The following is a 55351-nucleotide window of genomic DNA, read 5'->3' on the forward strand; positions in this document are numbered from 1 at the left end:
ACCCGCACCGGCACGTCCTCCGGGGTCGCGCTGAACCGGGGGACCGCGGCCAGGAACGACACGGTCGGCCGGTCGTCGGGCCGCGGGGCGCGCGCGCCCCCCCCCCCGCGGGGGGGGGCGGCCCCCCCCGGCGGTGCGCTCTCAGGAAGTTCACAGGTGGATTAAGTGAGAGTCGACTCTCGGTTAGGTAGCGTGGGTCGGGTTCCCCTTCCGACACCAGGAGCGCCCATGTCCTCTGCGACGGACAGCCCGGCCACCACTCCCGCCCTGCCCCTGCACATGCGGCGCAACGGCTTCGATCCGGTTCCCGACCTCGCCGCGGCCCGCGAGAACGACGGCGTCACCCAGGTCGCCACCCCGTTCGGCGCCCGTGCCTGGCTGGTCACCCGGCACGCGGACGTCCGCGCGCTGCTCGGCGATGCGGAGACCTTCAGCAACGGCTGGCAGCGGCCGAACAGCGACTTGTCCCCGGAGGAGGCGGCGGAGCTGCGCCGCGGCAACCTGCTGGGCTACGACCCGCCGGAGCACACCCGGCTGCGCAAGATGCTCACCCCCGAGTTCACGGTGCGGCGGATGCGGCGGCTCGAACCGCGCATCGTGGAGATCGTCGACCAGCACCTGGACGCGATGCGCCGGGCCGGTGCCCCGCGCGACCTGGTCACCGACTTCGCGCTGCCGGTGCCCTCGCTGGTGATCTGCGAACTGCTGGGCGTGCCCTACGCGGACCGCGACGAGTTCCAGACCCGCACCGGCACGATCCTGGACACCTCGCTGCCCGAGGACGTGCGGCGGCAGGCCAGCCTCGCGCAGCGGGCGTACATGCGCGAACTCGTCGAACGCGCGCAGGCCGATCCGGGCGAGGACATGCTCGGCATGCTGGTGCGCGAGCACGGCCACGAGCTGGAGACCCCGGACCTGACCGGCATCGCGAGCCTGCTGCTGCTCGCCGGGCACGAGACGACCTCCAACATGCTGGGCCTGGGCACCCTCGCGCTGCTGCGCCACCCCGACCAACTGGCGCTGGTGCGCGACGACCCGGAACGGGTGGCGCCCGCGGTGGAGGAGCTGATGCGCTGGCTGAGCATCGTGCACTCCGGCACGCCGCGGGTGACCACCACCGAGGTGGAGATCGCCGGCCGGGTGATCCCCGCCGGGGAGATGGTCGTGTTCGCGCTGCCCGCGGCGAACCGGGACCCGGAACTGGTCGACGATCCCGACGCGCTCGACATCACCCGCAAGCCGACGAACCACATCGGCTTCGGCCACGGCATCCACCACTGCCTCGGCGCGCCGCTGGCCCGGATGGAGATGCGCATCGCGTTCCCCGCGCTGCTGCGGGCGTTCCCGGAGCTGCGCACCGCCATCCCCGACGACGAGATCGAGTTCCGCTCGTACCACTTCGTCTACGGCCTCAAGTCGCTGCCGGTCGCCTGGTAGCTGCGCATCCGGGGTGTCCGGCCGGTGCTCGCCGCGAGTCGGGGAGAGGGGCGAGCACCGGCCGCACGTGCGGTCTGCCGTCGCTCGGGGGAGGGCGGAACGGCAGGCCGCGTTCAGGGGCGGATCAAGCGGCCCGCGCGGTCGAGAACCGGTCGACGCGCGGCACGATCCGCAGTGGACGCGAGTGTCCGTGGGTTCCGGTCGCGTCCGGGTCGGTGTCCGGCCACGTGATCGGCGGATCGGGCTCCGGCGGCGCGGTGGTGCGCGACGACCGGCGCTCGGCCATCACCACTAGCGCGTCCGCCAGCACCGGGAACCGGACGGAGCTCGGCCGGGTGCTGGTGCTGCCCACGCACGCCTGGCAGATCTGGCGGGTGTCGAGCGGCGGCGGCCGGTCGAAGACCCGCGACATCCGCCCGCTCAGCGGATGCCCGCAGCTCGCGATGATCACCGTCCCCCGCGTCGTCCTGCCGCTGAGGTGCCAGGTCGAACACCACTCCGAGGTGATCCAGGCAGGTGCAGGGGCGAAGCGGCCCGTCGGCGCGTTCACGAGTCGGTCGCATTCGCTTCGCGGCGAAGGCCGTCGATCGCCGCGCCGAGCTCCCGGTGCAGCTCCGCGGCCTGCGCCAGGTCGAGGATCGCGTGCGCCTCTTCCGGAACCCGGAGGCTGATCCCGCGGCGGATCCGGCCGAGGTGCACGGCGCGGTCCCGGAACGCGATGTCCCGGCACGGAACGGTGATCGTGTGGTGGGCGGGCATCGAGCCCCCTTCATGTCGGGCCTTCGGACGGGAGGCGGAACGGGGTGAGCGGATGGCGGGCCGCGTAGATCTCGGTGCAGCTCTCGCAGTAGGAGTCCCGTGGTGGTCGAGCGCGACGAGCTCCTCGCGGCACGGTGATCACCGCACCGCACAAGGCTTCGGCGCCGCGCGCGGCGCCCCACTCCTCGGGTGCGGCGGTCGTGGCGTGGATCGAGTGCGACCCGTCCGGGAGCACGAACCGCACGCGGGTCACCGCCACCGTTCCCGCCGCGCATCCGCACGGGCACCGGGCAGCCACCACACCAGGAAGATCGGCCCGAACACGAGCGCCCACGCCACCAGACCGAGCAGGATGTCGGTCGTCATCACGTCACCGGCCCGTCGAGCCACGTCGCACTGCGCACAACGTCTGACCGGTGCGGTAGAAGACTTCGGCTGCACATGCTCTCTCCCGAGGTGACATCTGGATCAGTGGATCTGATCCAAATCTGATGGATCTGATCCAGTGGCGCAATCGCTCGATCGGGGGGACGTTCGGCCAGGAGCGTCTTCCTTACGATTGGCCGGTGACCCGATCCAAACCAGGCAGCCCGAAGGCTCGAACTCTCGGCGCAGAGCTGCGCAAAGCTCGCGAGGATGCGGGCATCGGTGTTCGTGAACTGGCGCGCAGGCTGGATGTCGCGCACGCATGGGTCACGCGGACTGAGGCGGGTACTCGAACGGCGTCCCCGGAGGACGTAGGGGCGGCTGCGGCGGCCCTCGGCCTCTCGGCAGCTGAGCGCGAACGAATCGCAGACATCGCTCGTGAGGGCGATGGGCCGAACTACCTACGTGCCGGAATCCCTGGGGTGCACCAGGAACTGGTCACGTTGATGAACTACGAGCGGACCGCTACTGCCATTAGCGAGGTGGCGCCGCTTCTCGTTCCTGGCCTGCTTCAGACGGGCGACTACGCCCGCGCGATCATGACCGAGTCGTCTCCTGGAGAGGTGGAGACGAAGGTCGCCATGCGCGCGAGCCGTCGGGACGTGCTGACCAGCCGCAAAGCGCCACGCTTCGAGGCGCTGATAGCGGAATCAGCGCTGACCAGGCCTATCGCCGACGTTGAAACGATGTCCGGTCAGCTGCGGCATCTGCAGCAGGCGGCGCAGCTTTTCAACATCACCATCCGCGTCATTCCGGACCGATTGCCCAGGTGGACGCCAGCCCACAGCGGGCAGTTCATGTTCTTCGAATTTCCGACCGCGCGCCCTGTTGTGCACTTGGAGCACTTCGCATCCGCGGCATTCCTGACCGGTGATTCGGCGATCGAGGCGTACCGAGACGCGCTCGATACCCTCCGTGAAGCGGCGTTGAGCGCAGAGGACACGCTGAAGTTCATCGCCGAACGTAGTGCGGAGACAGGACTTGAGGAGAGCTAGCTGTGACACAGCAACCGGCAGGATGGCGGAAGGCAACGCGGTCGAGCAACAACACCGCGTGCGTCGAGGTCGGCCGGGTGGCCGACGGCGCCGCGGTTCGTGACACCAAGGATCGTGCAGCAGGTCATTTAACTGCTACCGGTGCCCAGTGGTCGGCTTTCGTCGGCGCTGTGAAGGCCGGTCGCTTCGACGGCTGACCCGTTCCGCGGCGGGGGCCCCCCGGGGGGGGGCCGCCCGGGGGCCCCGCGGGGGGGGGGGGGGCCGCGGGGGGGGGGGGGGGGGTGGGGGTGGGGCCGCCCGGGGGGCGGGGGGGGGGAGGGGGGGGGGGGGGGGGCGCCGGGCCGGGGGGGGGGGGGGGGGGGGGGCCGGCGCCCGGGGGCCCCGCGCGGGCCCGCCCCCCCCCCCCCCCCCCCGCTCCGTTCCGGGTGTCAGAACGAGCTGAGCGTCGGGTCGTAATCGGTCTCGCCGACCGGGTACATGCTCGTCATCCAGTGGTAGAAGTTGTCGCCGCGCTCGCGCAGCAGCTCGTAGAGGCGGCGCAGCATGGCGTTGCGGACCTCGCGGACCTCGGGCTGCTCGTAGCGGTTGTGCAGCTCGTCCGGATCCAGCTCCAGGTCGTAGAGCTCGTTGTGCGATTCCGGGTTCACCACCAGCTTGTAACGGGCGCCGCGCAACATCCGCTGCGGGTACGGGAAGTGGTGGCCGTGGTACTCGGCGACCAGGTCCGGCGCCCACTCCGGGTGCTCGCCGCGCACCAGCGGCAGCAGGCTGCGGCTGTCCACCGCGGGGGACGGGTCCTCCCCGGCGAGCTCCAGGATCGTGGCGGTGAAGTCGGTGAGGCTGACGAACTCGTCCCGCACCTGCGGCCGCTCGCCGGGCACCGACACGATGCCGGGGATGCGGTAGATGTCGTCGTACATCGCCGGTCCCTTGTCGTGCAGCCGGTGCGCGCCGGTGAACTCGCCGTGGTCCGCGGTGAACATGATCGAGGTGCGGTCGGCCAGGCCGAGTTCGTCGAGCGCGCGGCGCAACCGGCCGACCTGCTCGTCGATCAGCGTCACGTAACCGCGGTAGACGGCGATGAGCTTGCGGCTCTCCTCCGGCGACATGGTGTCGAACGCCCAGTGCGCGCTGTAGTTGCGCTGCACCGGGGGCTTGCCCTCGAAGGTCTCCAGCACCGAGCGCGGCAGCTCGATCTCCTCCGGGTCGTACATGTCGTAGTAGGAATCCGGCAGCAGGTACGGCAGGTGCGGGCCGAAGTAGTGCGTCGCCAAGAAGAACGGTGTGTCCGAAGTGGACTCGTCGGCGGCGAACCGGTGCAGCATCTCGATGGTGCGGGTCGTCAGGTAGTGCTCGAAGGTCGCCTCCACCGGCTGCTGCAACCGGGCCGCCAGCAGGTTGCCGGGGTTCCCGTTCGGCGCCGTCCCGCGCACCTCGTCCCGGATCGAGTACGGCGGCAGGCCGTGCTCCTCCAGGTACGCCAGGTAATCCGGGTGGTCGACGGGGTTGTGCCAGCCCGGCAGGTCCGGGCCTTGGAACCCGTAGTCGGCGGCGTTGCGCCGCACCCCGCCGTGCCACTTGCCGAGCAGCCCCAGGTTGTAGCCGCGCTCGGCGAGCCGCTCGGCGAAGGTGAACTGGTCCGGCGCCAGGTCCTCCAGGTAGCCGACGTTGCGCTCGTAGTTCGCCAGCAGCTTGTGCCGGAACGGGGCGTACCCGGTGAGCAGGCTCGCGCGGGCGGGCGTGCAGATCGCGGTGGGGGTGAAGCAGTTGTCGAAGCGGGTGCCGCCCGCGGCGAGCGCGTCCAGGTTCGGGGTGCGCACGGCGTCCGGGTCGCCGTAGCAGCCCAGCGTGTCGATCCGGTGCTGGTCGGTCATCAGGAAGAGCATGTTGCGCGGCACGGAGATCTCCTCGGCGGGAAGCGTCGGGCGGGGTCGGGTCAGCGGCCGGATTCGGCGTCCGGCGCGGCGGCCTGCTCGGGGTGCCGCGGCAGTGGATAGCGGGCCAGCAGCGGAGATTCGTGCAGCGCGAGCGCCAGTCCGCCCAGCGCCCCGCCCCACGGCGCGGTGCCCGCGGTGCCGAACTCGACGCCGCAGCGCAGCGACCGCATCGCGCGCCGGGCGAACGACTCGCGCAGCGGGCGCAGGAACGGCTCGCCCAGTTCGGCGAGTTCGCCGCCGAGCACCACCCGGCCCGCGTTGACCGCCGTGCACATCGCCGCCAGCGCCGTCCCGGCGTGCTCCCCGGCCGCGCGGACCGCCTCGGCCTCGGCGCCGTCGCGGGCCAGCGCGTCCCGCACAACCGCCCAGCGGCGGTGCCCGGTCGCGCGCAGCACCGCGGGTACCGAGGCGTAGCGCTCCAGGCAGCCGTGTCCGCCGCACCAGCACTTCGGCCCGGTGTCGTCGACGCACAGGTGCCCGAGTTCGGCGGCGACCCCGCCGGTGCCGCGGACCAGCTGCCCGCCGATGATCAGGCCGCCGCCGGTGCCGTGCGAGAAGTGCGCGTAGAGCAGGTCGGAGGCCCCGGCCGCGGCGCCCCAGGTGGCTTCGGCGAGCGCGGTGAGCCGGGTGTTGTTGTCCACGCCCACCGGTACCCCGAACGCGCGGGCCAGGCGGTCGGCGATCAGCTCCCGCCCGCGGAGCCGGTCCGGTTCGTCCAGCCCGGCGGCGGGCGCGAGCACCAGCTCGCCGGGCCCGGTGGAGCCGACGCCGATCCCGGCGAGCGTGCCCAGCGTGATCCCGTGGTGCTCGGCGGCCTCCCGCACGGCGCGCTCGGCCAGCGCCAGCCGGTCCGCGGCGCCGCGCGCCGAGCCGTAGGACAGGTCGGCGCGGGCCTGCACGCGGTGCGCGGCGTCGGCCAGCACCAGCCGGATCCGGTTGCGCCCCAGTTCGAGACCGAGGTACTGGCCCGCGCCCGGGTTGAGCGTGAGCCCGCGGGTGGGGCGGCCCCGGCGGTGCGACGGCGGGAGTTCGGTCTCCACGACGACCCCGCGCCGGATCAGGTCGCCGAGGATCGCCGACAGCGTCGTGCGGGACAGCCCGCTGCGCTCGGCGACCGCGGCCCGGCTCAGCTCGCCGTGCCTGCGCAGGCAACCGAGCACGCGTTCGGCGTTGCCCTGGCGCAGCCGGTGCAGCGCGGTCGGGGCGGGGTCGGTCATGGCCGCAGCGTAACCCGGCATTGCTCCATTTACGAACGGGCTTCGTCAAAAACCTGTCCACATTCTGACCGAGCATTGACGCAAATGGGGTCCGGTGCCACTCTCCATCGCACTGATCGGCCCGGAACACCGTGATGCCACTGGAGAACCGCACATGTCCCAATCCCGTTCGCCGAGCTCCTCCGCCGCGGCGCGCTCGGTGTTCTTCTTCGGTTCCTTCGGCGGCATCCTCGCCGGGTACGACCAGGGCATCGCGGCCGGTTCGCTGCTGTTCATCTCGCCCGCGCTGGGGCTCACCCCGTGGACGAAGGGGCTGGTGGTGAGCTCGCTGATGCTCGGCGCGATCTTCGGCAGCCTGGTGGCGGGCTCGCTGGCGGAACGCTGGGGGCGGCGGCCGATCCTGCAGCTGGGCGCGGCCGTGTTCGGGCTGTCCGCGATCGGCATGGCGCTCGCCCCGTCGGTGGCGGTGCTCGTCGCGGCCCGGGTGCTCGGCGGGCTCGCCGTCGGCATCGCCTCGGTGGTGGTGCCCACCTACCTGTCCGAGCTGGCGCCGACGCGCAACCGCGGCGGCATCGCCACCCTCAACCAGCTGATGATCGCCATCGGGATCTTCGTCGCCTACGTGACGAGCTTGGCGCTGTCGCCGTGGGGCGCGTGGCGGTGGATGCTGGGCATCGCGCTGGTGCCGTCGTTGCTGCTGCTGTTCGGGGTGTCCCGCTCGCCGGAGACGCCGCGCTGGCTCGTCGCCCACGGCCGGACGGAGGAGGCGCGGCGGGTGCTGCGCGCGCAGCTCGGCGAGGACGAGGCGGCGGCGGTGCTCGCCGACATCCGCCGCACCAGGGACGCCGAACCGGAGCAGGACCGGGCCCGCTGGCGCGAACTGCTCACCCCCGCGCTGCGCAGGCCGCTGCTGGTGGCCGTCGGACTGGCGCTGCTGCAGCAGTTCATCGGGATCAACACCATCGTCTACTACGCGCCGACGATCCTGCGCGCCGCCGGTTTCGGCGACAGCGCCGCGCTGCTCAACAGCGTCGGGCTCGGCGCGCTGTCCATCATCACCACGCTGATCACGGCGCGGGTGGTGGACGCGGTGGGGCGCAAGAAGCTGCTCATGATCGGCGGCACCGCGATGCTGCTGAGCATGTCGGTGCTCGCGGTGCTGTTCGGCGGGGACCTGCTCGCCGGGACGGCCGGGGCGACCGGGGCCGTGCTGTGCCTGGCGGTGTTCAAGGTGGCGTTCTCGCTGAGCTGGGGGCCGCTGATGTGGGTGCTGCTGCCGGAGCAGTTCCCGCTGCGGGTGCGCACCCTCGGCGTCGGCGTCGGGTCGTTCGTGAACTGGACGGGGAACCTGCTGGTGTCCCAGTTCTTCCCGGTGCTGCTCGTGTTCGGGGCGGGCGCGGTGTTCGGCATCTTCGCCGGTTTCGCCGTGCTGGCGCTGGTGTTCACGTTCTTCTGCGTGCGGGAGACCTCGCGGCGCAGCCTCGAAGACCTCGAACTGGCGGGGTAGCGCGGGGAACCCGTGCCCGGAGCCGGAAAGCGCGTCCCGGGCACGACCGGCGTTCTCCCGGGCGCCGCCGGGACCGGTCGGCGAGAACCCGGCCGCAACGGCATGCCTGGCCTGTCGGACCAGGAGCTCCGGCCGATCAGCCGACCTCGCACGGCCTGTCGGATGAGGCGGCTTCCCCTCGCGCGCTGCGAACGTTCCTCCCGGGCGCCGCACGGCGCATCGGGACCGAGGGGAACGACACATGCAGCAGGGGCAGATGCCGGCGGGCGGGACGGTGCTGGCGGGCCGCGGCCTGGCCAAGCAGTACGGCGAGCACTGGGCGCTGGGCGGGGCGGACATCGAGGTGCGGGCCGGTGAGGTGCTGGCGATCGTGGGCCCGTCCGGCTCCGGCAAGACCACGATGCTGCACGTGCTCGCCGGGATCCTGCGCCCGGACCGGGGGGAGGTCGTCTTCGGCGGGCGCCGCGTCGACCAGCTCTCCGAGACCAAGCGCAGCGAGCTGCGGCGGCACGAGTTCGGCTTCGTGTTCCAGCAGGGCATGCTCGTCGGCGAGCTGACCGCCGAGGAGAACGTGGCGCTGCCGCTGCTGCTCGGCGGCACCGACCGGCGCCGGGCCATCGGCACCGCCCGCGAATGGCTGGCCGAGCTGGGCCTGAGCGGTATGGAGGCACGACTGCCCGGCCAGCTCTCCGGTGGCCAGGCGCAGCGGGTGGCGATCGCGCGGGCGATGGCGCACGAACCGAAGGTGATCTTCGCGGACGAGCCGACCGGCGCACTGGACACCCGCACCGGCGAGGCGACGATGCGCGCGCTCGCCGACAGCGCGACCCGTTCCGGTGCCGCCGTCGTCGTGGTCACCCACGACCGCGAACTGGCCGCTCGGTGCAGCCGGGTGGTGGAGATCCGCGACGGCCTCATCGCGCACGACGTCGCGGCGCGCGGCGGGGCGGTGGCGCGGTGAACCCCCTGCAGCTGGCCGTGCGGGTGCTGCGGCACGACTCCCGCACCCGCACCTCGGCGATCCTGACCGCCGCCGGCGTGATGGTGGCGACCGCGCTGGTGCTGATCCTCACCGCGCTGCCGCACGCCGCGCAGGCGCGCACCGACCGCTCCTCCTGGCAGGAGGGCCACCAGGGCGTCTCCGAGACGGGCGGGGTGGAACTGGCCTCCCAGGACTACGTGCGCGGCGAGATGATCAGCCGGCTGGACGTCTCCGGCGCCGCCGGCGGCGGGAAGGCCCCGGAATTCCCGGCTCCCGGCGAGGCGCTGCTGTCCCCGGCGCTCGCCGAGAAGGCGGCCGCGCTGCCGGACGGCGAACTGGCCGACCGCTTCCCGCAGCGCATCGCGGGCACGATCGACCCGCGGCTGCTGCGCTACCCGGAACAGCTCGTCGCCGTCGTCGGGCACCCGCGAGGCGCACTGGACGAGGCCGCCGCCGTCGCGAACCCGTACTCCTCGGTGACGATCCAGGCGGAGTCCGAGGACCTGCTGCTGCAACCGATGGCGTTGTTCGGCCTGTTCGTACTGGCGGCTCCCAGCCTCGTGCTGGTCGCCTCGGCCTCGCGGCTGACCGCGGCGCGCCGGGAACGCAGGATGGCGTCGTTGCGGATGGCGGGTGCGACCCCGTCCCAGGTGGTCTCGACGGTGGCCGCGGAGACCGGGCTCGCCGCGGTGGTCGGCACCGCGGCGGGAGTGCTGCTGACCTGGCCGCTGCGGTACCTCATCGCGATGATCCCCTGGGGGAACGGCACCTGGTTCGTCGACGACATCACCCCGTCGATCTGGGCGGTCCTGGGCGTGGCGATCGGCGTTCCGGCGCTCGTGGTGGCCTCGTCCGTGCTGGGTGCCGGCCGGGTCGTGCGCGCGCCGCTGAGCGCGGCCACCGAGCAGCAGCGCGGCAGGCCCAAGGCGTGGCGGCTGCTGATCATCGCGGTGGTCGCGGCGCTGTTCGTGCTCGGCATGGTGAAGTACGACGACGGTGCGGGATTCCTGGTCCTCGTGCTGCCGATCGCCGCGGTGGCGTGGTCGTTCTCCCTGGTCGGACCGTGGATCACCGCCACCACCGGCCGGCTGTTCGCCCGGGTGTGGCGCGGTCCTTCGGTGCTGCTGGCGGGCAGGCGGCTGGTCAGCGACCCGAAGAGCGCCTACCGGTCGTCGTCCGGCATGGTGCTCGCGGTGTTCATCGGATCGATGGCGCTGACGGCGTTGCCCGCGATGACCGGCGGGCCGAATTCGATGGGCAGCTGGGACGAGCGGGGCGTGCTCGTCGCGGACGTGCCCAGCAGCCGCGCACCCGAACTGCGCCAACGCCTCGCCGACGAACTGGCGGCGCGGGGCGTGCGGGCCACCGTCGCCGGCTACGAGCAGGTCCTGATCGGCGGGGCCGGCGACTCGTCCGCCTTCGGCCTGGTCATCGACTGCCGCGCTGCTCGGGAGGTGACTCCCTTCCGGCCCTCGTGCGAGGGGCCGCCCGCCGTCCACGTGCCGGACGGGCAGCCGACCTCGGAACTCACCGTCACCCCGAGCACGGGTGGCGCCGACCGGCCCTCCGCCACGCCGGTGCCGCCCGGAACTCCGGTCGTCTCCGAGCCGGACCTGGACACCGTGCTCGTCGACCCGCGCGCGATGCCCGCGGTGGAAGGCTCGGAGCAGACCACGTTGTCCGTGCTCCCGCCCACCGGGGCGGACCGGATCAAGGTGCGCACCGCCATGGCGCGCACGATCCCCGGTGCGGACATCGAGTCGATCGAGTCGCGCAGCGTCGCCGGGGACGTCCAGACCGGGGACCTGCACCGGATCACCGTGATCGGGTTGTCGATCGCGTCGGTGCTCGCGGCGGGCAGCGCGGCGATCACCGCCGCGGGGTCGGTCATCGATCGGCGCCGCACGCTGGGGGCGCTGATCGCCGCCGGTACGCAGAGCCGGGTGCTGGTCCGCGCCCTGCACGTCGAGGCGGCGCTCCCGGCGCTGGTCGCGGCGGGGATCGCGACCGCGGGAGGCACCGGCGTCAGCCTCGGATTGCTGAACGTGCTGGACCAGAGCACCACGCTGACGCCGGCGATCCTGGCGCCGATCGTGCTCGGCCTGCTGGTCGCGGCGCTGGCGGCGTCGGCCAGCGGGCTGATGCTGCGCAAGATCAGCGCGGAGCCGCTGGCCGACGAGTAGCGGTGCACGGCGGCGGGCGCCCGGTGCGTCCGCCGCCGCGTCATCCCTCGTCAGAACATTGCTCGGCGCCGCATTCCCCGGCGCTGAGCGCACTTCGCGTCATCCTCGCTCCGGCACCGGCTCCGGAGGTGTCGCGCCGAAGCGGCGGCGGTAGGCCGACGGGGTGAGGCCGGTGTGCTCGCGGAAGCGGGCGCGGAGGTTGGCGGAGGTGCCGAACCCGCTGGCCGCGGCGACCCGGTCCAGGCCGAGTTCGCCGCGTTCGACGAGGCGGCGGGCCAGCGCGATCCGCTCGGTGGTGAGCCAGGCGAGCGGGGTCGTGCCGAGCTCGGCGCGGAACCGCCGGTGCAGCGTCGCCGGACTCGTCGCGAGCCGCGCGGCCAGGTCCGCCACGGTCAGCGGCCGGTCCAGGCGCGCGCGGGCCCAGTCCAGCGCGGGCGCCAGCGAGGTGTCCGCGGCGTCCGGCACCGGCCGCTCCACGAACTGCCGCTGACCGCCGTCGCGGTGGCCGGTGAACACCAGCCGCCTGCTCACCGCGTTCGCGACCTCGGCGCCGTGGTCCCGGTTGATCAGGTGCAGCCCCAGGTCCAGCGCCGCCGCGCTGCCCGCCGCGGTGAGCACCGCGCCGTCGTCGACGTAGAGCACGTCCGGTTCCAGGCGCACCGCGGGGAAGCGGCGGGTGAACTCCGCGGCCCAGCGCCAGTGCGTGGTGGCCCGCCGGCCGTCCAGCACGCCCGCCTCGGCCAGGGTGAACGCCCCGGTGCAGAAGCTCACCAACCGCGCACCGCGCCGGGCCGCCCGGGCGACCAGGTCCAGCACCTCGGGATCGGCGGGCACCTCCGGGTCGGGCCGGTTGGGCACGATCAGCGTGTCCGCCGCGTCCGCGACCTCGGGCCCGGCGACGTCGGAGAGCGTGAACATGCCCAGGTGCATCCGCACCCGCGGCCGCACCGCGCACACCGCGAAGTCGTACCAGCGACGGTCCAGTTCGGGGCGGCGCAGGCCGAACAGCTCCGTGGCCACGCCCATCTCGAACGGATTCGAGCCTTCGTCGACCAGCACCACGACCCGGTGCGAGGATCCTTGCGACATGTGCGATTCCTAGCACTCGTGGTGCGGTCGGGTCGAGCCGAGGATGGCGGTCATGACCACGAACCCGATCGACCTCGCGACCGCGCTGGACGGCTTCGACGCCGCGTGGAGCCCGCGGATCATCGCCTACCTCAACGACTACGACGTCCGGCTCGCCCGGTTCCACGGCGAGCACGTGTGGCACGTGCACCTGGAGACCGACGAGTTCTTCCTGGTGCTGGACGGGGAGATCGCCATCGCGCTGCGCGAGGAAGCCGGCGAGCGGACGGTGACCTTGCCGCGCGGCTCGGTGTTCGTGGTGCCGCGCGGGACGTTCCACAAGCCGTCGTCGGCGCGCGGTGCGGCGGTGCTGCTGGTGGAGCCCACCGGAACCGTCTCGGTCGGGGACGAGCACGACGAGGTGCCCGCGCACGTGGACGTCACCACCGGGCACCCGGTGCGGTAACCCGCGTCCGCTCGGGTGATGTCGACCGGTCCCGGCACCACCGTTTCCAAGATCATGTTCAATGTCCGTTGGGCCGCAACGGAAATCGGCGGTCCGGTGATCCGGCGCTGCGCCGTCCGGCCGAGCGCCGCGTTCGTCCGTTCGGCCGCGGCGCCTCGACCGAGGGAGCGGACGGGGCATGGAAGCGGGCGGCCACGCGTGCACGGGAGCGTTGGCGGGGGCGGTGTCGAGCAGCACGGTGGGCGCGCTCACCGGCGCGGACCTCGGAGTCGCGGGCACCGCGCTGGGGGCGCTGCTGGGCGCGGGTGCGGCGCTGCTGCCCGACCTGGACGCCGACGGCGCCACCGCCTACCGCAGCGGTGGGCGGGTGACGGCGCTGGTGGGCGAGTTCTTCCAGCTCCTGGCGCGCACCACCTACGGCCGGACGCGACTCCCGCACGACCCGCCCGGCGACGGGGAGCACCGCGGTCTCGTGCACACCCCCGTCTTCGCGGCGGGGCTGGGACTGCTGGTCGCGTTGGGCGCGCTGCTGACGCCGTGGGTGACGGGCGTCGCGATGGTCCTGGTGCTGGCGCCCGGGATCAGCGCCCTGTCCCGGTCCGGGCCGAAGTGGGTGCGCCGCAGGCTGTGCACCGACCAGGACGCGGTGGCGCTGATCGCCGCGGTCGCGATCAGCTGGTCGCTGGCGTCGGCGGGTGCGATGGCCGAACTCGGCTGGTTCGCCGGGCTGTCCATCACGATGGGGATGCTGGTGCACTCGGTGGGGGATTCGGCGACGCGCAGCGGGATCTGCTGGACGTTCCCGATCCGCCGCCGCTGCGCCAAGTGCAGCCGCAAGCGGGCCGCGCGGTGCTCGGGGGCCCGCTGGCGGCGCGGTCACGTGCTGCCGAAGTCGATGCGCTGGAGCGTCGGATCGAAGCAGGGCAAGCGGATCGAGCGCACCATCGAGCTGGTCTGCCTGGTCCTGGTCGCGGTGCTGCTGGTGCCGGACGCGGCCGAGTTCGCCCGCACCCTCGGCTGAGCCTCGCGGTTCCCGTTGCGGTGGATTCGGCTACCACCGGACGTTCGCGGACGGCTGGGCGACCGGGATGGCTGGGCGACCGCGATGGCTGGGCGTCCGGGGTCGGCTGGCGTCCGGGGGCGGCTGGGCGTCCGGGGATGGCTGGGCGTTCGCGGATGGCTGGGTGTCCGGGGGACGCGGCCCCGGCGCGCACTCCCGCCGGTGCGCGGCCGGGACCGCTCGCCGACGGCGGAACCCCCGTTCCCCCTCCGCCGCCGGCGGCTTCATCCCGCTGCGATCGCGGGTCGTCTCACAGCATTCGGGCCGCGAGCCAGACGGTGATCACGCCGGTGAGCGCCAGGACCGGCGCGCTCATCGAGGACGGGTCCGACCAGCAGCTCTCGATCACGGCAGCGGAGATCGTGGCCGCCCACACGAGCGGACCAGACCGGGTCCGCCTGCGGCGGCGCCTGCCGACCGGCAGCGGAGCCGTTCGGTGCGCGGAAGTCGTGGCCATCATGGAAGAACCTCCTGTCGAACGCCGTAAACTGCTCGCTGATGCCTCATGGGTAGTCCCACGTTCCCGCCCGCTCTACGTCAGAAGTCACGTTCGGCGGATTTCCCAGGCCGACCGGCTGAGCCGGTGCGGTCCGGGGCCCGGGACTCCGGACGCCGCGTAGGGTCCGGTCATGGCTCGTGTTCCTCGCCCGCGGCGGACGGTCTCGGTGACCGCGGATCTGGTGATCTTGACCATCCGCTCCGGCCGGTCGTGCGTGTTGCTGGTGGAACGTGCGGGGGAGCCGTTCGCGGGACGGCTCGCGCTGCCGGGCGGATTCCTGCGCGGCGACGAGAGCCTGGAGCAGACGGCGTCCCGGGAGTTGCGGGAGGAGACCGGGCTGGTCGCGGAATCCCTGCCGCTGGAGCAGATCGGCACCTATTCGGCGCCGGACCGGGATCCGCGCGACCCCCGCGTGATCACCTGTGCGTTCCTGGCGATCGCCCCTGATCTGCCGCTGCCGGAGGCGGGATCGGACGCCCGGGCGGCGAGCTGGGTGCCCGTGTCGGAGGCCCGGTCGGCGGAGCTCGCGTTCGACCACTCGCGGATCCTGCGCGACGCGGTCGACGTGGCCCGGCAGAAGCTCCGGTTCACCACGGTGGCCACCGCGTTCTGCGACGCGGAGTTCACCATCGGCGAGCTGCGCGAGGTCTACGAGGCGGTGTGGGAGGTCGAGCTGGACCGCCCCAACTTCCACCGCAAGGTCACCGATGCGGAGGGGTTCGTCGTGCCGACGGGGGAGCGGCGGGCCGCGTCGAACGGGCGCCCGGCGGCGCTCTACCGGCCGGGTCCCGCGGAAGAACTGGTGCCGCCCATGATGCCGCCGCGCAGGAGTTGATCGCCGCCGTCCGCCGCGGCGGAGTGGTCCGGCGAGTGGACGATGAGCGTGCCGCTGAGCAGCGCGCCGCTGAGGAAGGCGATGACGACGGCGTGCACCGCGAGCCGGAACGAGCAGTGGATCTGCATCTCGAACCCCTTGTTGTCAAAGTGACTATAAGTGCGTCGGTGATGACGTTAGGGCTGTTCCGCAGTTGATGTCAATGCGACAACAAGGGGACGGGTGGGGCGTCAGTCCTCGCGCCCGGGTCGCAGCATCGCCGGGTGCAGCAGCGAAGCGCCGCCGGAGCGGTACAGCGCGGCCGGACGTCCGCCATCCCGGGTGGTGCGTTCCCCGGTGGGGACGAGGAAATCCGGTACGCCGGTGAGCTTGCGGTGGAAGTTCCGGGCGTCCAGGCGGGTGTCCCACACGATCTCGTAGATCCGCCGCAGGTCGGTCATGGTGAACTCGGAGGAGCAGAACGACGCCGCGAGCGTGGTGTACTCCAGCTTGCCGCGAGCCCGCTCCACCGCGTCGGCGATGATCCGTGCGTGGTCGAAGGCGACTCGCGTCTCGCCCGCCAGCACGTCGCGCGCCGGCGTCCAGGTGGCGGCGCGCGCATCGCCGCCCGCGGTGGGCTCGGGCAGGTCGGCGACGAATGCCAGGTAGCACACGGTGATCACCCGCCGCCGCGGGTCGCGGTCCGGCGTGCCGTAGGTGCGGAGCTGCTCCAGGTGCAGGCCCTGCGGGTGCAGGCCGGTCTCCTCGGTGAGCTCCCGCGCCGCGGCGTCATCGACGTCCTCGGTGTCGTCGAACAGGAATCCGCCGGGTAGTGCGAGCATTCCGCGGTACGGGTCCTCGCCCCGCTCCACGAGCATGATCCGCAGCGCGCCGTCGCGGACGGTCAGGATCGCGAGGTCGACGGCCAGCGCGACTTCGGGGATCGTCCAATCGTCGTCGGACACGGTGGGCACCCCCGGTCATGATCGGTCGGCTCGGACGTCTGTCCACTAGGTACACCGTACTCGTGCTGGTAGCGGCGCCGCCGATGCGCAACAGTTATCGTCATGTTGACTATAAGACTCCGGATGGGCTAGCGTCCCTCGCGCCGCGGCACCAGCACATCGCCGCGGATCCCGCTTCCCGGCCCCGGAAACGCATTCGCGACCACCGCCCCGGGAAGCGCTCTCCGCTGAGCACCTGAGCGCCAGAGCACGACCAGCAACCCTGATCGAAGCGATGGAGCAACACGATGATCGTCATCTTGACGGCGTTGGACGTCGAGTACACCGCGGTCCGCGCACACCTCACCGGTCGCTCGAAGCATTGGAGCGGCAAGGGAACCCTGTTCGAAGTGGGAGAGCTGACCTCCCGGCCCGGCCGGGAGGTGGCGATCGCCAAACTGGGCCAGGGCACGATCAACGCAGGCGTGCTCACCGAACGCGCCATCGACGAGTTCCGCCCGGACGCGCTGCTGTTCGTCGGCGTCGCCGGGGCGCTCCGCGACTGGCTGAACCTCGGCGACGTGGTGGTCGCCAACCGGGTCTACGGCTACCACGGCGGAAAGAGCGAAGACGGAGGGTTCCGCACCCGACCCCGGGCTTGGGACATCCCGCACCGCATCGAGCAGGCCGTGCACCAGGTGTCCCTGTCCGACGACTGGTGCGCCGGGCTCACCGCCGACGGCGGCGTCCCCGCCGTCCACAGCGCCCCGATCGCCGCAGGTGACGTGGTGCTGAATTCGCGGACCTCCGAGTACGCGGAACGGCTCCGCGAGACCTACAACGACGCGATCGCCGTGGAGATGGAGGGTGCCGGATTCGCCCTCGCCGGGCACATCAACGACAACGCGCAACTCGCGGTCGTGCGCGCCATCAGCGATCGCGCCGACGGGAAGAAGGAGTCCGTCGACGGCGAAGGTTGGCAGGCCACCGCTGCCCGCAACGCGGCCGCCTACGCCGCAGCGCTCTGCGCGGCGCTGGAGGAGCGGGGTGGGCGACGGCGTGGCAGGCGCCCCGGCCCGGATTCGGGGCCTCCGCCGCTAGGCGGCCCGGTCGTGCAGGGCAACGCCCAGGTGGGAGAAGTGGCGACCTTCAGCACCGGTTCGCGCACCATCAACATGGGTGGCCGCGGGGGGAACTCGTGAACGTTCCTCCCTGGGTCGATCTGAGCTCCGAATGGCCAAGCGTCCACGTTGGAGGTGAAGCGGAAGTCGGTCAAGCCGTCGGCGTGCACATCGGCGAAACGGCGATCCACCGCGACGGGACGTACCACATCAACCGCGGCGATCCGCCGGAGCGCAAGGAAGAAGTGGCGCTCCACCACCTGGAAGGAGGTACTCCGCGCCCAGCGGAGAAACTGCTCCGCGAGATTCTCGAAGCAGGGCACGGGAACACGCGCCGCTCCTACCTCTACGCGCTCGCGCTGTTCAGCGAACGCGCGCTCACCGAAGTCGACGCTGCCGTACTGGATGAGTTCGACGTGGCCCGGAAAGTGGCGGAACGATGTCCGCGGGACGAGTGGCGCGACGCACTGGACGTGGTGGACGAGCTCTTCCGCCGGGCATGGGAGCAGAATCCGCACGGCCCGGCCGAATCGGTGGGCTTCGCGCCGGTGGACACCGGTTACGACGCGTTGCCCGCGATCATACGGGGCCAGATCACCAGGCACCTGAAGTTGATCCTCGACGGTGTCACGGCGACCCGCCTCGCATCGGCGGAGACCGACCGAGTCCTGGGCGAGCGGATGGCCCCGGACCGCAAGGGGAGGGCGTGGAAGTTCTTCGAACCCGACCCGGCACGACCACGCGCGTTCGTTCCGGCCCGTACCGTGGTCGGTACTCCGGTGTGGACGCGGTCGGGACTCGGAGTCCTCAGCGGGCTGCTCGGCCTGTACACCTCGTTCGCGTACTGGGAAAGCCTCGCCATGTGGTGCGGTCTGGCTCTGGTGGTCGGCGGTGGGCTCCTCGCCTGTCGTCACGAGTTCACCCGCCGAGTGTTGGATAAGGAGCGGCAACGCGCCGAGCGGGAGCACGACGATCAGGTTCCGGACGAGGCCCCGCCTTCCCCCGGGCATTGGGTGCGGACCGATTTCGTCGCGGCCGTCCACGAACGCGTCGCAGCGGGCTTCCGAGCCGTCCGCCCGCACATCGCGGGACAGTGGAAGGCGCAGACCCGCGGTGTCCGCCGCACTCTGACCATCCGCCTCGCGGCGCTGTACGGAAACGCCGGTGTGGAACCGGAATCGCTGGACTGGCTGATCCGCTGGCACGGCTATCGATGCGCTGAGCGTTGGCGGGCCGGCGCGCTCTTCGGGCATCGCACGGAACTGCTTCCCACCCGGCGCACCGTCCTGCTCTTGCGATCGGGCATCGCGCTCGCGGCCACCGGCGCGGTGGTGATGATGACATCGGGAGCGGTGCTGCCCGCGCTGCTGCTCGTCGGCAGCGGATACCTCGGGCTCGTGCACGGTGTCGAACTGGCCGCCGCTCGCCGGGACGACCTGCGCAGGACCGCGGCTGATGCTGCGTTGCACGACGAAGAGCTGAAGGCCTTCGCGGAGTGGACCTCGATGCTCGCGGACCGTCCGTCAGACGAGGAGATGGGGCGATGGCTGAACCTGGACAAGCGTTACCTGATCACGGCGGCGACCCGGCACGGCAGGTTGGCCGGAAATGATCTCATGGATCAGTTCGTGACCTTGGAGAAGGCGCCGCGAGCGCGCCAGGCGCTCGTTCCGGGCGGGCCGCCGCGCTACTCCGAATACGTGGTCAAGGTCTTCCTGCTCACGCACAACGGGGTTCGAGTCGTCGAGTCCGAGCTGAACTTCCTCAACGGGGCACGCAGGAACGAGCAGCGCTCGTCGTTCCGCTACGAAGCACTGGCCTCCGCCGGCATCACCGAGGTGGGGGTGCGCGTCGCCAACGACAGGTACGCGCTGCGGAACGAGAACAGGCCCGATTCGTTGGAGATCGTGCGGTTGCGCAGCCGGACTCTGCGACTGGTGCTGTTCAACGGACCGGACATCACGGTCATCACGAACAAGTTCGACCGCCTCCGCGATGTGACCAGCGAGGAGGAAGCCCATCTGCGAGACCGCGAGCTCGACGCGGCCGGGATCCCCACCGCGCTGCGCACGCTGGAAGCGGTGGCGTCCGAAGGGGGACGCTGGATGCAGCGGGAGCACGAGCGCAGGCGGCGGTTGCGTCGTGATCGGCCTGCGCGGGAAGGCCGGGTGCTGGATACCGTCGCTGCTGATCGTTCCGGGCGGACCACGGGTTCGCCGCGCTGACGGGCTTTCGCCGGTGCGCGGCCCGTCGGGATCGGCCGCGCACCGCGGTCTGTGATGGCTGGCACGGTTGGTTCCGGTGGTGCGGAGCATGTGATCTGCTGGAGCCGCGCTCGAAGGAGCCGCACCGTCGGAAGGCCGTCGCCGTCCCTCCGCGCTCGTGCTGCGGGAGTCCGGTCGCGATCGCACCACCGCCCGTGCCCGCGCCGCTCGCCGCGGGAAACCACCGGGCCGACGCCTGTGATCACCGGATTCGGAGAAGCCGTGCACTGGAACTGGAACGACACCGCGGAGTTCGACGAGGAAGCATTCCTGTCGGCCGCGATGGACTGGCACTTCTCCCCGGAGACCGGTTCGCCGTTCTGGCTGGACCGGGCGGATTCGCTCGGGTTCGACCCGCGGCGCGACGTGCGCGGGCACGCCGACCTGGCCCGCTTCCCGAACGTGGTGAACGAGCTCCGCGGCGTCCCGATCCGAGACCTGGTGCCGCGGGGCTACGGCGACCGGCCCGACGTGCTCGGCGCGTTCGACAGCGGTGGCACCACCGGTGTGCCGAAGCGGGTCGTGCTGCTGCGGGACTGGCTGGAGCACTCGCTGGCGTGGAAGTCGGCGCGGATGGACGAACTCGGCTTCCCGCGCGACGCGCACTGGCTGACGGTGGCGCCCAGCGGCCCGCACATCTTCGGCAGGTTGATGGCGGAACTGCCCGGCATGCGGGGCGGTGTCGCGTTCACCGTGGACCTCGACCCGCGGTGGGTGCGCCGCAGCATCGCCGAAGGCCGCCCGGACGAAGCCGACCGCTACGCCGAGCACGTCGTGGACCAGGTGGAAGCGGTGCTGGACACCCAGGAGATCGGGGTGCTGGTGGCCACCCCGCCGCTGCTGGAGCGCATCGCCGAGCGCGACCGGCTCACCGAGGTGATCAACGACCGGGTGCGCACCATCATGTGGGGCGGTGCGCACCTGGACCCGGACACCCGGCACCTGCTGCGGCACGAGGTGTTCCCGGACGTGGCGCTGCGCGGCCAGTACGGCAGCACCACGATCCTCGGCGGCAGCATGGAACGGCCGGGCTGCGACGGCAGGTCCTGCACCTTCGACTCGTTCTCGCCGCACACCACGTTCACCGTCGTCGACCCGGACACCGGTGCGGAGGTGGCGGAAGGCGAGCGCGGGCAGGTCGTGATGCACCACGTCAGCAGGTCCATGCTGCTGCCGAACAACCTCGAACGCGACGTCGCCACCCGCGTCGCCGCGCCCGCCGGAGCGCTCGGATCCTCGGTCGCGGACGTCGCGCCCGTGGCGACCTTCGAGAACGCCGCCGTGATCGAAGGGGTGTACTGATGGGACCCCGGCAGCTCGACGCGCTCGGCACCACCGGCGCGTTCCGCGCCACCCGCCGCCAGCAGGTCACCGCCGTCGACGGCGCGGTGCTCGCCGAGCTGAGCCTGGTGCCCCGGCTGCACGTCAAGCGCAACGTCGCCGCGCTGCGCCGGGCCGAGCCGCTGTCCGCGCCGCGGCGTCGACGCGCGCTCGCCGACGCGGCCCGGGCCTTCCTCGGCACCGTGGACGGGATCGCGCTGCCCGAGCACGAACGCGCGGTGTGCCGGGCGTCCGGCGTCGCGCTGCCCGTGGTGCGGGCCGCGTCGCTCGCCCTCGCCCGCAGCGCCGAAGCGGCCGCCGACTCGGTGGACCGGGCCCGCCCGACCGGTTCCGCCGCGCACTGGCTGGACCGAGCCGGATCGGGGGCGGTGTGGGCGCGTCGCGGTGACGTGCTCGCCGTGCACGCGCCCGGCAACCACCCGGGCACGCACACCGAGTGGATCGAGGCGCTCGCGCTCGGGTACCGGATCGCGGTGCGCCCCTCCGGGCGGGAGCCGTTCACCCCGCACCGGCTGGTCACCGCGCTGCGGCACGCCGGTTTCGGGCCCGACCAGGTGGTGCTGCTGCCGACGGACCACGGCGTCGCCGACGACCTGGTGGCCACCGCCGACCTCGCTCTCGTCTACGGCGGTGACCAGGCGGTGCGCCGCTACGGGAACCGCTCCGACGTGCTGGTGCAGGGTCCCGGCCGGTCCAAGGTGCTGCTCGCCGACGGGCGGCCCGCCGAGCACCTCGACGTGCTCGTCGACTCGATCACCGGTCACGGCGGGACGGCCTGCGTCAACGCCACCGCCGTGTTCGTCGACGGCGACGCCGAGGACCTGGCCCGGCGGCTCGCCGCGGAGCTCGACGCGATCCCGGTGCTGTCCGCCGACCACGACGAGGCGGTGCTGCCCGCGCACACCCCCGAACGCGCCCGCGAACTCGAAGCGCACCTGCGGTCCAAGCTCGACGGCGGCGCCCGGCTGATCACCGCGGGCGACCTGGTGCGCGAGCAACCCGACGGTTCCGCGGTGCTGCGCCCCGCCGTCGTGCTGCTCGACGCCTCCGACGCGCCGCAGGCCGGGGTGGAGCTGCCGTTCCCCTGCGCCTGGGTGGCGCCGTGGACGCCGGACGACGGCACCGGACCGCTGCGCGACACCCTGGTGCTCACCGCCGTCACCGGCGACGACGGGCTGCTCACCCGGCTCGTCGACGAGCCGAGCATCAGCAACGTGCACGTCGGCGACCACGCCACCCACCTGATGGCGCCGGGACTCCCGCACGACGGGCACCTCGCCGAATTCCTGATGCGCAGCAAGACGGTGCTGCGCACCGGGACCGAGGACGCCGACCCGCACACCAGGCTGCTCGGGCTGCTGTCCGGGCACTGGGCGGCGCGCGCCGTGCACGTCGCCGCCGAGCTCGGCATCGCCGACCGGGTGCGGGAGCGGCCGCTGACCGGCGCGGAGGTCGCCGCCGGTGCCGGCACCGATCCCGGCGCGACCGAACGGCTGCTGCGCCACCTCGCGCACCTCGGCCTGTTCCGCGACACCGGGGGCGGTGCGTTCACCACGACCGGGACCGGCGCGCTGCTGCGCGACGACGACCCGTTCCGGGATCTGGTCCGGCTCTACGGCGCCGAGTTCTACCAGGCGTGGAACGAGCTGGAGTCCGCGGTGCGCACCGGGGGGACCGCCTTCGGCCACCACTTCGGCATCGAGCACTTCGACCACTTCGCCCGGCACCACGGCACCGCGCGGACGTTCGACCGCGCCATGCGCGCCGTGACCCGGCTGGTCGGGGAGGCGTTGCCCGCGGTGGCGGAGTTCCCGGCGACGGGCACCGCGATCGACGTCGGCGGCGGTGACGGCACCCTGCTGCGGCACGTCCTCGCGGCGAACCCCGGCCTGCGCGGCGTGCTGTTCGACCGCGACCACGTCGCGGGTCGCCTCGACGACGACTGCGGCGGCCGGTTGACGGCCGCGGCGGGCGACTTCTTCCGGCAGGTGCCCGCGGGCGGCGACGTCTACCTGCTGTCCCGGGTCCTGCACGACTGGAACGACGCGGACTGCGTGCGGCTGCTGCGGACCTGCCGGGACGCCTGCGAACCCGGTGCGCGGCTGCTCGTCGTGGAACGGCTGCTGCCGGACGGCCCGGGCCGGGAATCGTTGGCCGCGGCCTGGGACGTGCAGATGCTGGCGATCACCGGCGGTCGCGAACGGCACCGCGACGAGTACGAGAAGCTGCTCAGCGGCGCCGGGTTCGCCGTCGAATCGGCGCGGCGGCTGCCGGTGGACCTGTCGCTGCTCGCCGCCCGGGCCGTGTGAGGCCGAAACCGGGCGATCTGGTCGGATGTGACGTGGCTCCGAGATCGGGGCGAGCTCGGTTCAGTCGGTTGACTCAACCGGGTGGTGGTTGTTGACTGGCGGTGCGCGAGAAGCCCGTGCGCAGCGGGAACTCCGCGCCGGACGGGTGGAATGGGTGGTGGTGCAGATGGCGGGCCAAGCGGCGCGCAGCGAGCGGGTCGGGGCGACCCGGGAAGCGATCCTGGACACGGCGGAGCGGTTGTTCGCCGAGAACGGGGTGTTCGCGGTGTCCAACCGGCAGGTCAGCGAAGCCGCCGGTCAGGGCAACAACACCGCCGTCGGGTACCACTTCGGCACCAAGACCGACCTGGTGCGGGCCATCGTGCGCAGGCACGCCGAACCGATCGACCTGATCCGGGTGCGGATGCTCGCCGAGATCAGCCCGGACGCGGGCGTCCGGGACTGGGTCGAGTGCCTGGTGCGCCCCAGCATCGAGCACCTCGCCTCGCTGGGCGTGCCGACCTGGTTCGCCCGGTTCGGCGCGCAGGTCATGACCGATCCGTCGCTGCGCCCGGTGATGGTGGAGGAATCGCTCAGCGAGCCCTCGCTGCACCGGATCATCGACGGGCTGCGCCGGTGCCTGCCCGCGCTGCCGGACGAGGTGCGCGCCGAACGCAACGACATGGCGCGGCAGCTCATGGTGCACATGCCCGCCGAACGGGAGCGGGCGCTCGCCGATTCCGCCACCACGCCGCGCTCCAGCTGGGACGACGCCGCCACCGGGCTCGTCGACGCCATCACCGGGCTGTGGCTGGCCCCGGTGACCGCCCGCTGAGCGGACCCGCCCACCGGGCGGTGATCAAGATTCGTGCACCAGGCGTTCGGTGACGGTGACCTGGCGGGAGTCCGGCACCAGGTGCTCGGCCGCGGCCTCGGTCCAGGCGGCGAAGTGCGGGCTCGCCCGGTGCGCCTCCAGCGCCTCCCGGTCCCGGTACACCTCGTACAGGAAGAAGTGGTGGTCGTCCGCGGTGTCGACGACCACGTCGAAGCTCACGCAGCCCGGCTCGTTCGCCGCGGACGCCTCGGCGTCGGCGGTGATGGCGGCCAGGAAACCGTCCCGGTGGCCGGGCTTGACCTGCAGGGACACGACGAGGGCGAGCACTCGGTCCTCCTGTTCGCGGACGGTCGGCGACCCGGCGGCCGCCGACCGGCGACGATAACCCCGGCCGTGGCCGCCCGGCCCGCGGAGTGCGGATGATCTCACCGGCGCCGCGTCCCGCCGCGCCCATACTGGACCGGCCGATCGAGAGGAGACGAGAGTGATCCGGGTGGACGGCCGCACGCTGCGGTGCGCCGACGTCGCCGACGTCGCGCGGACCGCGGGACCGCCGGCGATCGACCTGTCCACGGCGGCGTTGCGGGTGGCCGAGCACTCGTGGCGGCTCGCCGACGAGCTCAGCACCGAACGCGTCGTGTACGGCCGGACCACCGGCGTCGGCGCCAACAAGGACGACGTGGTCGGCGACCGCGACTCCGCCGAGCACGGGCTCCGGCTGCTGCGCAGCCACGCGGGCGGCAGCGGCGAACCCATGTCCGCCGAGCACACCCGCGGCACGCTGTTGATCCGCCTCAATCAGCTCGTCGCGGGCCGCGCGGGAGTCAGCCCCGACCTGATCACCGCGCTCGCCCAGGCGGTCCGCACCGGGGCGCTGCCGCTGGTGCACCGGCTCGGCGCCATCGGCACCGGCGACCTCGCACCGCTCGCCGAGATCGCGCTCGCCCTCGCCGGAGAACGCCCCTGGCTGTCCGGGCGGGTCGAGCCGGTGGAGATCGCGGCGGGCGACGCGCTCGCGTTCATGAGCAGCAACGCCGCCACCCTCGCCGAAGCGACTCTCGCCACCCTCGACCTGGAGCGGCTCACCCGCGCCAGCCACGTCGTCGCCGCGCTCACCTACGTCGCCCTCGACGGCAACCCGGAGGCGTACGCGACGCCGGTGCACGAAGCCCGCCCGCACGCCGGGCAGGTCGGTTGCGCCGCCCAGATGCGGCGGCTGCTCGGGCTGGACAGCACCCCGAAACCGGGCAGGCGCATCCAGGACCCGTTCGGGCTGCGCGCCTACCCGCAGGTGCAGGGCGCCGCCGTGGACGCGGTGCACTACCTGCGGGACGTGCTCGCCATCGAGATCAACGCGGGCACCGAGAACCCGATGATCTCGGTGGTGCACCGCGACGCCTACCACCACGCGCACTTCCACACCGCCTACGTCGCCTCCGCGCTCGACTGGGTGCGGGCGACGGTGCACCAGGTGGCGGAGCTCTCCGCCGCGCGCCTCGGCGACCTGGTCGAGCCGGAGTTCACCGGGCTGCGCCCGTTCCTCGCCGCCGGCCCCACCGGCAGCTCCGGGGTGATGATCCTCGAATACGTGGCGCACGACGCGCTCGCGGAACTGCGCCACGCCGCGCTGCCCGCCACCCTCGGCACCGCCGTCGTCTCCCGCGGGCTCGAAGACCACGCCAGCTTCTCCACCCAGGCCGCGCGCGCCACCACCGCTGCCGCCGCCGCGTACCGGCGGCTGCTGGCCTGCGAGCTCGTCGCCGCGGTGCGGGCGCTGCGGATGCGCGAGGCCGACCTGGTGGACGTGCCGGCGCGGGACGCGTTCCGGCTCGCCGCCGACACCCTCGACCCGCGGGTGGAGGACCGGCCGCTCACCGAGGACATCAGCAAGGCCGGGGACCTCCTCGACGAGCTCGTCCGCATCTGACGGACCAGGCCGAGGGGGATCCGGCCACGCCGCGCCGGAACCCGAGCCACCGCGCCGCCCGCCCACCGGTGAACCGGCGGCCGAACGGGTGTGCGCACCGGGATGTGTAGCCGCGCGCTGAACGGGTACGCGCCGGTGGAAGGCAACGTCCACCGGAAGGAGATGACGTCGTGGGTGACGAGGACAAGGCCCAGCACAAGGCGGAAGAGCTCAAGGGCCAGGCCAAGGAGAAGGCCGGGGACGTCACCGGCAACGAGCAGTGGCAGGCCGAAGGCAAGGCCGACCAGGCCAAGGGCGGTTTCAAGCAGGCCGTGGAGAAGGTGAAGGACGCCGTGAAGGGGCGCTGAACCAGAACTCCGTCCCGCCAGGTGGCGGACCGCCACCGCCACCCGGCGGCCGACCCCCGCGAGGAGGTACCGCGACCAGTGGCTGATCCGAAGAACGTCGCCGAGCACATCGTCGAACGCCTCGGCGCCTGGGGAGCGCGTCGCTTCTACGGCTACCCGGGCGACGGGATCGGCGGGGTGATCGCCGCGCTGCGCACCGCTCCCGACACCGAGTTCATCCAGGTCCGGCACGAGGAGACGGCGGGGTTCGCGGCCTGCGCGGACGTGAAGTACGGCGGCAGCGAGCTGGGCTGCTGCGCCGTGACGAGCGGCCCCGGCGCGGTGCACGCGCTCAACGGGCTTTACGACGCGAAGCTCGACCACCAGCCCGTGGTGGCGCTGCTCGGGCACACCGCGAGCACCGCGCTCGGAGGCGGCTACTACCAGGAGATCGACCTGACGAACCTGTTCAAGGACGTCGCGGGCGACTTCTGCGAGCAGCTGGTGGAACCCAGCCAGGTCCGCCACCTCGTCGACCGCGCGTGCCGCACCGCGCTGGCCCACCGGACGGTGACGGCGCTGGTGCTGCCGAGCGACCTGCTGGAGCGGGAAGCGGTGCCGGAGCCGCCCGCCGAGCACGGCTACTACCGGACCTCCGCGGTGCCGAGCACCCCGGTCGGGGCCGCCGACCCGCGCGGCATCGCGCAGGCCGCCGACGTGCTCAACGCGGGGGAGAAGGTCGCGATCCTCGCGGGAGCGGGCGCGCACGGGGCCACCGACGCGCTCACCGCGGTCGCCGACCGGCTCGGCGCCGGGGCCGCGAAGGCGTTGCTGGGCAAGACCGTCCTGGACGACGCGCTGCCGTGGGTCACGGGACCCATCGGGCTGCTCGGTTCGACCGCGAGCTGGCACCTGATGCGCGAGTGCGACACCCTGCTGATCGTCGGCTCGAACATGCCCTACACCGAGTTCTACCCGGCGCCGGGGCAGGCGCGGGCCGTGCAGATCGACGTGGACGGCGCCCGCTGCGGCCTCCGCTACGAGACCGAGGTGAACCTCGTCGGCGACGCCCGCGCGACCCTGGAGGCGCTGCTGCCGCAGCTCGACGAGCGCACCGACGGCACGTGGCGCGAGCACATCGGGAAGTGGACGCGGCGCTGGGAGTCCTACAGCGAGAAGCGCGCCGACGCGGACACCAGCGGGCTCAACCCGGAACTGGTGGTGCGGGAGCTGTCCCGGCGGCTGCCCGACGACGTGATGGTCGCCGCGGACTGCGGCACCGCCACCAGCTGGTACGCCCGCGACCTGGAGATGCGGCCCGGCATGCTCGGCAGCCTCTCCGGCACCCTGCTGTCGATGGGCGGCGGGCTGCCCTACGCGCTCGCGGCGAAGTTCGCCCACCCCGAGCGGCCGGTGGTCGCGCTCGTGGGGGACGGGGCGATGCAGATGAACGGGGTCAACGAGCTGATCACGGTGGCGAAGTACTGGCGGGAGTGGGCGGATCCGCGGTTCACCGTGCTGGTGCTCGCCAACGACGACCTGTCCTACGTGACCTGGGAGACCAGGGCCATGCTCGGCGACAAGCCCTACCCGGAGGCCCAGCACCTGCCGGAGGTGCCGTACGCGAGGTGGGCCGAGCTGCTCGGCCTGTCCGGGCACGAGCTGGCCGACGCCGACCAGGCCGGACCGGTGTGGGACGCGGCGCTGCACGCCGACCGGCCCGCCGTCGTGGACGCCCGGGTCGACCCGGCGGTGCCGCTCGTGCCGCCGCACGTGACGGTGTCGCAGGCGCTGAACACGGCCCGCTCGCAGGTGAAGGGCGACCCGGACGCGCTGCGGATCATCGCCGACGGGGTGCGCGAGACGATCGGCGCGAAGGCCAGGTCCGTGCTCAGCGCGCCCCTCGACTGACCCGGTCGTGCTCGCGCCGCGACGGCACGAGCACGGCGATCAGCCCGCCGCACGTCAGCAGCAACGCCCCGGTCAGCCCGGCCAGCAGCAGCCGCCGGTCCTGGCCGGCGCGTTGCACCTCCCGCTGGTCGTCGTAGCTGTTGAGCGTGCTGCCCGCGCTGGAGACGAGGCGGCACACCTGGTCCGGGCCCATGATCTGCTCACCGCACCGGACCGGGCCGCCACCGGTGGTGGCCAGCACCGCGCCCCCGCTGACCAGCAGCACGACGAGCACCGCGATCCCCGCTCGCGCCAACGCCCCCATCGCGCTCTCCCTCCGCCGGGTGTCCAGTGTGGTCCCGGCGACGGGGCGGTGGGCGGGCGGACGCACCGGGCGCGGTGGTTTCCGCTGGTCAACCGGGGGCGCCGGTTTTCCGGTCCGGATCCGGAACCCGGCTCGCGGGCTCGGACCGCGCGCCGGGCACGGGTCTTCGAGCCGAGACCTCCCGGGGCGGCGCCGTCCTCAGCCGTCCGGGATGAGGCGCTTGCCGAGATCGACGACCTCGTACGGCGCGTAGCCGAGCCGTTCGTAGAAGTCCACGACGCCGGTGTTGTCCGGGCGGACCTGCAGCTGCACCTTCGGGCAGCCCAGCGCCGCCAGCGCGGCCTCCGCCCGCTCGACCAGCGCGCGCCCCAACCCGGTGCCGCGCTGCTCGTCGGCGACCGCCAAGTAGTGGATCCAGCCGCGATGCCCGTCGTAGCCGGCCATCGCGGTGCCGACCACGCCGCCGGACCCGTCCTCGGCGACGAAGAACATCTCCGGTTGCACGGTCCGCTTGCGCCGCACGTCGGCCCACGGGTCGTTCCACGGGCGGGTCAGCCCCGCCGACTTCCACAACGCCACCACCGCTTCGGCGTCACCCTCGGCGAACGTCCTGATCCGCACCGTCCCGCTCCTCCCACGACCTTCCGGACCCGCGCACGGTACGCGGTCCGGGGTGGTCGGCGCCGCGGATTTTCCCGCTGAGTCAGCAGGTGCGCGGCAGGGCGAGGTCCGCGGCGGCCGGGGCCGAGCAGGTGGCCTCCGGGGCGTAGCGGTGCAGCAGTTCCAGCCCGATCTGCGCACGGCGCACCCGCTCGCGGCCCAGCGCGACGGCGGTCGGCGTCAGGTGCGTGCCGCTCGGGTAGATGTTCGGGGCGTTGCGCAGGCCGAACTTCAGGTGCACGGGCGCGGCGACCCGCACGATCTCGGCGATCTCGAAGTGCCGCACGAAACCGCCGAGGTCGTCGGGGGCCTCCACGTACACGTCCAGCGGCAGCGCGGTGGCGGCCCGGATGTCGGCGAGCTGCTGGAGGTCGAGGTCGGTGGGCACGTTGTAGCTGTCCGCGCCGAGCTGTTCGGCGATGCGCACCGAAGCCGGGTTCGACAGCCCCATCTGGACGCTGATCTTGAACCGCAGATCCGCAGGCAGCGCACCGGATTTGCGCATCCGGGACGCGGTGGCCAGCACGCCGAGGTCGGTGATCAGCACGCTGCGGACGCCGGCTTCGGCGGTGCGGCAAACGTCCTCCAGCGCGTGCACCAGCCCTTCGGTGCCGCGGGCCTGCGCGGCGACCGGGCCGCCGCCGCTCGCGGTGGCCAGGGCGCCGGTGCCCCAGGCGGCGACGGGGCGGGCGAACAGGCTCAGCTCCACCGACGCGGCGGCCGCGGTCCGGGACATCGCGCCGAGTTCGGCCGCGGTGAGCAGCATGCCGCCGCTGCCCTGCGAGATCCGGTGCACCGGCACCTCGCGCGCCCGGGCTTCGTCCAGCACGGCGTCGAGCACTTCGGGACCTTCGGTGCTGGGGATCTCCACCCGGTACTGCGCGCCGTCGGGGAAGCGCTTCCCGCTGACCGGGAGTTGCGGACCGCCGCCGGGAAGTCCTTGCGCCACCAGGAATTCGCGTGTCTCCCGCACCGGCCGCTCCGTTCGACATGTCGGACAACGTTCGGCAACGGTAGGTTCGGCGTGCGGAGCCGGTCAATCCGCCGCGGGTAGGATGGCGCGCCGCTGGGGCGGAACGCGGAGGAGCGAGCCGATGGCACGAGCGGTACCGGCGGTGGGGCGGGCGTTCGACGTCCTGGAGCTGTTCCTGGCCGAGGCGGAGCTGAGCGCGCCCGAGATCACCGCGGCGCTGGGCCTGCCGCGCACCACGGTGCACGAGCTGCTCGGCACCCTCGTCGAGCGCGGCTACCTGGTGGCGGCGGGGGAGAGCGGCACCCGGTTCCGGCTCGGGGTGCGGACGTTCCAGCTCGGCTCGGCCTACGCGGAACGCCTCGACCTGGCCCGCGAGGGCGGGCTCGCGGCGGAGGAGGCGGCGCTGCGGTGCGGGGAGACGGTGCACGTCGCGGTCCTCGACGGCACCGAGGTGCTGTACGTCGCGAAGGTGGACAGCGCGCACCCGGTGCGGATGGTCTCGGCGGTGGGGCGGCGGCTGCCCGCGCACTGCACGGCGGTCGGCAAGGTGCTGCTGGCGGCGCTGCCGAAGCGGCGCTTCGCGGAGTTGTACGCGGGGCGGCGGCTGGTGGCGCTGACCGCGCGCAGCACCACCGCGCGGCGCGCGCTGCGCCGCGAGCTGGACGTGGTCGCCGCGACCGGCATCGCGCGGGAGCACTGCGAGTCGAACGAGGCGGTGGCCTGCGTCGCCGCGCCGGTGCGGGACTCCTCGGGTGCGGTGGTCGCGGCGATGAGCGCCTCGGTGCCGACGCCGCGCTGGGACGACGCGGCGGACCGCGCGCTGACCGGGATCATCCGGGAGGGGGCGGCGGAGCTGTCCCGGCGCCTCGGCCACGCGGGCTGACGCACCCCGGGGAACTAAGACAATCAGCTGACTTAGTTGTAGGGTGGGTGGCGCCCGAACAGCCCACCCGCAGGAGTTGCGCATGACCACCGCGGAGCCCCGGACCTTCCCGTTCAGCCGACCGGAACGGCTCGACCCGGAACCGCTGTTCCAGGAGCTGCGCGAACAGCCGCTCCTGCGCGTCCGGCTGCCCTACGGCGAACCGGCCTGGCTGGCCAGCCGCTACGAGGACGTCAAGGTCGTCCTCGGCGACCCGCGGTTCAGCCGCGCCGCCAGCGTCGGGCGCGACGAGCCGCGGATGCGCCCGCACCAGGGCTCCAGCGGCAACATCCTCAGCATGGACCCGCCCGAGCACAGCAGGCTGCGCCGGCTGGTGATGAAGGCGTTCACCCAGCGCCGCGTCGAACAGCTGCGCCCCCGCGTCCAGGAGATCGCCGACGGGTTCGTCGACGCGATGCTCGCCGCCGGGCCGCCCGCCGACCTGGTGGCGGACTTCGCGCTGCCGCTGCCGATCACCGTGATCTGCGAACTGCTCGGCGTGCCCTACGCGCACCGCGGGGACTTCCGGCAGTGGTCCGACGCGTTCCTGTCCACCACCAAGTTCACCCCCGGCGAGGTCGCCGAGGCCATCGGCGCGATGCGGGAGTACATGGCGGGCCTGATCGCGGAGCGCAGGCGGGACGAGCACGGCCGCGACGACCTGCTCAGCGCCCTCGTCGCCGCCCGCGACGAGCAGGACCGGCTGTCCGAGGACGAGATGCTCTCGCTGGCCGAGGCGATCCTCGTCGCCGGGCACGAGACCACCGCCTCGCAGATCCCGAACTTCGTGCACGTGCTGCTGGAGCACCCCGAGGAGCTGGCGCGGCTGCGCGCCGAGCCGGACCTGGTGCCGCGCGCGGTGGAGGAGCTGCTGCGCTTCGTGCCGCTCGGCAACGGGGCGGGCATCGCGCGCTACGCGCTGGAGGACGTCGAGCTGGGCGGGGTGCTGGTGCGCGCCGGGGAACCGGTGCTGCCCGCGACGGCCTCGGCGAACCGGGACGCGGCGGTCTACCGGAACCCAGAGCAGCTGGACCTGGCGCGGGCGGAAGCCTCGCACGTGGGCTTCGGGCACGGCCCGCACCACTGCCTCGGCGCCCCGCTGGCCCGGATGGAGCTGCAGGTCGCGCTGGACGTGCTGCTGCGGCGGCTGCCCGGGCTGCGGGTGACCGACGAGGCGGCGATCGAGTGGAAGGACGGCCTGTCCACCCGCGGGCCGTCGGCGATGCCGATCAGCTGGGACGCGGGCTGACAGCTAGCCGGCCAAGTGGTCCCGGAGCAGGGCGTGCCGGAACTGGTAGACCGGGCTGTGCCTGCGCAGCACGCCGCGTTCGTGGGCATCGGTCAGGAACGTGATCGTCCGCCACGGCAGCCGCCCGCGCAGCGGCAACCAGATGCGGCCGAACACGACCCACTCGCCCCAGGCGCTCAACGCGAGCACCGCCCCGAGGCCACCGCCGGCGCCGCCCAGCACGCCGAAGTTGATCGTGCTGATCGAGCTCCACGTCAGCGGCAGGCCCCACAGCCCGCCGCCGAGCAGCTCCACCACCAGGAAACCGCTGAACCCGACGCACATCCCGAACGCCGGGCCGAACAGCAGCAGCTGCACCAGCGCGGTGCGGCGGTTGGCGGCCAGCAGCGCCTCGGGGCTGGCCGCCGCGCCGATGTCGAGGGGCGCGTCGAAGATCGCCGCGAGGAACAGCACGAGCCCGGCGCCGATGCCGAACATCGCCGCGAACAGCAGCCCGTCCACCAGGGCGCTGAGCAGCACCGGGGCCTCGGGGGTGGACCAGGCGCGCAGCAGCCCGGGCACGAACCCGCAGCAGAACCCGAACACCGTGCCCAGCAGCAGCGCCACCGCGGCCCTGGTGGCGATCGTGCGGAACGAGCGGGAGTCCGGTCTGCGCGGTCCGCGCCGGAACCGGAAGCGCACGTGGGAGGGCTCGATCGCGGCCCGCCGGAAGACGAACCGGGCGCCGTGCGCGAGGCCGAACCCGGGCCCGGCCATCGTCCCGTTGAGGAACCCGTTCGCGGCGCCCGCCACCAGGCTCGCCGGCACGCCGTTGCCCCCGGCCACGAACAGCGCCGAGTGCCCGAGGAACACCACCACCCCCACCACCGCGCCGGTGACCAGCGCGACCACCAGCATCCGGGTGCGCCGGGGCAGGTCGTCGGCGATCTTCCACCAGGCGAGGTCCTGGGCGGGACCGGGCGATCTCGGCCGGGAGCGGGGGCGCAGGTCGCGCCGCACGAGGTGCGTGGCGAGGTGCCGGAACCAGGGCTGCACCTGCTCCTGCGTCCACGGCCACCGCATCTCGATCGGCCGGGTGTCGGCGAGCTCGTCGTCGTAGACGGTGGGGACGTACTTCTGCAGCAGGTGGTCCTTCAACCGCTCCTGCGTCGGGAACCGGTCCCGGTCGAGCAGTTCCGCCGGGCGGGCGTCGTCCTCCCGGTACGCGGTGCGGGCCAGCGACGCCATCAGCGGGTTCCGCAGCACCTGCAGCAGGTCGCGGGACGCCGCGCCGTCCGGATCCGCCGGTGAGCCCCGCAGCACCGAACGCCAGCGGCGCCCCGACTCGACCCCGCCGCGCGCCAGGTGCTCGATCAGGCCCGCCTCGTCCAGTTCGACGAGCCGGATCGCGGCGGACCGCTTCACCGGGCCGGTCTTGTCCACCAGGGCGGCGTACTCCGCTTCGCGGCTGGTCATCAGCAACGGCCCCTCGTGCCTGCTGATCGCGCGCAGCCCGGTGCCGCGCCGGGGTTCGGCGATCTCGTCGAAACCGTCGAGCACGGGCAGGATCAGCTCGGAATCGACCAGGTCGGCGGCCGTCCGCCTGCCGCCCGGCTGCGGGTAGTCGTGCGCGAGCCGCTCGATCAGCCAGTTCCGGAGGCCGATCGCGCTCGGGTCCCAGGCCCCGAGGTCGAAGCGGACCGGCACCGGGCCGCCGGCCCACCGGCCGCCCCGCTGCCGCTCCGCCAGCACCCGCAGCACGAAGTCGACGGTGAGCACCGTCTTCCCGGACCCGGCGGGCCCCAGCACCACGAGCCGTCCCCACGGCAGCGCGCCGTAGGTCAGCAGGATCCCGTTCGCCTCCTCGTCGAACACGCCGGAGAGGTCGATCGGGGCGTCCGCCCGGTCGCCGTGCCAGTGGCCGCTCAGCCGGTCTGGTGCCGCCTCCCACCGCACCGGCAGCGCCTCGTGCTCGCGCAGCACCCGCGCCTCCTCCCGCTTCCAGCGGGTGCGCACCTCCCGCGCGAGCACGCGCAGCGGCTCGTCGAGCGCGGTGCGCCCGGCGTTCCCGATCAGGTCGCCGTGCAGGACCCCGCCCTGGACCACGGTGCGCACCCGGGCACCCGGCGCGATGTTGACGGTGTTGTCCACCCGGCCGGCAGGTGGGCAGGATCGCTCGTCAGAACCCGACATCCCCACGACCTCCCCGGAGGGCGGCCCCGCCCGCCCCGGAAGGACAAGGTCCCACAACTCGGGGTCGCTGAACACGGCCGCGCTGCGACCGGATCACCCGAAAACTCTCTGGCATATGCCGAAAAAGGCGGAAGTTCGCGCACAGGTGCGGAATGTTGCCGCCGCGATCACCCGACTGGCCGCTGGAACCCGGCCACCCGGCCTTGGTTCGCTCAGCACGGCACCCGTCAGGGGAGGCGGGTCGACCTCATCCGGGGGAACCTGATGCGAACCGAACACCGGACCGCGCCGCGCCGCTGGGCCGCCGCGCTGATCGCCCTCACCGCCACCGCCGGGCTGACCGGACCGGCGGCGATCGCCGAACCCGCACCGCCGCACTTCGCCGACGGGCACGGGATCACCGTCGTCGGGCAGCCGGAATGGCACAGCGCGCGGACGTTCACCATCACCGTGCGCACCGACCAGGTGCCGGAGCACCCGGTGCTGCCGGGCCAGGTCTCCGGTGAGCACGTCGTCATGGTGACGCTGCCCGACGGCTACGACGGCACCACCCGCTATCCCGTGCACTACACGCTGCACGGCTCGCCGGAGTACCCGAACGCCGTGCAGAACATGGAGATCACCGAGGCGGCCACCGCGGGAGTCCCGCTGATCGCCGTGGAGCCCGACGGCGGCGGACGCGGCTGGTACACCAACTGGGTGGCGCCGGGGAGCTCCGGCGTGCAGAACTGGGAGACCTTCCACCTCGACCAGCTGATCCCGCTGATCGACGACAACCTCGCCACCATCGCCACCCGCGAGGGCCGCGCGATCTCCGGGCACTCGATGGGCGGCTTCGGCGCGTTCCACTACGCCGAGCACCGGCCCGACCTGTTCCGCTACGTCGGCAGCTTCTCCGGGGACCTCGACCTGCTGAACCCGGAGATCCGCGCCGCCGTCACCGCCTCGACGCGGTGGGACGGCGCGGGCACGCCGCTCGACCCGCCGGACGCGATCTTCGGCTCACCGGTGTGGCCGAACGACGGCATCTGGAACGCGCAGAGCCCCGCGCAGCACGTCGACGCCCTGCGCGGCATGGGCGTCGCGATCTACGCGGGCAACGGCGGGAACCTGCTGGACGATCCGGTCCTGGCCATCGCGGAGAACCGGGTGCGGGAGACCGCCGTCGTCACCGCGGCGAACCTCGCGGCGGCCGGCATCCCGCACGACTTCCTCGGCTACGGCGACGGCAGCGGCTGGGGCGAGGGCTGCAACGGCAAGCACGCCCAGCGCGCCTGCCTCCAGGCCGACCACGACGACTACGTCGGTCGCATCATGGACGTCCTGCAACACCCCTAGCCGCCAGGTGAACGGCCCACCGGCCCGTGGTGGGCCGTTCACCCCGGCGAACTCACACCAGGAAGTGGAACAGCGGGCTGTCCGGCGGGACCTGCTGGATGCGGTGCGGGATCGCTTCCATCCGCTTGCGGATCGGGTCCAGGTTCTCAGGGGCGCCGAGTTCGAGCCCGACCAGGGCGGGGCCGGTCTCCCGGTTGTTGCGCTTGACGTACTCGAACAGCGCGATGTCGTCGTCCGGGCCGAGCACGTCGTCGAGGAACCGGCGCAGCGCACCGGGTTCCTGCGGGAACTCGACGAGGAAGTAGTGCTTGCGCCCCTCGAACACCAGCGCCCGCTCCACGATCTCCGCGTACCGGCTCACGTCGTTGTTGCCGCCGGAGATCAGCGACACCACCGTCGAGCCCGGCGCCAGCCCGAGGTCCTGGGCGAGCGCGGCGGGGGACAGCGCGCCCGCGGGCTCGCTGATGATGCCGTCCGACTGGTACAGGTCGAGGATCTCGACGCAGATCTGCCCTTCCGGCACCGCCACCAGGTCCGGCGGGTCCAGCGCGGCGATGGCGTGCGGGTTGCGGCCGACGACGCGCACCGCGGCGCCGTCCACGAACGGATCCAGATCGTCCACGGGGGACGGTTCGCCGCGGTCGAGCGCGAGCGCCATGCTCGCCGCGCCCTGCGGTTCCGCGCCGATCACCCGCACCTGCGGGTGGTTCTCCCGCAGCCAGGTGAGGGTTCCGGCGAGCAGCCCGCCGCCGCCGACGGGCACCACCACCGCGTCGGGGGCCTTGCCGAGCTGCTGGACGACCTCGCGGATCACGGTGCCCTGCCCGGCGATGGTGCGCGGGTCGTCGAACGCGGGGATGAGCGTCATGCCGCTGTCGGCGGCGTCGGCGCGGGCCGCGGCGTCGGCGTCGTCGTAGGTGTCGCCGAGCACGATGACCTCGACGTGGCTGCCGCCGAAGCGCGCCACCCGCTGCCGCTTCTGCCGCGGCGTGGTGCGGGGCAGGTACACGCGGGCGGCGACGCCGAGCGACTCGCAGGCGAACGCCACGCCCTGCGCGTGGTTGCCCGCGCTGGCGCACACGACGCCGCGCTCGCGCTGCTCCGCGGAGAGCTGGCTGATGAAGTTGTACGCCCCGCGCACCTTGTAGGACCGCACCGGCGTGAGGTCCTCCCGCTTGAGCCGCACGTCGAGCCCGTGCCGGGTGGAGAGCCGTTCGTTGTGCTGCAGCGGGGTCGGGGGGATCGTCGTGCTGAACCGCTGGGCCGCGGCGTCCACGTCCGCGGCGCGCACCGGGCTTGGCGACACGTCGTCGACCTCCTGTCGGGTGTTTCGGTGTTGGGGCACGGGAACGAGCATGGTCCTGCCGTTCGGGCGGCCCGGCGGCGGGGGTGGGCCCGTGCGACCGGTCCCCGCCGATTCGGTGACGCTGCGCACAGGATCTGCCGCGCACCTCACCCGATGTGGAGCTCGTCCGATGCGGACGGTCGTCAGTGGTGACCCTGCGCGTCGATCTCCCACTGCATGGGAATGCTGAGCCGGACTCGCGTTTCACCAGGTGGACGCGGTAGGGCGTGGCGCGGCCGCCCGTCGTGCCCGCTTCGTCCGGTCCGGCCGGTTCCGGCGTCGCCGCGTCGAGCCAGGGTGGTCGAGCCGCGCCCGCAGCGGCGGACGGCACGCCCGGAACCCGTTGCGGTACCGCCGAACGCGCGGTCCACCGACGAGAAAACCGGGAAATTCAAAGGGGATCGGAACGCGTGGCGGCGCCCTACGATGATCCCGACGTCCCGGCCGCGTCCGCCGCGCGGGCGGGAACTGCGGCGACGCCAGGAGGAATCGATGATCAGGACGTTCCCGCGCCGGACGTGGTGGGCCGCGGTGACCGCGGCCGCGGCCCTGCTGCTCGTCCCCGCGACCGCCGGAGCCGACGACGCCGGCGGCAAGGGCGTCAGCGTCAACCCCGGCGACGGGGTGGACGCGGCGCTGCGCGACGTCGGCGCCGACTGGTTCTACGGCTGGGCCGCCGACCCGCAGGGCGTCACCGCGCCCGACGGCGCCGAGTTCGTGCCGATGATCTGGGGCGCCGACTCGGTGAACCCGCAGGACCTGGACGCGGCGAAGGAGTCCGGGTCGACGCTGCTCACCTTCAACGAACCGGACTTCGACGAGCAGGCCGGGATGACCGTCGAGCAGGCCCTCGACCTGTGGCCGCAGCTGGAGGAGACCGGGATGCGGCTGAGCGCGCCCGCCGTCGCCACCGGCGCCGACCAGGACGACGGCTGGCTCGACCGGTTCCTGCGCGGCGCCGAGGAACGCGGGCTGCGCGTCGACTTCATCCCGCTGCACTGGTACGGCGGCGACTTCTCGCCGCAGGCCACCGATCAGCTCCGCGACTACGTGCAGGCCGTCCACGACCGCTACGGGAAACCGGTGTGGGTCACCGAGTACGCGCTCATCGACTTCTCCGGGGACGCTCCGCGCTACCCGGACGAGCAGCAGCAGGCGGACTTCGTGCGCGACTCCGCCGCCATGCTCGACGGGCTGCCGTTCGTGGAGCGCTACGCCTGGTTCACCCTCTCCACCGGCACCAGCCCCACCGGCCTCTACGACGGTGCCGAACCCAACGCCGCCGGCACCGCCTACCGCGACGCCCCCTGACCGCTCGCCCGGCCGGGCAGGACCAGGACGAGCGCCAGGCCGGTGACCAGGCCGAGGCTGCCCATGCTCAGCACCTGGTCGAGCAGGCCGTACATGTGCAGCATCGTGCTGTGGAAGCCGAAGTGCAGCGCGTTGAACACCAGCCACGCCGCACCGGCGGCCCGGGTGAGCACCACGTCGTCGACCCGCCGCAGCGCCGCACCGCTGAGCGTCGCCAGCGCGAGGAACATCGCGCCGGTGTCCCGCGTCAAGTGCTCGTTGTACGGGCCCAGCCGCGGCAGCCAGTCCAAGCCGAAACCCGGGAACGAAGCGTGCCAGGACTCCGGCGCGACGAAGGCCCAGAACCCGGTGCTCGCCCCCACCAGCAGCAGCACCACGAGGCATGCGCGGTCGACTCGGGTTTTCACGGGTGCGATACCTCCTGCGGGGTGGCGGACGGGGCGGTCACCGGTCGGCGAGGGCGTCGAAGGCGCGGCGCACGTGCCACACCAGGTCGAGCCGCAGCGTCTCCTCCAGGGTGAGCCAGCGGTGCTCGTCGTGCTCTTCCGGCGAGGTGACCACCTCCGCCTCGGGATCCGCTTCGGCGCCGAGGAAGGTGACGGTGTGGTAGCAGATCGGCCTGCCGCGCGTGTCGGCGTTGCTGAACCGGGCCAGCTCATCGGTGGCTCGGACGACCAGCCCGGCTTCCTCGGCGGCTTCGCGTTCGGCCGCGGCGCGCAGGTCCTCGCCCGGTTCGACGGTGCCACCGGGCAGGTCCCACCGGCCACCGAGGTAGCGGTCCGCGCCGCGCTTGAGCACCAGGTAGCGCCCCGCGCGTGCCACCAGCACGTGCGCGACCCAGCGGTGGTCGTCGAACCGGAGTCCGTCGTCGTCCAGCGTCATCCCTCGTCTCCCGGTGCTGCCTCGGGTGCGGATCGAGCTTCGCATCCCGGGCGCGGCAGGATGGGGGCATGGTCGAGCAGAGTCTCTGGATGCAGAAGGTCGCCGCGGACCCCGGGCACTCGGACTGGTACGTCGAGCGGATGCGCGGGCTCGCCCGGGCGGGTGACGACCTGGCGGGCGAAGCCAGGCTGGTGGACGCGATGGTGCCGCGCGGCGCGCGCGTCCTCGACGCGGGCTGCGGGCCGGGCCGGGTCGGAGCCGCGCTGGCGGCCGCCGGGCACCGGGTCGTCGGCGTCGACGTGGATCCGACGTTGATCGCGGCCGCCGAGCAGGACCACCCGGGACCGCGCTGGCTCGTCGCGGACCTCGCCGAGCTGGACCTGCCCGCGCGGGGGATCGACGAACCGTTCGACGCGATCGTGTGCGCCGGGAACGTGCTGGCGTTCCTCGCCCCCGCCACCCGCCGCGAGGTGCTGCGGCGCTTCCGCGCGCACCTGGCCCCGGAGGGCCGGGTGGCCGCCGGGTTCGGCGCTGGCCGCGGCTACGGGTTCGACGAGTTCTTCGCCGACGTGGCCGCCGCGGGCCTGGAGGTGGACCTGGCGCTGTCCACTTGGGACGTGCGACCGTTCACGTCCGACTCCGAGTTCGTGGTGGCGCTGCTGCGCCGCTGACCGGGTTCGGCCGAACGCCGGGGCCGGATGGGTAGAACTGCTCATGCGGACGGGGCCGCCACGCCGGGATAGTGAAGATCGAAGCACTTGATCGACTTCTCTGGGAGGCTCACCCCATGCACGGCCCACGGCGCACCCCGGCCACCGCAGCCCTCCACCGGTACCTGTTCAACCCGGCGGGGCTGGGCTACTTGGCGCTGGTCGCGGTGGTGTGGGCGTGGATCGCGCTGGACGTGCTGCTGTTCGACCACACCGGCAACAGCCTGGTCGGCATGTGGGGATTCCTGGTCACCGCGCCGACTTCGCTGGTGTTCGTGCAGTTGTCCGGCCCGGCGCTGTGGGGTGGTGTGCTGCTGGCCGCCGTGCTGCAGGCCCTGCTGCTCGGCGTCACCTACGCCGGGGTCCCGGCGAAGCGGACCCGCTCCCGCAAGCGCCGCACCGGAACCACCGGGAAGAACACCCCGAAGCGCCGCCCCGCGACCGCCAGGCGGACTTCCCCCCCCCGCGCCCGCGCCGCCCCCGGAACCCGCTAGTCCGCTGTGGACTGTAGGCTGCCGGGTCGGGTCGTGTTCCGCTTCGGCGACGGGCGAGGGCTGCACCGATGGCCATTCGTTCGTGGTCCGCAGCACCGAGGGACCGGGCCCGCTCGGAACGTCCGCGAGCCAGCACGCCGGCCCCACGTCGTCGCCGTTCGCCTGCCGCCCGGAGCGGTTCGGAACCGCGCGTTTCACCCCTCGTTCAGGTCGAGAGCCAGCTGCTCGGGGAAGTCCGGCAAGCCGTGCGGATTCTCCAGATCGCGGATGAACCCCTCGTCTCCCTCGAACTCGATCAGCGGCCGGAAGTGGTCGCGGACCTTCGCGGGGATGTCGTTGTCGACGATGATGAGCTGCACGTTCTCGAATCGGCCACCGGAATGCCTCCGGCGTTCCTCGAAGTAGTCGCTGATCCTGGTGTACATCCGCGTGACCAGGTCCTGATCGGGATCGTTCCGCCCCATGTTCTTCTGCGGTGAGTCCAGGACCAGCAGAGTGGGGAGTTGGGACCGCATCGGATCTTCCAAGGCGTGCATCAGCAACGCCAGGCTGTAGGCGACGGACACCGCGGTGCGCGAGCCGCCGCCCCGTTGGCCGAAGTCCTGCTCGTCGACCATCGGCAGCAGCGTCTCCGGGTGCAGCCGGGCGCGTCCGGTGGACCAGGGCAGGTCGAACGCGTCCACGATGCGGCGGAACAGGTCGTCGATGTGCTGAAGGACGTCCTCCGGCTTGGTCAGCTCCGCCTCGGCCCGGTCGAGTTCGTCGCAGGTCAGCTCATGCTCGTGTTCGAGCTCCTCGATCTCGCGCTGCCGTCGCACGAGCCGTTCGTGCGGTTCCCGAATCCGCTCCAGCACCGTGATCCGCGCGCGCAGGGATTCCAGTTCCGCGGTGGCCGCGGCGATCGCGTCGACGTGCGGGGCGACCGAGTCGGACGTGTCCCCGTCGAACGCCGTTCGGGCATCCGCGTGCTGCTGCCGGGCGCGGTCGACCGCGGCGCGAGCTCGATCTAGCTCCTGCTGGTGCTCGGCGAGCGGTCCGGCGACCCGCTGCCGCCGCTGCCGCAGCCGTTGTGCTTCCGCTGCTCGCGCCGCGTCCGGGAGCGGTTCGGTGCACAGGCTGCACCGTCCCGGGGGAACCACGCGCGAGCTGAGATCCCCGCCGCAGGCGGTGCACGTGTCGTAGCGCAGCAGTGGCAGCGCCCGGCCGTGCTCGTCCGGAACGGTGGGGTCCTTCGCCAGCTCTGCCAGGGAAGCGTCCAGGTGAGCGAGTTCGCGGCGCGTCGCGTCGCGCTGCCGCAGCGCGCGGTCCAGGTCGTCCTCGCTGGACGACAGCCGCTCCCGCGCCTGCTCCAACCGCTTCCGCAAGTGGTCGGCGAACCTGGTGGCGGCTCGGCCTTGCTCGCGCAGCTCGCGGAGCCGCCGCGCGGCCCGCGCCGCACCGTCCCGGAGTCGGGCCAGGTCGGCGTCGAGCGCCACGGACTCGGTCGCCGGTGACTCGTCGAGGAAGGCCCGGATCCGCGCGACGTCCCGCCGACGGCTCTCGGCCAGGTTGTGCAGCTCGCTCGCGCGGGTGCGCAGCCGTTCCGATCTCTCGCTGGTCAACCCCAGCAGCAGTGCGGCGACGACGCGCCGAGCCGCGTCCTCGGATCGCGGGCGGATGATGAACCGTTCGCTGTCGTCCTGCCGGATGTGCAGGTACGGAAGCAGATCGTGGGCGAAGGAGAGCCGCCTGTCCCTGGCGAGCCGCACGGACGCGAAGGCGTCGTCGAGCCCCAGCCGGGCGAGCAGCCAGTCCGACAACTCCTGCTGGTCGCCTTGCCGCCGGATCGGCAGGGACGTGATCGGGCTTCCCTCCGGGGTTCGCACGTCGACGGTGTTCGGCTTGCGCCGGGATCGGTGCAGGACGACGTCCTCGTCGCCGATCCGCACCCGGGCCCGGACCGAGACCAGCCGTGCGTCCACCGCGCCCCGGAACTGCACCTCGCGGCCGAAGACGAAGTCGATGCAGTCGACCAGCGAAGTCTTCCCGCGGTCGATTGGGCCGACGATCGCGACCAGCCGTCCCGACAGGTCGTAGGGCTCCTGCCAGCCCCGGCCGTCCTCGACCGCGAGCGACTCGATCCGCAACGTCGCGCCCATCCGGTTCCTCCCGCCTCGTGCCGGATCCGGTCTGCACCATGGCGCCGGACCGGCGGGGGACGGGAGTGGAACGCCTGGCGTTCACCCCGTCGCGCAGGCAAGATCACCCGGGAAGATCATCGGAGTACCGCGCCGTCAGCCGCGGGGGTTCGGGCGTTGCAGGAGCATCTTCTGGGCGAGGCGGGCGAGTTCGCGGGTGGCGGGGGAGAGGGTGGCGCCCTGCCTGCGCACCAGCGCCACCGTGTCGTGCAGCGGTTCGCGGAAGCCGGTGGTGTGCAGGGCGCGCGGGAACCCGGCCCCGCCTGCGACGGCGCCGGCGACGATGGTGTCCCCTATGCCGCGTTCGACCAGCGCCAGCGCGGATTCGACGTGCTCGACCTCGATCCGCGGTTCCAGCTTCACCCCGGCGAGCTGGGCGCGGTCGGCGAGCTGGCGGCGGGTCGGGTCGGTCCAGCCGTAGTGCGCGTCGTAGAGGATCAGGCTGGCGCGCGCGACGTCCTCGATGCCCACTGGTTCCGCGGCGCGCGCCGGATCGGCGGTGACGTAGCGGACCTCGTCGCGCAGCAGCGGCGTCACCTCCAGGCCCTCGTCGTCGATGGGCAGCACCACCAGTCCGGCCTCCACCGTGCCCGCGGCGACGGCGGCGGCGACCTCCACCGAGTTCAGGCCGATCAGCCGGATCCGCACGTCGGGGTGGTCGTCGTGGAACCGCTGCGCCAGGTCGGACAGCAGGTAGTAGCCGGCGTTGCGCAGCAGGCCGAAGGTGGCGACGCCGCCGTGCAGCGAGCTCACCGAGCGCAGCGCCTGCGCGCCCTCGTCGGCGGCGACGGCGGCCCGCTCCGCGTGCGGTAGCAGCGCCTCGCCCGCCGCGGTGAGCACCAGGCGGCGCGCGCCCCGGGTGAACAACCGGGTGGCGTGCTCGTCCTCCAGCTTGCGGATCAGCTCCGACACCGAGGCCTGCGCGATGCCCATGGTGGCCGCGGCGGTGGTGAACGAGCCGGTCCTGGCGGCGAGCAGGAACGCCCGCAACTGCTTCAATGTCACAGGGAAACCCTATGCCAAGCGCAGGGAATTCTCACCTTGTCCTGTGCTTCGCGCGTTCGTAGGGTTCGCGCCATGCGCTTCGCACCTTCCCTGCTCACAGAGCTCGGCGGCTCCTGCCGCCTCCTCAAGGCCCCCGCGCACGACGGTCCCGCGGCCCAACGCGAACCGGCGGTGGTACAGCGGGTCTCCGAGATGCTCGCCGCGATCGAACGCGACGGGATGGACGCCGTGCTGCGCTATGCCCGCGAACTCGACGGCTGGACCGCCGCCGACGTGGAGCTCGACGCCGCCGCCATCGCGAGCAGCGGGGACCGGCTCACCCCGGCCCACCGGGAGGCGCTGGAGCTCGGTGCCGAGCGGACCGCCGCGTTCGCCCGCGCGCAGCGCGACCACCTGCGGGACTTCGAGACCGAACTCGCCCCCGGCCTGATCACCGGGCACCGGTACGTGCCGGTGCAGCGCGTCGGCGCCTACCTGCCTGCCGGGCGCTTCCCGCTCACCGCGGGCGCGTTCATGACCGTCGGCGTGCCCAAGGTCGCCGGCGTCGAGACCGTGCTCGCCTGCACGCCGCCCGGGCGCGACGGCACCTCGGACCCGGCGGTGCTCTACTCCGCGCACCTGGCGGGCGCCGACCGCGTGTACGTGCTCGGCGGGGTGCAGGCGCTGGCCGCGATGGCGTTCGGGCTGCTCGGCGAACGCCCGGTGGACGTGCTGGTCGGCGCGGGCAACGCGTTCGTCGCCGAGGCGAAGCGGCAGCTGTTCGGCACCGTCGGCATCGACCTGCTCGCCGGGCCCTCCGAGGTGGCGGTGCTCGCCGACGACATCGCCGACGCGGAACTGGTCGCCGCGGACCTGCTCGGCCAGGCCGAGCACGGGGTGAACTCGCCCGCCGCGCTGATCACCACCTCCGAACGGCTCGGCCGGGAGGTCATCGCCGAGGTGGAGCGGCAGCTCGCCACCCTGTCCACCGCCGAGATCGCCGGGCCCGCCTGGCGCGACCACGGCTCGGTGACCTGGGCCGCGGACGCGGGGACCGCCGTGGCGCTGATGGACGACCTCGCGCCCGAGCACCTCGAAGTGATCACCGCCGACGACGCGCACTACCACCGGGAACTGCGCAACTACGGCTCGATCTTCCTCGGCCCGTGGAGCACCGTCGCCTACTCGGACAAGGGCATGGCGGGCACCAACCACGTGCTGCCCACGGCGGGCGGGGCCAAGCACAGCGCGGGACTCTCGGTGTCGAGGTTCCTCAAGCCGCTGACGTACCAGCGCGTCGCCGCGGAGGCGACCCCGATGCTGGCCGACGCCGTGGACGTGATCTCCGAGTACGAGCGGATGGCCGCGCACCGCGCCACCGCCACGATCCGCACCGATCGCTACGAGAAGGGAAAGCGCTAGATGAGCGGCAAGTCCGACGAGCAGAACCCGAAGGCCGCCCCGCAGCGGGAGGACCGGCGCGGAGCTCCCGAGGGCACCATGCACCCGCCCGCGCGGACCATGCCGACCGACCACGCCATCCGCGTGGACTCCGGGCACGGCGCCGACGAGCCGCTGCGCGTGCCGGGGGAGCGCAGGCAGCCGATGCGCGGGTTCGAGGACACCTACACCGACATCGTCGACTACATCGTGCGGATCACCCACCGCATCTGGGAGGACCAGGACGTCGGCTACATCTACGACACCTACAGCCCCGGCTGCCGGTTGCACGGCGACAACGGCTACTCCTACGGCGTGGAGCAGCTCGTCGACGGCACCATGCAGTCGATCAACGCGTTCCCGGACTGCAGGCACTACGCCGACGACGTGATCTGGGCGGGCGACGAGGACCAGGGCTTCGTCACCTCGCACCGCGCCATCAACATCGGCCACCACACCGGGCCGTGGCGCTGGGGCCCGCCGACCGGGCGCAAGCTCGACACGTGGGTGATGGCGAACTGCGTGGTGCGGAAGAACGAGATCTACGAGGAGTGGGTCCTCTACAACACGGCCGCCAAGCTGCAGCAGCTCGGCGTGAACGTCGTCGAAGCGGCCCGCACCTACGGCAACGAGGGCGGCATCGCCCCGCTCACCGCGCGCCAGTTCAGCGAGCCACAGCGGCTCGTCGGCGGCCGCAAACCGGAGGCGCTGCCGCTGCCCTCCGACGGCTTCGACGTGGAGCGGACGGTGCGGGCGCTGTTCCACAACGTCTACAACCGGCGCGACCTGAGCATGTTCGACCGGGTGTACGCGGACGCGGTGCGCTGGCACGGCACCACGAACCGCACCGGGAGCAACCGCTCCGACGTGCGCGGCATGGCGCGGGCGCTGCTGGCGACCTTCCCGGACCTCGGGGTCGCGGTGGACGAGGTGTACTGGATGGGCAACGAGGCCGACGGCTTCAGCGTCTCCGTCCGCTGGTCGGGCGTGGGCACGCACCGCGGCTACGGTCTCTACGGCGCCCCGACCGGCCGCCGGGCCCAGCTGTGGGGGATGTCCCAGCTGTACTTCTCCGGCGGGCGCATCGTGGAGGAGTGGTCGCTGTTCAACGAGTTCGACGTGCTCGCGCAGCTGCTGGCGGACGTGCCGCCCGCCGAGCTCGGATGAGCCGCCCGTGACCCGGGTGCACTGCGCCCAGCCGGCCCCGCGCGTGGCCGACCTGCCGAACAACCGCGAGTTGTCGGTGTCGGCCGTGCGCGGGGCCGCCGCGCGCGGGGCCGACGTGATCGTGCTGCCGGAACTGGTGACGTCCGGCTACCGGCTGAGCTCGGTGGCCGAAGCGGCGTCGGTGGCGCTCACCCCCGACGACCCGCTGTTCGCGGAATGGGGCCGCGCGGCCCCGGAATCGGTGGTGGTGGGCGGGTTCTGCGAACGCGGCGCGGGCGGGCGGCTGCACAACAGCGCGGCGGTGCTCGACCGCGGGGAGCTCGTCGCCGTGTACCGCAAGACCCACCTGTGGGACGAGGAGAAGCTGCTGTTCACCCCCGGTTCGGCGGCACCGCCGGTGCTGGACACCAGCCGGGGCCGCATCGGCGTGCTGATCTGCTACGACCTCGAATTCCCCGAGCTGACGCGGAAACTCGCGCTGGCGGGCGCGGACCTGCTGGCGGTGCCGACGAACTGGCCGCTGGTCCCGCGCCCGGCGGGGGAGCGGCCCCCGGAGGTCGTCATCGCGATGGCGGCGGCCCGGGTCAACGGCCTCGCCATCGCCTGTTGCGACCGGAGCGGAACCGAACGCGGCACCCGCTGGACCGAGGGCTCCGCCGTCATCGACCACGAGGGCTGGGTGCGCGCCGAAGCCGACGAGTCCGGCTGCGCGGTGGCCGACCTCGACCTCACGGCCTCCCGCACCAAGCGGCGCACCGCGCACGCCGACCTGCTCACCGACCGCAGGCCCGAGTTGTACTGAGGTCGCATCCGCAGGCGCGCACCGCGATCCGGACGGGGCGTTGTCCGTCCCGGCCGGGTCTCATCCCGACGCACCCCCGGGAACGGCGGGGAGGGCCGTTCGACCGGGAGGCGCCAGGCCCGACCGGGTCCCGCGCACTCGGTGCGCACGGGAGGTGCGCGGGAACCCGGCCGAGCTCCCGGCCCGCGCCTGGTCGGGGACAGGCATCGCGGGCGGGGTTCGGGAAGTCGTGGTCAGCCGTTCATCGCTGATCGGTGTTCGCGTCGCGCGCGGCCGTCCGCTCGTCCTGCTCCGCGCGGAGAATTCCGTTGCAGGACGGGCACGTCGGTGCCGTGCACCAATCCGTCTCCGACAACTCCTGGGACAGCGCGCAGGTCACCCCGCACACCGAGACGTCCTCGGCCTGACCTTCGTAGCGCCTGGCGCGGAACGCGTGGCGCACCCCGTCGCCGGCCGGGCGCCAGAAGCGCAGCCCGCGGGATCCCGCGCTCATGCGGCGATCCGTCCGAGGCCCAGGCAGGCCAACCGCTGCCTCCCGTGCCGACCGCGCTTCCGCACCGGGGAGTCCGGATCCGCCGTCGGCCACACCACCGGTTCCGGCAGCACGCCCGAGCCCACGATTCCGTCCACGGGCGCGATCGGATCAGGCCGACAGGCGAACAATCCCGCCGCGCGCGGCACCGCCACCTCCACCCGCAGCGCGCACACCGGGCACACCTCCCGGTCAGCGACGCCCTGCGGGCACGCCGTCCGCCGGAGGAACACCGGCCCGTACACCCAGGCCCCGCACACCGAGGGCAGCGCGCCCCCGCCGTCCCGGCGCACCACGTGCCACCGCGTATCGACCGGACCCCACGAAGCAGCCCACACCCGCACCACCATCACCGATCACCTCCCAAAGTCGAATCAGAACTTCACGCCAGCACCAGCGGGTCGACGTCGACGTGAGCTTGAGCCGTCATGCGCCACCTTGGCGGTGCCAGGTGACAGAACGCTGGCACCAATGGCACCACGGCGGCAATGCCCTGAATGGGGGGCGCCTGAGCTGGGGTGCACCCGTTCTATGCTTGGTGCATGGCTGGCACCAGTGGCACGCCCAAGGCGAAGGCTCTTGGCTCACGACTTCGTGACGCGCGCAAGACTGCGGGTTTCACGGTCCGCGGCCTCGCTGAACAGCTCGGGTTGTCGCACAGCGCGATATCGCGCTGGGAAACAGGCGCGCGTTCGCCGCAACCAGAGGATGTGGCGTCGATTCTTGCCGCTACCGGTATCGGTGGTTCCGAGCGTTCCGAATTGCTGGAAATGGCGCGCGGTACCGATGCTGCTCAGTGGTTGTCCGTTCACAGCGGTGACCGAGAGCGTCAGTTGGCGGCCTTGCTTGATTTCGAGCGCGCGGCGAGTCACATCACGGACGTGGCTCCATTGTTGATTCCCGGCCTGCTCCAGACGTCGGATTACGCGCGCGCAATCATGGTCGCGGCCAGCGTACCGCCTGCCGAGATCGAGACTCGTGTTCTGGTGCGAGTTGGCCGCCGCGAAGCGTTGATGCGCCGAAATCCTGCCAGCCTGCTCGCTTTGATCGGCGAAGCCGCGATCCGTCAACTGATCGGTGGTGAGCAAGTTGTTGCTGACCAGCTTCGCCATCTTGTGGACTTCGGTGCCAGGCCGAACGTGACCATCCAGGTCATACCTGCGGCTTCTGGATGGTCGCCAGCGCTGGAGGGTCCATTTCTCTTGATCGACCTGCCGAACGAGCGGCCGATCGTTCACCTGGAGAACCGCCGATCCGCCCTGTTCTTCCACGAAGCCGAAGATGTCGATGCCTACGTGAGCGCCGTGGAAACGGTGCGACAAGCGGCGATGAGCCCGGAGCGGTCAAAGCGTCTCATTCTGGACGTGATCGGGGAAATGGAGAAGTCTGTATGAATGAAAATTCTGGATCTTGCGGATGGCGCAAATCGAGCTACAGCAGTGCGCAGACGAATTGCGTTGAAGTGGGTTGGATCGCTGATGGCGTCGCCGTGCGTGACACTAAAAATCGAACGGCTGGCCATCTGGTTCTCGACTCTTTGCAATGGTCGTTGTTTATCTTATCGATCAAGTCGAGCAGCTATGGCGGATAAGCTCCTCCGAGGGTGATCTCCTGGCAGGGATGGGCGTTCGCAGACGAGGAGCGGGACATGAGCACACCAGCAGAGTGGCGGAAGTCGAGCCGCAGCGGTCAGGCGAACAACTGCGTAGAGGTGGCTACCAACGTGCCTGGTGGCGCTTTGGTGCGGGACAGCAAGCTGGGCGATGCCTCGCCGGTGCTGGAGACGACTCCCACGGCGATGGTCGCTTTCCTGTCGGCGATCAGGTCAGGTCGTTTCGACGGCTAGCAGCACGGCGCGGAACCCCGGAAAGCCCTGTGCTCTCCGGGGTTTCGCGCGTTCGCGGGCTCACAGCTCGCGGAAGGTGTTCAGCAGGATGTGGGCGAGGTTGTAGACGACGAAGTCGGCGTCCTCGGCCGCGCCCGCCTCGGCGCTGGAGACGATGCTCATCACCGCCGCCCCGGCCGCCCTGGCCTGCCGGTGCACCTCGGCCTTCGCCCGGTGCACGGCGGCGTCCCCGGGCGGAACTCCGAGCGACACCGCGAGATCCGCCGGTCCTACCCACACGCCGTCGACCCCGTCCACCGCGGCGATCTCGGCCGCGTTCTCCACGCCGGGACCGGTCTCCACCATCGCGATCACCAGCACGTCCTGCGCGGCCGCCAGGTGCTCCGCCGCCGAAACGGCGCCGAACCGGCCCGCCCGGCTGTAGGTCGCGAACCCGCGATCACCGCGCGGCGGGTAGTGCGCCGAGCGCACCACTTCTTCCGCCTCCCGCGCGGATTCCACGTGCGGCACCACGATTCCCTCGGCACCGAGGTCGAGGATCCGCAGCACCTGGTTCGGATCGGCCCGCCCGACGCGCACCAGCACCGGGAGGCCGTGCGCCTGCGCGAGCGCGAGGTGCTGCTGCAACGCCACCAGGTCGTCCGGCCCGTGCTCGCAGTCCACGAGCACGTAGTCCAGCTCGGCGACGCCGGACAGCTCCACCAGCATCTCGGCGGGCAGCCGCAGGATTCCGCCGCGCAGGCGCTCGCCCGCGCGCAACCTCGACTTCAGCTTCACCGGCCCACCATCCCCGCCGAGAGGTCCACGTCCGCGGCGCACAGCCCCGGCATCCGCAGCATCGCCACCAGCGCCGCGCCCACCTCGTCCTCGGTGACCATCCGGCCGAGCGCGGCGCGCGAGACGAACTCCGCCTCGGCCTGCTCGACCGTGGTCCCGGTCCGCTCGGCCTCCAGCCGGAAGTTGCGCGCCATCCGCGGCCCGTCCACCGGTCCGGGCGACAGCGAGTTCACCGCCACCCCGAGCGGCCCGACCTCGGCCGCCAGCGTGGTGGTCAACCCGAGCACCGCCATCTTCGAGGCGCAGTACGGAGTTCTGCGGGCCAGCGGCCGCTTCCCGGACACCGAGGCCACGTTGACGACGTCCCCGGCCCCGCGCGCGGTCATCGCGGGCAGGAACGCGCGGCACACCAGGTAGGTGCCGCGCACGTTCGCGGCGAACACCTCGTCCCACTCGGCCGGTTCGATCTCGGTGAGCGGGGCGACCGGACCGGCGATCCCGGCGTTGTTCACCAGGATCGAGACCTCCTCGTCGGCGAGCAGTTCCGCCAGGGCCGCCACCGAATCCGGGTCGGCGACGTCGCAGGTCTCCGCCCGGCCCGCTCCCGGCAGCCCGGACACGGTCTCCGCCAGCGACTCGCGGGTGCGGCCGACCGCGATCACCCGGGCGCCCTCCGCGGACAACGCCCGGCACATCGCCCGGCCCAGCCCGTTGCCGCCGCCGGTGACCAGCGCGGTGCGGCCCGCCAGCTCAGGCGCGGGCATGGTCGGCCCACTCCGGCTTCGCGTCGCCGAACTTCGCGGCCCGCACGTCGCCGGAGCGGGCGTGGCCCTCGAACAGCTCGACGCGGGCCGCGCGCCCGCACACCTCGCCGAGCCGCGCGCTCGCCGCCGGATCGGTCACCTCCTGGTAGGTCACCGTCTTCAGGTACTTCCCGACCCACAGGCCGCCGGTGTAGCGGGCGGCGCCCTTGGTGGGCAGCACGTGGTTGGTGCCGATCACCTTGTCGCCGTAGGACACGCAGGTGCCCTCCCCGAGGAACAGCGCCCCGTAGTCGCGCATCCGCTCCAGCGCGAGCCGCGGCCGCTCGGTCAGCACCTCGACGTGCTCGGCGGCGTAGGTGTCGGCGAGCGCGAAGGCCTCGTCGATCGAGTCGACCACCACGACCTCGCCGTGGTCGCGCCAGGCGGGACCGGCGAAGTCCGCGGTCGGCATCCCCGGCAGCAGTGCCTCCACGTGCCCGAGCACCTCGACGGCCAGCTCCCGCGACGTGGTGATCAGCACGGCGGGGGAGTCCGGCCCGTGCTCGGCCTGCGAGAGCAGGTCCACCGCCACCACGAACGGATCGGCGTGCTCGTCGGCGATGACCAGGATCTCCGTCGGCCCGGCGAACAGGTCGATGCCGACCTCGCCGAACAGCTGCCGCTTCGCCTCCGCCACGTAGGCGTTGCCCGGCCCGGCCAGCAGGTCCACCGAGCTCACCGATGCGGTGCCGGTGGCCATCGCCGCCACCGCCTGCACCCCGCCGAGCAGGTGGATCTCGTCCGCGCCCGCCAGGTGCATCGCGGCGACCGTCGCGGCCGGGACCTCGCCGCGGATCGGCGGCGTGCAGGCGACGACGCGCGGCACCCCGGCGACCTTCGCGGTCACGATCGTCATGTGCGCGGAGGCGGTCAGCGGGTAGCGCCCGCCGGGCACGTACGCGCCGACCGCGCCGACCGGCACGTGCCGGTGGCCCAGCCGCACGCCGGGCAGCGTCTCCACCTCGATGTCGTGCAGCGATTCCCGCTGGTGGCGGGCGAAACCGCGCACCTGCTCCTGCACGAACCGGATGTCGTCGAGCACCTGCTCGGGCACGGTCGCGACGATCCGCTCGACCTCCTCGGGGGCGAGGCGGAACGACTCCGGGCTCCAGCCGTCGAAGCGCTCCGAGTACTCGCGCACCGCGGCGTCACCGCGGGTGCGGACGTCCTCGATGATCGCGCGGACCCGATCCCGCAAGGCGGAGTCGTCGGTGGCCGCCTGCTTCGGCGCCGGCTGCTTCAGCACTTCGGGCAACGTCGTTCTCCTCGCTCGTGGCTCGGCACCGCCGCAGCAGCCGGTTCAGCAGCTCGGCGGTGACCTCGGGGGCTTCGATCGGCAGCAGGTGCCCCGCCCCGGGCACCTCGTGCAGTTCGGCGTCGGGCAGCCGCGCGGCGATCGCGCGGTGGAACTCCGGCGGGCACAGCGCATCGGCGGAACCGCACGCCACCAGCGCCGGAGCGGTGATGGCGGGCAGCACCTCGTGCGCGTCGGCGCGGGTGGCCTGCGCGGCGAGCTGGGTGAGGAACCGGCGCGGCCCGACCCGCGCGGCCATCTCGCGGAACGCGCGGGCGAACTCCGGTGGTGGCGGCTCCGCGAACATCGCGGGCAGGATCTCCTCGACCACCGCCGGGAAATCACCCGCCTGCGTGCGCTGCGCCTGCCGCCACCACGCCTGGTGCTGCTCCGGCCGGGGGGCCGCCGCGTTGGTGGCCAGCGCGGCGAACCCGGCGATCCGCTCCGGCGCCAGCCGCGCCACCTCGAACCCGACGATCGCGCCCAGGCTCAGGCCCGCCAGCACGAACGGACCGTCCACAGCGGACAACACCTGCTCGGCCATGCCGGTGATGCTCGACGCCTCCGGTGCCGGGTGCAGCACCGGTGCGTCCACTTCGGACTCGATCGCGGACCACAGCCCGGCGTCGCAGAGCATGCCGGGCAGCAGCACCACCTGCTCAGCCACGGGACCGCGGCACCAGCGCGTACGGGGCCACGTAACCGTTGTGGTCGATCGAGTACCCGGCGTCCGCGGCGGCCTTGACGACCTCCTCGTCCCAGTCCAGGCGCACCCGCCCGTCCCCGGAATTGATCACGACCAGCTTGCCGGAGTCCTCGCCGACGTTGCGGATGCCGCGCCACGCGCCCGGCGGGACCGACAACATGTCCCACTCGCCGAGCTCCACCACGACCGGCTCGTGGTCGTTGACGGTGACCTCCCAGCGGCCTTCCTTGACCATGAGCACCTGCGTCTCCTCGATGCGGTGCCCGGGCACGCCGGCGCCCGGTTCCGCGCGCAGCCACGCGATGTTGTGGCCGTGCGGGTTGTGGATCCGCGGCTCCTGGTCGAGGTCCTCGGTCATGCCGAAGCCGACCACCAGCGCCAGCTCCGCGCCGCCGCCGGTGACGTGCGAGCCGAGGAACGGCGTGGAGCACCACTCCAGGTCCTCCTGCGTCACCACGCGGCGCCGCATCTTCTCGACGGAGAAGGAGCGCAGCCGCGCGATGTCGGACTCCGCCATCGGGCGCACCAGCTCCACGTCCTCCGGCGGCTCGTCCCCGGCGACCGTGTCGATGAGCCTGCCGTCCTCGGTGAGGTGCAGGCCGTACCCGGCGGCGTCCCGCAGCACGGTCGGGCCCCAGATGATGCCGCCGGTGTCGTCGTGGCCCAGCGAGGTGAACAGCCAGCCGTCGTCCGGGCCGATGTTGGTGAAGCCGCGGAAGATCCAGGTGGGGATGGAGGCGATGTCGCCCTCCCGCAGCACCAGCTCGCCCTCGTTCCCGTCGGCGCCCCAGCGCAGCAGGAACTCGCCGCGGAAGCACAGGAACACCTCGGCGGTGAAGTGCAGGTGCAGGTTGTTCGTGACGTCGTGCGGCATCGCGGCCGCGCCGATGTTGTAGCCGTGCGGCTCCCGGAGGTTGATGACCTGCTCGGAGTTCTGCGACACCCCCGGCCCGATCATCGCGTAGTTCTCCTTGCGCTCCGATCCGGGCGTGCGGCAGTCGATGAACGCCTGGTCGCACGACACGAAATCGGTGCGCCGGATGGTCCTGCGCGCGATCTCCGCTTCGTTCACCCGTACCTGCTGCATCCGTGCACCTCCGCGGTTGTGACTACGTATGCATTAGAGCACCGGGCCCGGTGGTGGTCAATGGTCCGCGGTGCGGTCCCGCGTGCTGGATCCATCCGGATCTCGCGGGGAGGGCCCGGCTAGAATCCGTATACCGGGAGGTCGAATGTCGATCACGAGTCATGACGTCGCGAGGTTCGCCGGGGTGTCCCAGGCGACCGTCTCGCGCGCGCTGCGCGGCGACCCGCGGGTGTCGGTGGCGACGCGGGAACGCGTCCGGCACGCGGCGGACGCGCTCAACTACGTGCCGAGCGCGGCCGGACGCAGCCTCTCCACGCACACCACCCGCCGGATCGGCGTGCTGGTCAGCGACCTGGCCAACCCGTTCTACCCGTACCTCGTCGGCCCGCTGCACGACGAGCTGGAGCAGCGCGGCTACCGGATGATGCTGCTGACCGAGCGCTCCGACGAAGCGCTCGCCGCCGAGCAGCTGCTCGACCACTCCATCGACGGCGCCGTGCTCACCACCGCCACCAGCGGTTCCGGGCTGCCGGACGCGTTGCGGCGCAAGCAGGTGCCGTTCGTGTTCCTCAACCGCGTCGGCGGACGCGACGGCGACTCGGCGGTCGTAGACAACGAGCTCGGCGGCAGGCTCGTCGCCGACGAGCTCGCCGCGCTCGGGCACACCCGCGTCGCCCTGCTCGGCGGCGTCACCGCCACCAGCACCGGACGCGAGCGCGAGCAGGGCTTCGTCGCCGGGCTCGCCGACGCGGGCATCGCGCTGCCCGCGAGCAGGATCCGGCGCGGTCCCTACGACTTCGACACCGGCTACCACGGGCTCCCCGAACTGCTGGCCGCCGACCCGGATCTCACCGCCGTGTTCTGCGGCAACGACGTGGTGGCGATCGGTGCGTACAACGCGGCGCTGCGCGCAGGCCTGCGCATCCCCGAGGACCTCACGCTGATCGGCTTCGACGACCTGCCGATGGCGTCCTGGGAGGCGTTCGCACTCACCACCGTCCGCTACGACCTGCCCAAGATGGCGCGCGCCGCGGCCCGCCTGCTCGTCGAACGCCTCACCGGGGACGTG

Annotated in this window: 56 protein-coding genes (1 of these 56 cut by a window edge); 30 read left to right on the forward strand and 26 right to left on the reverse strand. The window is 72.7% G+C overall.

Going from position 1 to position 55351, the window contains the following annotated elements; all coding sequences use genetic code 11:
* Positions 1-228: 228 nt before the first annotated feature.
* Positions 229-1437: a cytochrome P450 gene (locus LCD31_RS02565; RefSeq protein WP_224955788.1), complete on the forward strand. Its 1209-nt coding sequence runs from the start codon at positions 229-231 to the stop codon at positions 1435-1437.
* Between the two features lie 124 nt (positions 1438-1561).
* Here LCD31_RS02565 and LCD31_RS02570 read toward each other — a convergent pair whose 3' ends face one another.
* The 3 genes from LCD31_RS02570 to LCD31_RS02580 all read right to left on the reverse strand — a co-directional run bounded on the left by LCD31_RS02570 (position 1562) and on the right by LCD31_RS02580 (position 2440).
* Positions 1562-1888, reverse strand: coding sequence for a hypothetical protein (locus LCD31_RS02570; RefSeq protein ID WP_224955789.1), 327 nt, complete (start codon positions 1886-1888; stop codon positions 1562-1564).
* A gap of 95 nt (positions 1889-1983) precedes the next feature.
* On the reverse strand, positions 1984-2196 hold the full coding sequence (locus tag LCD31_RS02575; RefSeq protein ID WP_224955790.1) for a hypothetical protein: 213 nt from the start codon (positions 2194-2196) through the stop codon (positions 1984-1986).
* Between the two features lie 10 nt (positions 2197-2206).
* Complete coding sequence (locus LCD31_RS02580; RefSeq protein ID WP_224955791.1) at positions 2207-2440, reverse strand: hypothetical protein; 234 nt, start codon at positions 2438-2440, stop codon at positions 2207-2209.
* 247 nt (positions 2441-2687) lie between these two features.
* Here LCD31_RS02580 and LCD31_RS02585 point away from each other — a divergent pair, with 247 nt between their 5' ends.
* Positions 2688-3617, forward strand: coding sequence for a helix-turn-helix transcriptional regulator (locus LCD31_RS02585; RefSeq protein WP_224955792.1), 930 nt, complete (start codon positions 2688-2690; stop codon positions 3615-3617).
* A gap of 2 nt (positions 3618-3619) precedes the next feature.
* Positions 3620-3814 (forward strand): DUF397 domain-containing protein, encoded by a 195-nt coding sequence (locus LCD31_RS02590; protein WP_224955793.1) that lies wholly within the window; start codon positions 3620-3622, stop codon positions 3812-3814.
* 231 nt (positions 3815-4045) lie between these two features.
* Here LCD31_RS02590 and LCD31_RS02595 read toward each other — a convergent pair whose 3' ends face one another.
* Positions 4046-5515, reverse strand: a complete 1470-nt coding sequence (locus tag LCD31_RS02595; protein WP_224955794.1) for a sulfatase-like hydrolase/transferase — start codon at positions 5513-5515, stop codon at positions 4046-4048.
* A gap of 38 nt (positions 5516-5553) precedes the next feature.
* Positions 5554-6771 (reverse strand): ROK family transcriptional regulator, encoded by a 1218-nt coding sequence (locus LCD31_RS02600; RefSeq protein WP_224955795.1) that lies wholly within the window; start codon positions 6769-6771, stop codon positions 5554-5556.
* Between the two features lie 154 nt (positions 6772-6925).
* Between LCD31_RS02600 and LCD31_RS02605 the strand changes: the two genes are divergently transcribed.
* From LCD31_RS02605 to LCD31_RS02615, 3 genes are all read left to right on the forward strand, one after another.
* Positions 6926-8278 (forward strand): sugar porter family MFS transporter, encoded by a 1353-nt coding sequence (locus tag LCD31_RS02605; protein WP_224955796.1) that lies wholly within the window; start codon positions 6926-6928, stop codon positions 8276-8278.
* Between the two features lie 241 nt (positions 8279-8519).
* Positions 8520-9239 (forward strand): ABC transporter ATP-binding protein, encoded by a 720-nt coding sequence (locus LCD31_RS02610; RefSeq protein ID WP_224955797.1) that lies wholly within the window; start codon positions 8520-8522, stop codon positions 9237-9239.
* Positions 9236-11443, forward strand: a complete 2208-nt coding sequence (locus tag LCD31_RS02615) for an FtsX-like permease family protein (RefSeq protein ID WP_224955798.1) — start codon at positions 9236-9238, stop codon at positions 11441-11443. Before LCD31_RS02610 ends, LCD31_RS02615 begins: the two co-directional genes overlap by 4 nt.
* 99 nt (positions 11444-11542) lie before the next feature.
* On the opposite strand, the gene LCD31_RS02620 is transcribed toward LCD31_RS02615, so the two are convergent.
* Positions 11543-12532: a helix-turn-helix domain-containing protein gene (locus tag LCD31_RS02620; protein WP_224955799.1), complete on the reverse strand. Its 990-nt coding sequence runs from the start codon at positions 12530-12532 to the stop codon at positions 11543-11545.
* Between the two features lie 52 nt (positions 12533-12584).
* On the opposite strand from LCD31_RS02620, the gene LCD31_RS02625 reads away from it, so the two are divergent.
* On the forward strand, positions 12585-12977 hold the full coding sequence (locus tag LCD31_RS02625; RefSeq protein ID WP_224955800.1) for a cupin domain-containing protein: 393 nt from the start codon (positions 12585-12587) through the stop codon (positions 12975-12977).
* 178 nt (positions 12978-13155) lie between these two features.
* Positions 13156-13998 carry a metal-dependent hydrolase gene (locus tag LCD31_RS02630; protein WP_224955801.1) on the forward strand — a complete coding sequence of 281 codons (843 nt, stop codon included), beginning with the start codon at positions 13156-13158 and terminating at the stop codon, positions 13996-13998.
* 289 nt (positions 13999-14287) lie between these two features.
* Here LCD31_RS02630 and LCD31_RS02635 read toward each other — a convergent pair whose 3' ends face one another.
* The gene (locus LCD31_RS02635) at positions 14288-14494 is read right to left on the reverse strand and encodes a hypothetical protein (RefSeq protein WP_224955802.1); all 207 of its coding nucleotides are present in this window, start codon (positions 14492-14494) and stop codon (positions 14288-14290) included.
* Between the two features lie 172 nt (positions 14495-14666).
* Between LCD31_RS02635 and LCD31_RS02640 the strand changes: the two genes are divergently transcribed.
* The gene (locus LCD31_RS02640) at positions 14667-15371 is read left to right on the forward strand and encodes an NUDIX domain-containing protein (RefSeq protein ID WP_224955803.1); all 705 of its coding nucleotides are present in this window, start codon (positions 14667-14669) and stop codon (positions 15369-15371) included.
* Here the strand turns inward: LCD31_RS02640 and LCD31_RS02645 are convergent.
* Positions 15311-15499, reverse strand: coding sequence for a hypothetical protein (locus LCD31_RS02645; RefSeq protein WP_224955804.1), 189 nt, complete (start codon positions 15497-15499; stop codon positions 15311-15313). The genes LCD31_RS02640 and LCD31_RS02645 overlap by 61 nt on opposite strands.
* A gap of 102 nt (positions 15500-15601) precedes the next feature.
* Positions 15602-16315, reverse strand: a complete 714-nt coding sequence (locus LCD31_RS02650; RefSeq protein ID WP_224955805.1) for an NUDIX domain-containing protein — start codon at positions 16313-16315, stop codon at positions 15602-15604.
* 287 nt (positions 16316-16602) lie between these two features.
* Here LCD31_RS02650 and LCD31_RS02655 point away from each other — a divergent pair, with 287 nt between their 5' ends.
* The 5 genes from LCD31_RS02655 (at position 16603) to LCD31_RS02675 (ending at position 24143) form a co-directional block, all read left to right on the forward strand.
* Positions 16603-17496 carry a 5'-methylthioadenosine/S-adenosylhomocysteine nucleosidase gene (locus LCD31_RS02655; RefSeq protein ID WP_224955806.1) on the forward strand — a complete coding sequence of 298 codons (894 nt, stop codon included), beginning with the start codon at positions 16603-16605 and terminating at the stop codon, positions 17494-17496.
* Positions 17497-17579: 83 nt separating this feature from the next.
* Positions 17580-19640: a hypothetical protein gene (locus LCD31_RS02660; RefSeq protein ID WP_224955807.1), complete on the forward strand. Its 2061-nt coding sequence runs from the start codon at positions 17580-17582 to the stop codon at positions 19638-19640.
* Positions 19641-19901: 261 nt separating this feature from the next.
* Entirely contained in the window at positions 19902-20981 is a 1080-nt protein-coding gene (locus LCD31_RS02665) for an AMP-binding protein (RefSeq protein WP_224955808.1), read from the forward strand.
* Complete coding sequence (locus tag LCD31_RS02670; RefSeq protein WP_224955809.1) at positions 20981-23329, forward strand: aldehyde dehydrogenase family protein; 2349 nt, start codon at positions 20981-20983, stop codon at positions 23327-23329. The genes LCD31_RS02665 and LCD31_RS02670 overlap by 1 nt, the downstream gene beginning before the upstream one ends.
* Positions 23330-23495: 166 nt before the next feature.
* On the forward strand, positions 23496-24143 hold the full coding sequence (locus LCD31_RS02675) for a TetR/AcrR family transcriptional regulator (RefSeq protein WP_224955895.1): 648 nt from the start codon (positions 23496-23498) through the stop codon (positions 24141-24143).
* 24 nt (positions 24144-24167) lie between these two features.
* On the opposite strand, the gene LCD31_RS29455 is transcribed toward LCD31_RS02675, so the two are convergent.
* Positions 24168-24470 (reverse strand): putative quinol monooxygenase, encoded by a 303-nt coding sequence (locus tag LCD31_RS29455; RefSeq protein ID WP_224955810.1) that lies wholly within the window; start codon positions 24468-24470, stop codon positions 24168-24170.
* A gap of 157 nt (positions 24471-24627) precedes the next feature.
* Here LCD31_RS29455 and LCD31_RS02685 point away from each other — a divergent pair, with 157 nt between their 5' ends.
* The 3 genes from LCD31_RS02685 (at position 24628) to LCD31_RS02695 (ending at position 28307) form a co-directional block, all read left to right on the forward strand.
* Positions 24628-26070 carry an aromatic amino acid ammonia-lyase gene (locus tag LCD31_RS02685; RefSeq protein WP_224955811.1) on the forward strand — a complete coding sequence of 481 codons (1443 nt, stop codon included), beginning with the start codon at positions 24628-24630 and terminating at the stop codon, positions 26068-26070.
* Positions 26071-26240: 170 nt separating this feature from the next.
* The gene (locus tag LCD31_RS02690) at positions 26241-26417 is read left to right on the forward strand and encodes a CsbD family protein (protein WP_224955812.1); all 177 of its coding nucleotides are present in this window, start codon (positions 26241-26243) and stop codon (positions 26415-26417) included.
* Positions 26418-26495: 78 nt separating this feature from the next.
* Positions 26496-28307, forward strand: coding sequence for a thiamine pyrophosphate-requiring protein (locus LCD31_RS02695; protein WP_224955813.1), 1812 nt, complete (start codon positions 26496-26498; stop codon positions 28305-28307).
* Here the strand turns inward: LCD31_RS02695 and LCD31_RS02700 are convergent.
* The 3 genes from LCD31_RS02700 to LCD31_RS02710 all read right to left on the reverse strand — a co-directional run bounded on the left by LCD31_RS02700 (position 28288) and on the right by LCD31_RS02710 (position 30244).
* Positions 28288-28611 carry a hypothetical protein gene (locus tag LCD31_RS02700; protein ID WP_224955814.1) on the reverse strand — a complete coding sequence of 108 codons (324 nt, stop codon included), beginning with the start codon at positions 28609-28611 and terminating at the stop codon, positions 28288-28290. The genes LCD31_RS02695 and LCD31_RS02700 overlap by 20 nt on opposite strands.
* A 198-nt stretch (positions 28612-28809) precedes the next feature.
* The gene (locus LCD31_RS02705) at positions 28810-29232 is read right to left on the reverse strand and encodes a GNAT family acetyltransferase (RefSeq protein WP_224977460.1); all 423 of its coding nucleotides are present in this window, start codon (positions 29230-29232) and stop codon (positions 28810-28812) included.
* 82 nt (positions 29233-29314) lie between these two features.
* Complete coding sequence (locus LCD31_RS02710) at positions 29315-30244, reverse strand: U32 family peptidase (RefSeq protein ID WP_224955816.1); 930 nt, start codon at positions 30242-30244, stop codon at positions 29315-29317.
* Between the two features lie 121 nt (positions 30245-30365).
* On the opposite strand from LCD31_RS02710, the gene LCD31_RS02715 reads away from it, so the two are divergent.
* Both LCD31_RS02715 and LCD31_RS02720 read left to right on the forward strand, forming a co-directional pair.
* A complete protein-coding gene (locus LCD31_RS02715; protein WP_224955817.1) occupies positions 30366-31127 on the forward strand; it encodes an IclR family transcriptional regulator in 762 nt (253 codons plus the stop codon).
* Between the two features lie 82 nt (positions 31128-31209).
* Positions 31210-32415, forward strand: a complete 1206-nt coding sequence (locus LCD31_RS02720) for a cytochrome P450 (RefSeq protein ID WP_224955818.1) — start codon at positions 31210-31212, stop codon at positions 32413-32415.
* A gap of 3 nt (positions 32416-32418) precedes the next feature.
* On the opposite strand, the gene LCD31_RS02725 is transcribed toward LCD31_RS02720, so the two are convergent.
* A complete protein-coding gene (locus tag LCD31_RS02725) occupies positions 32419-34587 on the reverse strand; it encodes an NTPase (RefSeq protein WP_224955819.1) in 2169 nt (722 codons plus the stop codon).
* A gap of 264 nt (positions 34588-34851) precedes the next feature.
* Here LCD31_RS02725 and LCD31_RS02730 point away from each other — a divergent pair, with 264 nt between their 5' ends.
* Positions 34852-35925: an alpha/beta hydrolase family protein gene (locus LCD31_RS02730; RefSeq protein ID WP_224955820.1), complete on the forward strand. Its 1074-nt coding sequence runs from the start codon at positions 34852-34854 to the stop codon at positions 35923-35925.
* A 52-nt stretch (positions 35926-35977) separates the two neighbouring features.
* On the opposite strand, the gene ilvA is transcribed toward LCD31_RS02730, so the two are convergent.
* Positions 35978-37216 carry a threonine ammonia-lyase IlvA gene (gene ilvA / locus LCD31_RS02735; protein WP_224955896.1) on the reverse strand — a complete coding sequence of 413 codons (1239 nt, stop codon included), beginning with the start codon at positions 37214-37216 and terminating at the stop codon, positions 35978-35980.
* A gap of 546 nt (positions 37217-37762) precedes the next feature.
* Here ilvA and LCD31_RS02740 point away from each other — a divergent pair.
* Positions 37763-38581, forward strand: a complete 819-nt coding sequence (locus tag LCD31_RS02740; RefSeq protein ID WP_224955821.1) for a glycoside hydrolase family protein — start codon at positions 37763-37765, stop codon at positions 38579-38581.
* Here the strand turns inward: LCD31_RS02740 and LCD31_RS02745 are convergent.
* Positions 38563-38988, reverse strand: coding sequence for a hypothetical protein (locus LCD31_RS02745; RefSeq protein WP_224955822.1), 426 nt, complete (start codon positions 38986-38988; stop codon positions 38563-38565). The two genes, LCD31_RS02740 and LCD31_RS02745, sit on opposite strands and share 19 nt — an antisense overlap.
* Before the next feature lie 37 nt (positions 38989-39025).
* Positions 39026-39463: an NUDIX hydrolase gene (locus LCD31_RS02750; protein WP_224955823.1), complete on the reverse strand. Its 438-nt coding sequence runs from the start codon at positions 39461-39463 to the stop codon at positions 39026-39028.
* A gap of 68 nt (positions 39464-39531) precedes the next feature.
* On the opposite strand from LCD31_RS02750, the gene LCD31_RS02755 reads away from it, so the two are divergent.
* The gene (locus tag LCD31_RS02755) at positions 39532-40134 is read left to right on the forward strand and encodes a bifunctional 2-polyprenyl-6-hydroxyphenol methylase/3-demethylubiquinol 3-O-methyltransferase UbiG (protein ID WP_224955824.1); all 603 of its coding nucleotides are present in this window, start codon (positions 39532-39534) and stop codon (positions 40132-40134) included.
* A 116-nt stretch (positions 40135-40250) separates the two neighbouring features.
* Positions 40251-40667: an SCO4225 family membrane protein gene (locus tag LCD31_RS02760; protein WP_224955825.1), complete on the forward strand. Its 417-nt coding sequence runs from the start codon at positions 40251-40253 to the stop codon at positions 40665-40667.
* Between the two features lie 194 nt (positions 40668-40861).
* Here the strand turns inward: LCD31_RS02760 and LCD31_RS02765 are convergent, their stop codons facing one another.
* Both LCD31_RS02765 and LCD31_RS02770 read right to left on the reverse strand, forming a co-directional pair.
* A complete protein-coding gene (locus tag LCD31_RS02765; protein WP_224955826.1) occupies positions 40862-42805 on the reverse strand; it encodes a hypothetical protein in 1944 nt (647 codons plus the stop codon).
* A 135-nt stretch (positions 42806-42940) separates the two neighbouring features.
* Positions 42941-43849 carry a LysR family transcriptional regulator gene (locus LCD31_RS02770; protein WP_224955827.1) on the reverse strand — a complete coding sequence of 303 codons (909 nt, stop codon included), beginning with the start codon at positions 43847-43849 and terminating at the stop codon, positions 42941-42943.
* A 72-nt stretch (positions 43850-43921) separates the two neighbouring features.
* Between LCD31_RS02770 and hisD (LCD31_RS02775) the strand changes: the two genes are divergently transcribed.
* Genes hisD (LCD31_RS02775) through LCD31_RS02785 form a run of 3 tightly spaced genes read left to right on the forward strand, consistent with a single transcriptional unit; the run spans position 43922 to position 47237 of the window.
* Positions 43922-45250 carry a histidinol dehydrogenase gene (gene hisD / locus LCD31_RS02775; protein ID WP_224955828.1) on the forward strand — a complete coding sequence of 443 codons (1329 nt, stop codon included), beginning with the start codon at positions 43922-43924 and terminating at the stop codon, positions 45248-45250.
* Complete coding sequence (locus LCD31_RS02780) at positions 45251-46435, forward strand: ester cyclase (protein ID WP_224955829.1); 1185 nt, start codon at positions 45251-45253, stop codon at positions 46433-46435.
* A gap of 7 nt (positions 46436-46442) precedes the next feature.
* Complete coding sequence (locus LCD31_RS02785) at positions 46443-47237, forward strand: nitrilase-related carbon-nitrogen hydrolase (RefSeq protein WP_224955830.1); 795 nt, start codon at positions 46443-46445, stop codon at positions 47235-47237.
* A 241-nt stretch (positions 47238-47478) separates the two neighbouring features.
* Here the strand turns inward: LCD31_RS02785 and LCD31_RS02790 are convergent, their stop codons facing one another.
* Both LCD31_RS02790 and LCD31_RS02795 read right to left on the reverse strand, forming a co-directional pair.
* Positions 47479-47730, reverse strand: a complete 252-nt coding sequence (locus LCD31_RS02790) for a zinc finger protein (RefSeq protein WP_224955831.1) — start codon at positions 47728-47730, stop codon at positions 47479-47481.
* On the reverse strand, positions 47727-48119 hold the full coding sequence (locus LCD31_RS02795) for a hypothetical protein (RefSeq protein ID WP_224955832.1): 393 nt from the start codon (positions 48117-48119) through the stop codon (positions 47727-47729). The genes LCD31_RS02790 and LCD31_RS02795 overlap by 4 nt, the downstream gene beginning before the upstream one ends.
* A gap of 192 nt (positions 48120-48311) precedes the next feature.
* Here LCD31_RS02795 and LCD31_RS02800 point away from each other — a divergent pair, with 192 nt between their 5' ends.
* Genes LCD31_RS02800 through LCD31_RS02810 form a run of 3 tightly spaced genes read left to right on the forward strand, consistent with a single transcriptional unit; the run spans position 48312 to position 49615 of the window.
* Positions 48312-49163 (forward strand): helix-turn-helix transcriptional regulator, encoded by an 852-nt coding sequence (locus LCD31_RS02800; RefSeq protein WP_224955833.1) that lies wholly within the window; start codon positions 48312-48314, stop codon positions 49161-49163.
* Positions 49160-49360 (forward strand): DUF397 domain-containing protein, encoded by a 201-nt coding sequence (locus LCD31_RS02805; protein WP_224955834.1) that lies wholly within the window; start codon positions 49160-49162, stop codon positions 49358-49360. The genes LCD31_RS02800 and LCD31_RS02805 overlap by 4 nt, the downstream gene beginning before the upstream one ends.
* A gap of 57 nt (positions 49361-49417) precedes the next feature.
* Positions 49418-49615 (forward strand): DUF397 domain-containing protein, encoded by a 198-nt coding sequence (locus LCD31_RS02810; RefSeq protein WP_224955835.1) that lies wholly within the window; start codon positions 49418-49420, stop codon positions 49613-49615.
* 60 nt (positions 49616-49675) lie between these two features.
* Here LCD31_RS02810 and LCD31_RS02815 read toward each other — a convergent pair whose 3' ends face one another.
* Genes LCD31_RS02815 through LCD31_RS02835 form a run of 5 tightly spaced genes read right to left on the reverse strand, consistent with a single transcriptional unit; the run spans position 49676 to position 54282 of the window.
* Positions 49676-50392 carry an HpcH/HpaI aldolase/citrate lyase family protein gene (locus tag LCD31_RS02815; protein WP_224955836.1) on the reverse strand — a complete coding sequence of 239 codons (717 nt, stop codon included), beginning with the start codon at positions 50390-50392 and terminating at the stop codon, positions 49676-49678.
* Complete coding sequence (locus tag LCD31_RS02820) at positions 50389-51156, reverse strand: SDR family NAD(P)-dependent oxidoreductase (RefSeq protein WP_224955837.1); 768 nt, start codon at positions 51154-51156, stop codon at positions 50389-50391. Before LCD31_RS02820 ends, LCD31_RS02815 begins: the two co-directional genes overlap by 4 nt.
* Positions 51143-52441, reverse strand: coding sequence for a histidinol dehydrogenase (gene hisD, locus LCD31_RS02825; protein WP_224955897.1), 1299 nt, complete (start codon positions 52439-52441; stop codon positions 51143-51145). Before hisD (LCD31_RS02825) ends, LCD31_RS02820 begins: the two co-directional genes overlap by 14 nt.
* Entirely contained in the window at positions 52344-53156 is an 813-nt protein-coding gene (locus LCD31_RS02830; RefSeq protein WP_224955838.1) for an alpha/beta fold hydrolase, read from the reverse strand. Before LCD31_RS02830 ends, hisD (LCD31_RS02825) begins: the two co-directional genes overlap by 98 nt.
* Complete coding sequence (locus LCD31_RS02835) at positions 53149-54282, reverse strand: cupin domain-containing protein (protein ID WP_224955839.1); 1134 nt, start codon at positions 54280-54282, stop codon at positions 53149-53151. The genes LCD31_RS02830 and LCD31_RS02835 overlap by 8 nt, the downstream gene beginning before the upstream one ends.
* A gap of 145 nt (positions 54283-54427) precedes the next feature.
* On the opposite strand from LCD31_RS02835, the gene LCD31_RS02840 reads away from it, so the two are divergent.
* Positions 54428-55351: the 5' portion of a LacI family DNA-binding transcriptional regulator gene (locus LCD31_RS02840; protein ID WP_224955840.1), read on the forward strand. The gene runs 72 nt beyond the window's last position; 924 of the gene's 996 nt are visible here — the first part of the coding sequence; its start codon is at positions 54428-54430; its stop codon lies off the right edge, out of view.

This window comes from Saccharopolyspora sp. 6M (genome assembly GCF_020176775.1).
GTDB lineage: Bacteria > Actinomycetota > Actinomycetes > Mycobacteriales > Pseudonocardiaceae > Saccharopolyspora_C > Saccharopolyspora_C gregorii.

Excerpts from the sequence above, each read along its gene's own strand:
- LCD31_RS02610 (WP_224955797.1), top strand. The coding sequence starts at position 8,520 with ATGCAGCAGGGGCAGATGCCGGCGGGCGGGACGGTGCTGGCGGGCCGC.
- LCD31_RS02820 (WP_224955837.1), bottom strand. The coding sequence starts at position 51,156 with ATGCCCGCGCCTGAGCTGGCGGGCCGCACCGCGCTGGTCACCGGCGGC.
- LCD31_RS02795 (WP_224955832.1), bottom strand. The coding sequence starts at position 48,119 with ATGGTGGTGCGGGTGTGGGCTGCTTCGTGGGGTCCGGTCGATACGCGG.
- LCD31_RS02750 (WP_224955823.1), bottom strand. The coding sequence starts at position 39,463 with ATGACGCTGGACGACGACGGACTCCGGTTCGACGACCACCGCTGGGTC.
- LCD31_RS02575 (WP_224955790.1), bottom strand. The coding sequence starts at position 2,196 with ATGCCCGCCCACCACACGATCACCGTTCCGTGCCGGGACATCGCGTTC.
- LCD31_RS02715 (WP_224955817.1), top strand. The coding sequence starts at position 30,366 with ATGGCACGAGCGGTACCGGCGGTGGGGCGGGCGTTCGACGTCCTGGAG.
- LCD31_RS02765 (WP_224955826.1), bottom strand. The coding sequence starts at position 42,805 with ATGGGCGCGACGTTGCGGATCGAGTCGCTCGCGGTCGAGGACGGCCGG.
- LCD31_RS02725 (WP_224955819.1), bottom strand. The coding sequence starts at position 34,587 with ATGTCGGGTTCTGACGAGCGATCCTGCCCACCTGCCGGCCGGGTGGAC.
- LCD31_RS02655 (WP_224955806.1), top strand. The coding sequence starts at position 16,603 with ATGATCGTCATCTTGACGGCGTTGGACGTCGAGTACACCGCGGTCCGC.
- LCD31_RS02635 (WP_224955802.1), bottom strand. The coding sequence starts at position 14,494 with ATGGCCACGACTTCCGCGCACCGAACGGCTCCGCTGCCGGTCGGCAGG.
- LCD31_RS02835 (WP_224955839.1), bottom strand. The coding sequence starts at position 54,282 with ATGCAGCAGGTACGGGTGAACGAAGCGGAGATCGCGCGCAGGACCATC.
- LCD31_RS02700 (WP_224955814.1), bottom strand. The coding sequence starts at position 28,611 with ATGGGGGCGTTGGCGCGAGCGGGGATCGCGGTGCTCGTCGTGCTGCTG.
- LCD31_RS02605 (WP_224955796.1), top strand. The coding sequence starts at position 6,926 with ATGTCCCAATCCCGTTCGCCGAGCTCCTCCGCCGCGGCGCGCTCGGTG.
- LCD31_RS02640 (WP_224955803.1), top strand. The coding sequence starts at position 14,667 with ATGGCTCGTGTTCCTCGCCCGCGGCGGACGGTCTCGGTGACCGCGGAT.
- LCD31_RS02620 (WP_224955799.1), bottom strand. The coding sequence starts at position 12,532 with ATGTCGCAAGGATCCTCGCACCGGGTCGTGGTGCTGGTCGACGAAGGC.
- LCD31_RS02630 (WP_224955801.1), top strand. The coding sequence starts at position 13,156 with ATGGAAGCGGGCGGCCACGCGTGCACGGGAGCGTTGGCGGGGGCGGTG.
- LCD31_RS02600 (WP_224955795.1), bottom strand. The coding sequence starts at position 6,771 with ATGACCGACCCCGCCCCGACCGCGCTGCACCGGCTGCGCCAGGGCAAC.
- LCD31_RS02780 (WP_224955829.1), top strand. The coding sequence starts at position 45,251 with ATGAGCGGCAAGTCCGACGAGCAGAACCCGAAGGCCGCCCCGCAGCGG.
- LCD31_RS02645 (WP_224955804.1), bottom strand. The coding sequence starts at position 15,499 with ATGCAGATCCACTGCTCGTTCCGGCTCGCGGTGCACGCCGTCGTCATC.
- LCD31_RS02800 (WP_224955833.1), top strand. The coding sequence starts at position 48,312 with ATGGCTGGCACCAGTGGCACGCCCAAGGCGAAGGCTCTTGGCTCACGA.
- LCD31_RS02730 (WP_224955820.1), top strand. The coding sequence starts at position 34,852 with ATGCGAACCGAACACCGGACCGCGCCGCGCCGCTGGGCCGCCGCGCTG.
- LCD31_RS02805 (WP_224955834.1), top strand. The coding sequence starts at position 49,160 with ATGAATGAAAATTCTGGATCTTGCGGATGGCGCAAATCGAGCTACAGC.
- LCD31_RS02720 (WP_224955818.1), top strand. The coding sequence starts at position 31,210 with ATGACCACCGCGGAGCCCCGGACCTTCCCGTTCAGCCGACCGGAACGG.
- LCD31_RS02810 (WP_224955835.1), top strand. The coding sequence starts at position 49,418 with ATGAGCACACCAGCAGAGTGGCGGAAGTCGAGCCGCAGCGGTCAGGCG.
- LCD31_RS02565 (WP_224955788.1), top strand. The coding sequence starts at position 229 with ATGTCCTCTGCGACGGACAGCCCGGCCACCACTCCCGCCCTGCCCCTG.
- LCD31_RS02755 (WP_224955824.1), top strand. The coding sequence starts at position 39,532 with ATGGTCGAGCAGAGTCTCTGGATGCAGAAGGTCGCCGCGGACCCCGGG.
- LCD31_RS02740 (WP_224955821.1), top strand. The coding sequence starts at position 37,763 with ATGATCAGGACGTTCCCGCGCCGGACGTGGTGGGCCGCGGTGACCGCG.
- LCD31_RS02760 (WP_224955825.1), top strand. The coding sequence starts at position 40,251 with ATGCACGGCCCACGGCGCACCCCGGCCACCGCAGCCCTCCACCGGTAC.
- LCD31_RS02625 (WP_224955800.1), top strand. The coding sequence starts at position 12,585 with ATGACCACGAACCCGATCGACCTCGCGACCGCGCTGGACGGCTTCGAC.
- LCD31_RS02670 (WP_224955809.1), top strand. The coding sequence starts at position 20,981 with ATGGGACCCCGGCAGCTCGACGCGCTCGGCACCACCGGCGCGTTCCGC.
- LCD31_RS02790 (WP_224955831.1), bottom strand. The coding sequence starts at position 47,730 with ATGAGCGCGGGATCCCGCGGGCTGCGCTTCTGGCGCCCGGCCGGCGAC.
- LCD31_RS02675 (WP_224955895.1), top strand. The coding sequence starts at position 23,496 with ATGGCGGGCCAAGCGGCGCGCAGCGAGCGGGTCGGGGCGACCCGGGAA.
- LCD31_RS02585 (WP_224955792.1), top strand. The coding sequence starts at position 2,688 with ATGGATCTGATCCAGTGGCGCAATCGCTCGATCGGGGGGACGTTCGGC.
- hisD (WP_224955828.1), top strand. The coding sequence starts at position 43,922 with ATGCGCTTCGCACCTTCCCTGCTCACAGAGCTCGGCGGCTCCTGCCGC.